Source organism: Saccharopolyspora sp. NPDC050389, assembly GCF_040655595.1.
Taxonomy (GTDB): Bacteria; Actinomycetota; Actinomycetes; order Mycobacteriales; family Pseudonocardiaceae; genus Saccharopolyspora.
This window is the reverse complement of record NZ_JBFAKG010000026.1, coordinates 1-57,671: the sequence shown is the minus strand read 5'-3', so window position 1 is coordinate 57,671 and position 57,671 is coordinate 1. Positions and strand designations below refer to the sequence as shown.

Genomic DNA, 57,671 nt, shown 5'->3' with positions numbered 1-57,671 from the left:
CCGCTCTGAAGGAGGCCACGCTCTGCGAGGAGGTCCTGACCCGCCCCCTCGGCGACGACGATCACCACGTAGCCCTTGGAGCGCACGTGCTGCTCGACGCGGGCCAGCAGGCCATCTGTTCCTTCCAGGACGAATGGGACTTCCGGAATCAGGACGATATCCGCTGTGTTGAGGGCCAGGGACGCGTAGCAAGCGATGAACCCGGAGTGCCGCCCCATCAGCTTCACGATCCCGATGCCGTCCGGACTGGCCGCGGCTTCGACGGAGACCGAGGATATGAACTCGGTGGCCTGCGCGAACGCGCTTTGGAACCCGAAGGACTGATCGGTGAACGGCAGGTCGTTGTCGATCGTCTTGGGTACCCCGATGACGGCGATGTCCAGATCGCGTGCCCTGATCGCCGCGGACAGGCGTGTCGCGGCGCGCATGCTCCCGTCGCCACCGATGACGAACAGGACGTTGATGCCTCGTAGGACGAGGCTGTCGACCATTTCGTCGGCATCCTGGCCGCCACGTGAACTCCCCAGGATGGTGCCGCCGACGTTGTTGATATCGCGGACGCGCTCGGGCGTCAGCTCGATGGTGTCATTGCGGTTTTCGGCGGTCATTCCCCGGAACCCGTTGCGGAAGCCCAAGATTCGCTTGACGCCGTAATGCACGGTGAGTTCCTGGACTAAACCGCGGATGACGTTATTGAGACCAGGGCATAGCCCTCCGCAGGTGACGACACCGGCGCTGACATGGGCGGGGTCGAAGTAGATTTTCCGGCGGGGCCCGGCGGCCTCGAAGCTTGGAAGCTGGTTGGCGGGGAGGTTGTGCTTGGCCAGCATGGAGACCGTGTCCTCGAGCAGGACACGGTCGCCCTCCGCAACGTAATGTGGGGAAGTCTGCTTAGCGGCGAGCATCTCGGAGAACGGTGAGTCGTAGTGGCACTCACCGAGGCGGCGAACGCGGAGGTCCTCCAGGTGCAATGTCACCGAATCTCCTAAAACGTGATGGGCGTATGGCATGGTCGGCAGGATGGATGCCGTGCAATGTCCGGGCGCGTCGAAAACACCCGCACCGCAACGTCATCCGCACTAGGGGTCAGCCTGCCGCCGGGCGTGGGATCAGCTGGGCAGTCCGGCCATCCGGGGTAGGGAACCGAAGGTCGTATGAGAAATGTGGCGCACCTGTCCGCTGGAGATCAGGAGCGATTCCGCGAGTACCGTGCCGTCGGATTCCCGGGGCCGGCTCAGCAGTGATCCCCCACTGATGCCGGTAGCGACGAAGAAAGCATCGCCGCTTACGAGCTCGTCGCAGCTGTAGATGCGGTCAAGGTCCATGCCCGCTGCACGGATCGCGTCCGCTTCCGCATCACGTTGGGGAGCAAGACGGCCCAGCATGCCGCCACCCAGGCCGCGGACCGCTGCGGCGGTCATCACTCCCTCGGGCGTGCCGCCGATTCCGAGAAGCAGGTCCGCGTTGCCAGTGGGCAGGAGAACCTCAAGGCTCCCACCGACGTCGCCGTCTGCCGGTGTGTGCACGGCGGCGCCCGCCTGCAGCACCCGCGCGATCAGTTTCTGATGCCGCGGCTTATCCATGATGACGACGCGGAGCTCGCTGACCGGCTTGCCGAGAGCCTGTGCGACTTTGTGCAGGGTGCGCTCGGGGGAGTCGGTAAGATCGACAACGTCCTTCGCTTGTGGGGGCACCACTATCTTGTCCATGTAGAATCCGGGGCCGGGTGACCAAAGACTCCCCGACTCCGCGAAGGCGATGGTGGCCAATGCGCCGGGGAGATTCTTCGCGCAGAACTTGGTGCCCTCGAGAGGATCGACGGCGATATCGAAATCCGGGCCGAGGCCATTGCCCAGGGTTTCGCCGTTGTACAGCATTGGGGCCTCGTCTTTTTCGCCTTCCCCGATGATGACCGTCCCCCGGCCAGGGGCGTCGGCCAATACCTGACGGATGGCATCGGTCGCCGCGGCATCAGCGGCATCCTTGTCGTGCCGTCCGACCCAAGCGTGGCTGGCCATCGCCGCACTGTGGGTGGCGGCCAGAGCCACCGCCTCCAGAGTGTGGATATCGGTGCGATTTCGAGGTGCGCCCTCACTTTGACGCTGCATCTCGGGCTCCTTGTCTTGTCTTATCTGTTGCCTCGGTTACGTCAGAGCGCTTACGGCGTACCAGCGAGCCCTGTGATCAGTTCAGGACTATCGCCCGCACCTTTCTTCGCGATGTGCGAATCGAATCGATGTGCTCCTCCGGATGATTTACCCGGGGCCGGTCATTCCAGATTCGCGTGGAGGCGCCACAGCTCACGGGCCTGAGTGTCACTGGACTTCCACAGCGTGTGGAACAGCGCGTCAGTGAGGATCAGGACGGACTGTTCGAACATGCTCCCCGCGTACTGCTCGGAGGCTTTCCCGTCGAAATCCTGCTTGGCCGCGGCCGGGATCAAGAGCACTTCGGTCGCCGTCTTGGCCAGCGCCGAATCGGCTGCGGTGGTCAGTGCCAGCACATTCGCGCCTTGATCGCGCGCGACCTCGGCCGCCCGCACCACCCGGGACGTGGACCCTGAACCGGATGCCGCGACCAGGACGTCGCCCGGGCCGATCGCCGGGGCGGTTGTCTCGCCCACAACGTGGGTGGACAGCCCGAGGTGCATGAAACGCATCGCGGCCATTTGCAGGGCGAGCCCGCTCCGCCCGGTGCCGATGGTGAACACCGCCGGCGCCTTGAGCAGCAATGCGCCGGCGCGAGCCCACGCCGCCGAATGGACGCCCTTGCGTACCCGCTCCGCCTCTCCGGTGATGATTTTCATCGCGTAGTTGAAATGAGGAGGGTTCAGCTTTTCGCTCAGGATCCGATTGGCCGTGTCCGTCTTTTCTGCCATTGCTTCACTCTCCGCTGATCGAGTCGGACATGTTCGTTGGTTCGGCGCACGACTACCGCGCCGGGGCCACCAGGGAGGGGCCTTTCGCTCAATGATTGCCAAGGCGGACAGCGGTGTCCGTTTGGGCGGCGTCCGGATCTCTGCGGTTTTCGGCCACAGCTAGGACGCGCAACGCGTTGTTTTGAGACTGCACGGATCTGTACGTCTAGGTCAACCTATCCAGCACGAAGAGAGGCTGCGGGAACACGAACGGTTCCAAATCGCGGCCAAGCGGACCTGTCTGGATGTGGATGTGGTTCACCGGTTGCGCTGGTGCTCGGAGGACAAACTGGCGAAGGCGCGGAGGAGTGATGATCTTTCCGCCGGCTTGTGCCTCAGCACGTCCTCGTATCCGGCATCAGCCAGGATCGCTGTTCTGTATAACCGCGAATTTTCAAATCAGGGGTGCAATGGGGCTTGATTGCGTTAGAATTTCCGGGTGCGCGTATATCTAGGCTCCGATCATGCCGGATTCGAACTCAAGAACCACTTCGCCAAGAGGCTCGCCGGCCTCGGCTACGAGGTGACCGACGTCGGCCCCACCGTCTACGACGCGGAGGACGACTACCCACCGTTCTGCGTCGAGGCGGCGCGGCGCGTTGTCGCCGACGAGGGCAGCCTCGGCCTCGTCATCGGCGGCTCCGGGAACGGGGAACAGATCGCCGCGAACAAGGTGCCCGGCGCCCGCGCCGCGCTGACCTGGAACGTCGACACCGCCAAACTGTCCCGGCAGCACAACAACGCACTGCTGGCCGGCATCGGCGCTCGGATGCACACGGTCGAGGAGGCCGAGCGCATCGTGGACGCGTTCCTCACCACCGAGTTCGAGGGCGGCCGCCACCAGCGCAGGATCGACCTGCTGTCGGACTACGAGCGCTCTGGCGAGCCGCCCGCCCTGCCCGGAAACTGACCGTCCTCGACGTAGACCCCCGCCGACTCCGGGGGCGGCGACGACCGCCGCCGGAGTCGGCGCGGAAAGATCGTTGACGTGCGCCGGCTTCCGGCGCCGCGACCTCCGCACAGCAGCTGTCGCTCCATATCGGACAGATCCACCCGGTCGGTCTTCAGCGGCACGCGCTGTCGGCACATGAAAAAGATCTCCGGGCGGGTTGTTCGAGTGTCATGCACGCGCAACTCGCCCGGAGATCTCCCGGTTTCACGCCACCACGCCGTCGGCAACGATGGTGGCCATTACCTCTGTTTTCCTTGTCCGGCAGCGTTCCTGATCAGTCCGGTAGGGCGAAGGCGATCAGCGCATCTCCGTGGCCTGCGCCGAGCATGCCGGGAATGATGCCCTCGAGCCAACCACCCCAGCCGACCGGCACGGCGACGTATTGCTTGCCCTCGACGCTGTAGGTCATCGAGCTACCGTGGTGGCCGCCACCGCACTGGAACTTCCACAACTCCTCGCCAGAGCGCACATCGGCGACCGGTACGTAGAAAGATCGTTGCGCGGGCTGTACGCCGCGTGCGTCCATTCCGCGTTGCAGGAGATTCCAACCCATGCCCTGACCGACGACCACGGCAAGTCCGCAGGGCTCGTCTCAGCCTCGATACTTGTGCACGTCGCAAACGCAGTACATGAGACGGCAGCTGAAGCATGCGGGCTTGTCGACGCACGTGATGCAGGGCCCGCAGTGCACCGGCTCGATGTGCCGCGCGTGATCGCCAGGCTCGTAGGCCTCCCCGCAGTAGAGGCACGGCACACGCTCAAATCCCGTGTCCTGCTGGGGCACCGACGACTGGTCCATGACATCACCTTGTTTTCCGTCGCTAAATTTCCCCATGACCGACGGGCGTCTGGAAAAAGTACCAGGGTGGAGATTGAAATACCCACAGCTGGCGGGACTACGGGGAACCTCGACGTAGCCCCGCTCTCCTCGTCTGTCAGGGCATAAGGACACCCGCCCGGTGATCGGGCCGTCTCCGGGACGGCGAGATCACCGGGCGGGGAAAGGAAACCACCAGGGAGTTACCTCGGGTCTCGCGTCAGTGGTTCTTCCCTGTCACAGGGCGAACGTGATCAGCGCGGCACCGTGACCCTGACCGGACATGCCGGGGATGATGCCTTCGAGCCAGCCACCCCAGCCGACCGGCACCGAGATGTACTGCTTGCCGTCAAGGAAGTAGGTCGACGGGCTGCTGTGGTGACCGCTGCCGCACTGGAAGCTCCAGAGCTTCTCGCCGGTCTCGGCGTGGAGCGCCATGAACTCACCCGTGGGTGTGCCGGCGAACACCACGTTCCCCGCGGTACTGAGGGTCGACGCGGCCATCGGCATGTTGAGCCGGTAGCGCCACTTCTCCTCACCGTGGGAGTCGAACGCGCTGACCGACCCGGCCATGTTGTCGACGTCGACCTCGACGGCGGCACCCCAGTAGGGCATGCCTTCCTTGAACTCGCGACGACGCCGGGTGGCAGTGGCGCCCACGTCGGCCACCGGAACGTAGAACAGATCGTGGTCCGGGTTGTACGACGCGTGCGTCCACTCCTTCGCACCGGCGGGGCCGGGGTAGAAGTGGCAGGGCTCGCCTTCCTTGTCCGGGTACTTCCGCGGGGTCACCTTGCCATCGCGGGTGATGACGCCCCAGTCGATCCGGTCGACGAACGGCGTGACGTGTTGCAGCTCGCCGTTGGTGCGGTCGAGGACGAACATGTACCCGTTCTTGTCGAAGTGGGCGAGCAACTTCTTGCCGTCCCGCTCGAACAGGGTCATCTCCATGGTGGAGTCGTAGTCCCACAGGTCGTGGGGGGTGAACTGGTAGTGCCACTTGATCTCGCCGGTGTCGACATCCAGCGCGACCACGCTGTCGCTGTAGAGGTTGTCCCCCTCACGGACCCCGCCGTCGAAGTCGGGAGCCGGGTTCCCGGTGCCCGCGTAGTAGAGGTTCAGCTCCGGGTCGTAGGTGCCGGTGACCCAGTGGTTCGCGCCACCACGCTGCCAGGCCTCACCGTCGGCGGGCCAGGTCTCCGAACCGGGCTCGCCCGGCTTCGGCACGGTGTAGGTGCGCCAGCGCTGCTCGCCGGTCTCCAGGTCCCAGCAGTCGATGTGACCGCGGACGCCGTACTCGCCACCGGCAGAACCCGTGATGAGCGTGTCCTTGATGACCAGCGGAGCGATCGAAGCGCTCTCGCCCGCCCGCACGTCACCGATGGTCTTCTGCCAGACCTTCCGGCCGTTGGTGGCGTCGAGCGCCACCAACTGGGCGTTCTGGGTCACCATGTAGACCTTGCCATTGGCCACCGCACAGCCGCGGTTGACGTTGGCGCAGCACAGCGTCACGTCGACCGGGATCGCGTGCTTGTAGCGCCACAGCTGCTCGCCGGTCTTCGCGTCGAGCGCCCAGAGCCAGCCGTCCCAGCCGGTGACGAACATGACGCCGTCGACGACCAAGGGGCAAGCCTCGAACGCGTAGGTCGAGGTGGAGGCGATCATGCCGGTCGCGCTCGACTGGTGGATCCAGGCGACTTTCAGGTTCTTGACGTTGTCGGCGTTGATCTGGTCGAGCAGGCTGTGCCGCTGGCCGTCATAGGCGCCGTAGTAGGTGATCCAGTTCTGCGATTCGCTGCGCGCCTGGAGGATGCGCTCGTAGTTGATGCCGCGCGTCACGTCCGGAGCGCTGTGCGGCATGTTGGAAAGCTCGCTGTGGTTGAATGCCTTGCCGGCGTCAACGTATTCGACGGTCATGAAGATTCTCCTTTGCTACGGCCGCGGCTGCGCGGGTCGGTCGAGCTTGGCCTCCGGCGGCACTTCGCCCGTCACGACGATGGCGCCGGTCAGGCCCCGGCCCTCGTCGTTACCGGCCGGCGAGCCGTACCAGTAGCAGCCGGGCCCGTCCAGCTCGAGCGTCGCGCTGCCCTTCGAGTGGTTCAGCAGACCGATGAACTGCCGTTCGCCGTTGCTGGGCAGCAGGCAGGCGTGGGTGTTCTTGTCGTCGTTGATGATCGTCAGCTCGACGATGCCGCCGTGCGGCAGGATCAGGATCCCCGGATCCCACGTCATGGCGTCTTCCGGAATGCGGATGGTCGCTTCCATCGTCCCGTCGGCACGCTCGATCGCCTTGCCGATGGAACCGGTTCCGAGCACGGCGCCGATGGTCGCCCTGTTCTGTCCGTTGAGCTCGGCCAGGAGATCCTCTTGGTCGTGGGTAATCGTCATCGGACTTCACCTCCTCGTTAGCAAAAATGGATATTTTGACAGATTTCGCGGAACATATCGGCTGCGCGAGTTCGTCGGCTCTTTGACGACGAAAGCGCATACGCTCTCAAGAGCTACGCCGCAGCCGAGTTTGACGTTGCGGAAAAATTACCAGTGTTGATTACTCTCATATTTCACCGCTGAGCCTGTAACCGGTTTTGGACTCTACGCCCGGGCAAGTCATTTCGATATCCGTTGCCACCGACCGGCTCGACGCCACCATTCCCCCGGCAGGAGATACCGTTCGTGCGGTCCTGCGCCTGGGGAGGCTGAGCCGGCCGTCCTATCGGCAAGGGTCCGCCTACCCGGAATCTGCACAACAAAAAACCGCGTCGAAGACCGGCTCGAGCACGGTTTTAGACGCGGCTTGCCCAAAACGGTCATCACCGCCGGCCGAGCACCTCCTGATCATTGGGCGCACCAACTGGAGTATCCGCAGCGCAGGTCGAAACGGTCGAGTTCCATGACCTTCACCCACGCGGAGACGAAGTCCCGGACGAACTTCCCGTCCGCGTCGTCGCTCGCGTAGACCTCCGAGAGCGCCCTGAGTTCGGAGTTGGAACCGAAGAGGAGGTCGACCCGGCTTGCGGTCCACTTCACCTCGCCGGTTCCCCGGTCGCGGCCCTCGTAGATCGCCGTCCAGATGTCCCCATCCTGCCTCGGCGCCCACTCTGTCCCCATGTCCAGCAGGTTGGCGAAGAAGTCGTTCGTCAACGACCCTGGCGCCGAGGTCAACGCACCCACCGAGGAACGTCTGTGGTTGGCTCCGAGCACCCGCAGCCCGCCGATCAGCACGGTCATCTCAGGCGCGCTCAAGGTCAGCAGGTTCGCCCGGTCGACCAGCAGATGCTCCGGCGGCATCCAAAAGCCGTTTCCCAGGTAGTTCCGGAAGCCGTCCGCCGTGGGCTTCAACCTGTCGAACGACTCGACGTCGGTCCATTCCTGGGTCGCGTCCGTGCGCCCGGGGCGGAACGGAACGTCGATTTCGTGGCCACCGGCCGCGGCGGCGTGTTCCACCGCAGCACACCCTCCGAGCACGATCAAGTCGGCCATCGAGATCCGCTTGTTCCCTTGTTGCGAGGCGTTGAATCGCTCCTGGATCGCCCCCAGCGCGGACAGGACGACCGCTAGCTGCTCGGGTTCGTTGACCGACCAGCTGCGCTGCGGTTCGAGCCGGATCCGCGCCCCGTTCGCCCCACCGCGCTTGTCGCTGTCCCGGTACGTCGAAGCCGACGCCCACGCCGTGGAGACGAGCTGCGCGACCGTCAGGCCCGAGCCGAGGATCTCGCGCTTGAGGCCGGCGACGTCGTCGGTGCCCACAAGTCCGTGGTCCAGCTCCGGCACCGGGTCCTGCCAGATCAGCCGTTCCTCCGGGACGAGCGGCCCCAGGTAGCGCTGGATCGGGCCCATGTCGATGTGCGTCAGCTTGAACCAGGCCCGCGCGAACGCGTCCTCGAACTGGTCCGGGTGCTCCAGGAACCGCCGCGAGATCGCGTCGTAGCCCGGGTCCTCCTGCAACGACAGGTCGGTGGTGAGCATGACCGGATGGTGTTTCGTGTCCGGGTCGAAGGGGTCCGGCACGGTGCCCTCGCCCTGGCCGTCGCTCGGGATCCACTGCCAAAGGCCCGCCGGGCTGAGCTCGACGTCCCATTTGTACTCGTACAGCGTTTCGAAGAAGGTGTGGTCCCACTCGACGGGCGTGCGCGTCCACATCCCTTCCAGCCCGCTGGTGACCGTGTCCGGCCCGCTGCCGCTGCCGTACCCGCCGAGCCAGCCCAGACCCTGCGCGGTGAGCGGCGCTGCCTCGGGCTCGGGGCCGCCGGTCACATTCGGGTCCGCCGGGCCGTGCGTCTTGCCGAAGGTGTGTCCGCCCGCGATGAGCGCCACCGTTTCCTCGTCGCTCATCCCCATCCGCTTGAAGGTCTGCCGGATGTCGCGGGCCGCGAGCACCGGGTCGGGATTGGTGGCCGGGCCCTGCGGATCGACGTAAATCAGCCCCATCGCGGCGGCCGCCAGCGGCTCGTCGAGTTCGTGCAGACCGCTGTACCGGTCGTCGGCCAACAACTTGCGTTCCGGACCCCAGTACGTCTCGTCGGGCTCCCACACCTCGGCACGGCCGCCGCCGAACCCGAAAGTCTTGAAGCCCATCGACTCCAGTGCCCGGTTGCCTGCGAAGACCATCAGGTCCGCCCAGGAGATCCTGCGCCCGTATTTCTTCTTGACCGGCCACAGCAACCGACGCGCCTTGTCCAGGTTGCGGTTGTCCGGCCAGCTGTTCAACGGGGCGAAGCGTTGCATCCCGGCACCTGCACCGCCTCGGCCGTCGCTGACGCGGTAGGCACCCGCAGCATGCCAGGCCATGCGCAGCACAAGGGGACCGTAGTGACCGAAGTCGGCGGGCCACCAGTCCTGCGAGATCGTCAGCACCTCGTCGACGTCACGCGCCATTTCGTCGAGATCCAGAGTCTTGAATTGCTCGGCGTAGTCGAAGTCCGCACCCAGCGGGTCGTGTGCGGGTCGGTGCCGACGCAATGCCTTCAAGTCGACCCGGTGCGGCCACCAATCGTTGGCATTGCCGCCCGCCGTCGAATGATTCCGCCGCCGAGCCGGCCGTGTCTCGCTCAGAACCTTGTCGTAGGTGCGGTAGACGTGGGTATCGGGATTCTCGGGCATTGATGTCCTCCTAGGCGTTACCGAGCCTGAGATCCTGGTCGTACGTCTTGTAGATAGCGACGACGTCAGGGTTCTCCGGCGTGGAAGCTCCTTCCTGGTCCTTCAAGGCTCCTCAGATGTCCAGCGCCCGGCGGACGGCTGGAGCGTTCCGCCGCGAAACCGGCACCATCGGGCTCGCCTGGTCATCCATCACCAGGAACAATTCGCCTCTGAATCGACGCTCGACCTCCCGAATCCGGCTGAGGTTGACCACATATCCGCGGTGTACCCGCAGGAAACCGGCATCGGTCAGCTCGCTTTCGAGCTTGTCGAGGCCGGCCGAGGCGGCTCGCAACCGCCCCTGATCAGTGGACAGCCACACGTCGTTGCCCTTCGATTCGGCGAACGAGACCTCCGGCAGCCGCAGCAGCACCATCCGGTTGTCGCGCATCGCGACGATCCGGTGCGGCCGCGCCCCAGGGCGCCTGGCCCCTTCCGCCCGAGGTAACTGCTCTCCTTCGGAAACTCCGAATGAGATCAGGTTTCCGACCAGCTGCCCGGACAGGAAGACGGGCCGGATACTGATCGGGGTCGGCTCGTCGGCGAGATGGGTGAAGATCTGCGTCGAGCCGACCCAGTCGGGATTGTGGGTGGCCTGCTTAGAGGCGTACCGAGCCGCCCAGATGAATCCCGGCAGACTCGGGTTCCAGCGCGCCGCGGGGTCGGGTGCCGGTGTGGAGCCCGGGACGCCGAGGAGCACGCTTGCCGTGTCGTCGGCGATCACCACCCTGCCCGCAGGATCCACCGCGGCGAGCGCCGCGCTCGAGCGCGACCTGGCGTGGTTGTAGGCGGCGACCAGCTCGGCGCCGCTATCCTGGGCGCGTTGTCTCAATATGTGCTGGGTTTTGGTCGCAGTGTTGCCCAGCCAGGCGGCCGCGGACGCGGGAAGGTCGCCGCGCCAGCACGAGATGTTGAGCGCCGCGATCGGTTCCCCGGTCACCACATCCCGGACGGCCACACCCGCGCAGGTCCAGTCGTGGAAGGCTTGGCACCAGTGCTCCGCACCCCGGATTATCACCGGTGCGTGTGCTTCGAGTGCCGTGCCCATGCCGTTCGTTCCGGTAGCGCACTCGGACCAGCAGAACCACGCCGCCAGGTTGGCTTTGGTGGCGCGGGAGCGCGTGGCCTGGTCTCCCCATTGGGCCAGGACCCGACCGGTGGCGTCGGTGATGGTCACGACGCCGCCGAGGTTGCTTACCTCGTGAGCCACCGAGGCAGCACGGAAACCGAGTTCGGCGAACACGACGTCATGTTCGAGCGCGTGGTCGACCTCCGCGACGGCCACCGGGGCTTCGGTCAGGTACGGGTCGACCCGGTACTGGTCCCGGCACCGGTGCCACGAGATCGCCACCTCGGGCCGCAAGCCGCGGATATCGTCCTCGCCCTTCACGAATCGTTCCCATGCCCCGTACACCGTGGCCTTGCCCGGGCTACGGGAGATGGGGTCGAGCTGGTGCACATCTGCCATGTAAGATCGCCTTTGGTCTGTCACCAACCCGAACGGCATGAGCCGTCCCCGTCGGCGACCGCTGATGCCGCTTGCTGGACCGGACCGAGCCGCCGGTTGGGCTTCGCGCACCGACCAGTGGCGTATCCGGCATGAGCCGTGCGTCGCGGCTGTCGGAACTTCGCGGTCCGTCGCGTGACTTGTGGTCGTTCCACGCGTCCTCGGTAGAATCAAACGGGGAATCGACGGCTTCCGCGCTTTGGTTTTCATGACGTGGAGTCGAAAGCTAAGCTGTTCCTCGATTCGACGGCAACCACTGTGGGACGAGTGCGGGCGAACGACCCACGAGCGGCAGCAACCCGACAACCACCGGTAGCCACCTATTCATCAACGGGTAACACGCGTGTGCCGGCGATCGTGGACCGGGCAGCACCGTCACGGTGCCGACATCCGGCAACAGCCGGGCCGGCGCAGACTCCGCCGCGAAGCTCGAATAGTGCTGCAAGGCTTGTGATGTCGGGAACGGCGCGGTTAACGTCAGAGCGTCGATCTCCGGGCGAGTGTGGTGGTCCAGAAGTCCGGGGCGTGTTGTCACGGCCTTGGCTGAGGTTGCGGATCTTCCGCAAGCTCCGGTCCGGGTGCCCGGCGTTTTCCGGCGAATGGCGGGTTGTGCGTCGCGATTCGGCGAATGGGAGCCCACAGCACGCCGCTCATGGCATTTGAAACGACCGGTTCCGTCCTCGCCTCGCTGCCGGAGACAGGCCGTCTGACCGCCGTGGTGAATCCGAGCTACCGAGGCGCCCGAGCAAGGCGACGGGAGAAGTGATGATGAGCGAACTCGCGGTGCATTGCCACGGACTGCGCTACTGCTTCGGGGAGACCGTCGCCGTCGACGGCGTTGATCTGCGCATCGAGGCCGGCAGCGTCTTCGGGCTGCTCGGTCCCAACGGAGCCGGGAAAACGACCACGATTCGGATGATCTCGACTCTGCTCCCGGTGCCGACGGGCGCGATCGAGGTTTTCGGCGTGGACGTGAACCGGCACAAGCTCGCTGCCCGCAGGTTGATCGGCTACGTGCCGCAGCAGCTTTCTGCGGATTCAGCGCTCAGCGGCCGGGAGAACGTCGCGTTGTTCGCGAGGCTCTTCGACGTGCCCAGGGCGCAGCGGCGGTCCGCGGTGGAGGCGGCGTTGCGATCGGTCGGTCTGGAGGAGGTCGCCGGGCGAACCGCGAGCACGTATTCCGGCGGCATGATCCGACGCCTTGAGCTGGCGCAAGCGCTGGTCAGCGCGCCACGTCTGCTCGTGCTCGACGAGCCGACGGTCGGGCTCGACCCCATCGCGCGGGCAGGGGTGTGGGAACACATCGAGCGGGTACGAGCCGCGACCGGGATGACGGTCCTGATCACCACGCACTACATGGAGGAGGCCGACCGGCAGTGCGACCGGGTGGCGTTCATGCACCACGGTCGAATCCGCAGCGTGGGGGCCCCACCGGAGCTCCGCGCCGCAGTGGGGCCCGAGGCGACGTTGGAGGACGCGTTCCGCGCGGTGACCGGTGACGGACTTGCCAATGATGCGGGGGAGGGGATGCGTCATGTCCGCGCCGTTCGACGGGTCGCACGTCGTGTCGGTTGATCAGGTGCGGCGCGGGCCGGTGCGCCTGATGTGGTCGCGGATCACGACGATGTGCCTGGTGGAGCTGCAGAAGCTGCGGCACGACCGGACCGAACTCGTCACCCGGGCGGTTCAGCCGGCGCTGTGGCTGGTGGTCTTCGGTACGACGCTCAGCCGGATTCCGGTGATTCCGACAGGAGGTGTGCGGTACCTGGACTACCTCGCGCCGGGCATCCTCGCCCAGTCGGCCCTGTTCATCGCGATCTTCTTCGGTATTCAGATCATTTGGGAGCGGGATGCCGGGATCCTCGCCAAACTGCTCGTCACGCCGACGCCGCGGGTCGCGATCGTCAGCGGCAAGGCGTTCGCGGCCGGCGTGCGCGCCCTGGTGCAAGCCCTCGCGGTGCTCATCCTCGCCGTGCTGCTGGGTGTCGGGATCACGGCGAATCCGTTGAAGTTGCTCGGGATGTGCGCGGTGGTGGTGCTCGGATCGGTGTTCTTCTGCTGCTTGTCCATCACCATCGCGGGGTTGGTGCTGTCCCGGGATCGCTTGCTGGGCATCGGGCAGGCGATCACGATGCCGCTGTTCTTCGGTTCCAGTGCGCTGTACCCGGTCGATCTGATGCCGCACTGGCTGAAGGTGGTCAACTGCGTCAACCCGCTGGGCTACGAGGTGGACGCTTTGCGCGGTCTGCTCATCGGCACGCCTGCGGATCTGTGGCTCGATGTCGGAGTGCTGGTGGCGGCCGCAGTGTCCATGACCGGGGTCGCATCCGCTCTGCTGGGAAGGCTGGTCCGCTGATCGGCGCCCGCGGGTTCGTCGACGGATTCTCGCGCCCGGCCGAGGCCGGTGTGCCGCGTCGCCGCATGTCATGCCCCGTCAATATTTTGCGATTCCCGGAGGTCTATTCGCGATAATTTCCTGTTCATCGGTGATCGCCGGATCGGGTATGTTGCCACGGTCATTTTCGGCGACAAGGAGCAGATCGGTCGCGGCCGGCGAAGCCGGGTCGGCCGCAGGTGGAAGCAGGTCTTGAACTGCAGCTTTTCGAAAGCTACATTGTGACCGCTGTCACCATCCGTGAGTCCCCGAGATCCGTCCCTCGCGAATGACAAGGAGGTCGTGATGGCGGGGAGAGTCCCACCGTTAGAGATCGCATCGAGCGGGTCCGGCGGCCATGGCCACGTGGGGGGCGACTCCCTGGTAGCCACGGCCACCGCGAGGAAGACCGCTCGTGCGTGGGAGAGCTTCGCCGCAGGCGAAGATATCGTGCAAGGGGTCCGCCCGGAGATCCTGGCTTCGTGGTACCGATGTCGGGATCAGTACGAAGTGGACCCCACGCTGCACATCGCGCCCGGGGCGCCCGAAGACAACGACCATCGGCTCGACCACGACGTGATCTTCACCCAGCTCGGCGGTCTCGGGGCGTTGGCGGGCCGGGACGTGGAGCTGGACGGCGGTGTCGTAGCCGTAACGGACGGCACCGGGCGCATTCTCGGGTCCTGGGGCGACCCCACCGCGCGGAAACGGGCTGATTTGAGCAACCTCGCGCCGTGGTCGGCGTGGTCGGAGCAGTGCACGGGCACGAACGGGATGGGGACGTCGTTCGAACTGCCGGGCCCGATCACCGTGACCGGACCGGAGCACTGGTGCGAAGGCTTCCAGCAGTGGGCCTGTGCGGGGATTTCCATACGCGACGTGGTAACCGGTTCGCCGGTCGCGTCGATCAACATCTCACGGTGGAAGGCGCCGCTTTCCGAGCATGTGCCGACGTGGCTGAGGAACGCCGCCGCGAGCGTCGAAGAAGAGATCCATCGCCGCGCCATCACGGAGGCCAAGAGTGTGGTCGCCGGGTTCGAGCACGAGTCCGCCCAGATGAGTGGCCCGCTCATGGCTGTGGACCGTGGTGCGCATGTGATCGCTGCGAACTGCGCGGCTATTTCGTTGCTCAAGCTGGCAGACGACAACCCCATTGCCACGGGCGCGGCCGAACCGGCGAAGCGCTGGAAGCCGGATATTCCGGAACTTCTCGATGTCGTGCGGTGGGCGATGGGCCGGGCCCTGCAACGTCCACAGTGGAGCGGCTATGCGCGTCTGTCGGTGTGCCCAGGGGAGGATGCCATTCCGGTGACCATGCGGCCTGTCGTCGTCTCCAACCACATAGTGGGCATGTTCTGCGGATTCGGGCTGCAAGAGGGTGAACCTTACGAGAAGCATCTGGACGCGGCGTCTGTTTCCCTGCCGCCGCGCGTGATCGGGATTCGTGACGAACGGCTGGTTCTGCTCGCCCCGTCGGAGATCCGCTATGCCCAGGCCGACCGGAACATCGTTTGGTTGAGTACGGACCGGGGAAGGATCCAGGCTGCCACCCGTGGCCTGGACAACGTCGAGGAATCCCTGGCACCCCACGGGTTTCACCGAGTACATCGTCGCTTCCTGACCAACCTTCGCCGTGTGGTCGAGGTGGAACGGGGAATCAAGGGTGAGCTGATTCTGATCACGGACCTTCGTTGCCGTGAGCGCGTTCCCGTTTCACGGCGCCACGCGCCGGAGATCCGCCGCTTGCTCGGCGTGTGAGGCTGTCCGCACGTGGGCGGATTCCGCCCACGTGCCTTGTGCCTGCTGCTCAGATTGTTCGCGGGCAACGCGGGCCGCGTTGCTTGGTCCGAACCGCGTGCCGGGAAACGCCCGGGGCGTCGATGGCACCTGAGGCGAGCCTGCTCGTCGACGCTGCGCCGCACGACGCGTTGTCGCTTTTACCGGATATTCCCTGGTCGCAAAAGCATGCCGGGGTGCCTGTCGCACGCCGTGAGCCGGCGGTGCCGCGGCGGTCCGTTCGTGGCGGCACGGCAACCGTTCGTCAGTGATCCGGTACCGGTGGTTCATGATCGGTTGTCAGAGCCCGCGATATCGAAGAAGCTTTGAGAGGCAATACCGAGTTCCGGGTGATGACACACGATGCTCGCCCGGGCCGGAACCTCGACAGGTGACGGTACCTGTCGTCGTCCGACCGCCGTCAGCGGTCGAATCCGAGGGAGGACGCCATGATCTGGGAAACGCCCGAATATGCGGTGATCGAGGTGTGCGCTGAAGCCAGCGGATACCTGTACCGGCGTTGATGGATTGATTTCGCGCTGTGCTTCTTCATTGTCTGGGAGTTGCGGCAGGCGGCGGTTATCCGCAGTGGAACTGCGCTTGTGCCGGGTGCCGCAAGGCTCGTAGCAATCCGGAACTCGGGTCGATGCACGCGGGTCTTGCGGTCTCCGGAGACGGCGAGCGGTGGTTCCTGCTGAACGCGACTCCGGATGTACATCATCAGATAGCGATGGATCGCTGTCTGCATCCGGGGCCGGGAATCCGGACGACACCGGTTGCCGGCGTGCTGCTGACGGACGCGGAGTTCGACCACACCATCGGCCTGCTGATGTTGCGTGAGGAATCGTCGCTGACGGTGTACGGGACGTACCCCGTGCTGGAGGCACTCGCTCTGCGGTTTCCCGTCCGGGAATTGCTGAGCGACTACGCCGACCTTTCGTGGTCCCTGGTCGAAATCGGCAAACCTCTGGACCTGGACGACCGGTTGCGCGTGACCGCCTTCCTAACCGGAAGCAAGGCGCCCCGCTACATGGGGCGCTCGCAGCTTCATCGCGAGTCGAAGGAGTGGGAGGTGGGCTTCCGCTTGCAGGACAAGGTGACCGGCGGGACCGCGGTGTACGCGCCGACTCTGCCCCGGTGGGACGAGAAGTTCGCCGAGCAGGTGGCGTCGGCCGATTGCGTCTTCTTGGACGGCACGTTCTGGACGGACGACGAAATGTCCTGCCGGGGTGCGGGAAGTCGTTCCGGACGCTCCATGGGGCACATGCCCGTCAGCGGCGAGGATGGTTCTGCCCTCGCTCTTGCCGCGCTTCCCGCGAAGCGCAAGATCTACACGCACATCAACAACACCAACCCCATCCTCGACGAAGGCTCCGAGGAGCGGCGTTGGTTGGCGGGCTTGGGCATCGAGGTGGGCCGGGCCGGCCTGGAGGTGGAGTTGTGAAAGCTTGGTCTGCCGAGGAGTTCGAAGCGCGACTGCGGTCGATCGGAGAGCAGCGTTACCACCACTTGCACCCGTTCAACGAGCGGATGCACGCGGGCGTGCTCACCGAGGAGGAGTTCCGCGGATGGGTGCGAAACCGCTTCTACTACCAGGTGAACCTGCCGGTGAAGGACGCGTTCATCCTGACCAAGCTCCCCAGTCGGCACGATCGGCGCCAGTGGATTCAGCGCATCATCGATCACGACGGCCGCATGGGGGACGAAGGCGGGATCGAGAAGTGGGTCCGCCTCGGTGAAGCCGTCGGCTTGACCCGCCAAGAGCTGTTCGACAGCGGCACGGTGCTACCCGGAGTGCGGTTCGCCGTGGACGCCTACGTGGATTTCTGCCGCCGGAAGCCGTGGCTGGAGGCCGTGGCGTCGGCCATGACCGAGTTGTTCGCCCCCGGTCTGCTCAGCCGGAGGATCGCCGACCTCCAGCAGCACTACCCGTGGATCGCCGCGGAAGGCCTGGAGTACTTCCGGTCCCGGCTCACCCAGCAGCCCAAGGACATCGAGCATCTGCTCGACCTGGTGATCAACCACGCGAAGTCCAGGGAGCAGCAGGACGCGTGCGTACGGGCGCTGGAGTTCAAGTGCGATGTCCTCTGGAGCCTGCTGGACGCCGTGCAACTCGCCTACAGCAAGAGCTCATGATGGACGAACCTGATCTGACGGGCACGCCTCGGCTGGTGACCAAGGCGATGCTCAAGCACGACAGCGTACGGGACGCCGAGTTGCTCCTGTTGCCGGAGAGGGTCGTGCGCCTGAACGCGTCCGGGGCGGCGATTTTGCGATTGTGCGACGGAAGCCGCACCGTGCGGCAGGTGGTGGCCCAGTTGGAGCACGATTTCGAGACCACCGGTCTCGCGAACGACGTCGTGGAGTTCCTCCAGGATGCGCACGGACGGGGTTGGGTGGTGATCGCATGAACGGTGTACCGCAGCCGTACGGCCTGCTGGCCGAGCTCACTCACCAGTGTCCGTTGCACTGCGTCTACTGCTCGAACCCGTTGGCACTGCTCGATCGTCAGGACGAGCTCGGCACCGACGACTGGCTGCGGGTGATACGCGAGGCAGCCGGGCTCGGTGTGGTTCAGGTGCATTTCTCTGGCGGTGAACCCCTAGTCCGCGGTGATCTGGAGACGCTCGTCGCCGAGGCGCGCCGTTGTGATCTGTACACCAACCTGATCACCAGCGGCCTGGGGCTCACGGAGAGCCGTGCGAGATCGCTCGTGTCGGCAGGGCTCAACAGCGCCCAGCTGAGCATTCAGGGCGACGCGGCCGAGTCGACGGATCTGGTCGCAGCGAGCAAGCGGTTCGACAAGAAGCAGGACGCCGCGCACATCATCCGCGAGGCGGGGCTGCCGTTGAACATGAACGTGGTCCTGCATCGTCTCAACCTGCATCGCCTGGACGCGATCATCGATGTCTGTGCGTCGTGGGGCGCCGAACGGCTGGAGCTCGCCAACACCCAGTACTACGGCTGGGCTCTTCGCAACCGCGATCTGCTGCTCCCCAGCAAGGCCCAGTTGGAGGAGGCCGTAGGCGTGTACGAACGCCGGAAGGCCGAGTTGGCGGAGCGCATGGAACTCCTCTGGATCCTCCCGGACTACTACGAGCCCTATCCGAAGCCGTGCATGGGCGGATGGGCGCAGACCGCCCTGACCGTCGCCCCGGACGGCATGGTGTATCCGTGTCCGGTGGCCGCGGACATGACCACGATGGATTTCCCGTCGGTTCACGACCACGACATGGCGTGGATCTGGTCGAAGTCCGCTGCGTTCCAGGCTTTCCGGGGCACGGAGTGGATGCCCGATCCGTGCCGCAGCTGTCCTCGCAAGGAGACGGATTTCGGTGGATGCCGGTGCCAGGCCTTCGCCTTGACCGGCGATCCGGGACGCACCGACCCGGTTTGCGTCCACTCGCCCGACCACCACTTGGTGCAGGACGCGCTCGTTCGTGCCAATCAGGACGATGCCGCAGCCGACGGCGAAATGGCCCGGGCGAACCTGGTTTACCGTCGTCCACCCGCGTCGGCGAGGAGGCGATGACCGATGTCGTTCGAAGTCCGTGCCGCGTGCAGGAGCAACCTGACGCAGGACGAGGCGGCAGTGCGCTCGGCTGAGGTCAGCGACGTCCGCTACGCGGTCGACCTCGACTTGACCACAGGTGAGCAGGAGTTCGCGACGACCACCGTGGTCCGCTTCCAGGCCCGTTCCGGGGGTGCGAACGTCTTTCTCGACTTCGCTGGGAAGGTGGAGTCGATCGAGTGCAATGGTCGTGAGCTGGGGCCCCGCGCGCAGGACGGGACGCGTGTCCGGCTGGACGTGAGATCAGGTGAGAACACGGTCCGAGTGGCCGGTTCCGGTTCGTACTCGCGCACGGGGGAGGGGCTTCACCGTTTTCGCGACCCCCTCGACGGACAGGTCTACCTGCACACCAAGTTCGAGCCCTTCGCGGCGCACAAGGTGTTCGCCTGCTTCGATCAGCCGGACCTGAAGGCAACGGTCGATTTGACCGTCACGGCTGACGATCAGTGGGTGGTGGTCGCCAACACCGATCCTGGCGAGGAGCCGGCGCCTGCGGGCGGCAAGCACTCGACTTGGCGCTTCCGGAGCACGCCACCGCTGCCGCCGTACCTGGTGGCCTTCGCCGCCGGCCCGTTCCGCCGGCTGCGTTCCAGCCACCGCGGAGTGCCGCTGGCGCTGTACGCGCGGAAGTCGGTCCTCGAAGACCTCACCGACGATGCGCACGAGTTGTTCGACGTGATCAGCCGCGGCCTCGACTTCTACAGCCAGCTGTTCGACCTTCCGTACCCGTTCACCAAGTACGACCACGTCTTCGCGCCCGAGTACGCATTCGGCGGAATGGAGCACCCGGGCTGCGTGACGCTCAACGAGCGGTTCGTGTTCCGGCATCGGGTCACCGAGGATCAGCGGCGACGACGAGCCGAGCTGCTGTTGCACGAGATGGCGCACATGTGGTTCGGCGACTACGTGACGATGCGCTGGTGGGACGATCTGTGGCTGAACGAGAGCTTCGCGACGATGATGGCGGTCGTCGCACAGCCCGAAGTGACGCGGTACGGGGAAGGTTGGACGGCGTTCGCGCACCACAACCTGCCGGTGGCTCGACATGCCGACCAGTTGCCGACCAGCCACGCGATCCGGGTCGAGACCGCCGATACCGATGCCGCGCGGACGAACTTCGGGCCGATCGTCTACCGGAGAGGGGCGGCCGTACTCCACGAGCTCGCGGTGCGCATGGGCTGGGACTCCTTCGTCTCGGGCGTACGGACATACCTGCGGACGCACGCGTGGGGAAATGCCAGCCTCGATGATTTCGTGGCGGCGCTTCGGCGCGTGTCGGACGCGGATGTGGATCGCTGGGTGGACGAGTGGCTTTTGCGCCGTGGGGTGAACACGGTCGAGGTGTCTCGCCTTCCGAAGGGCGATTGGGTGGTTCAGCTTCCCGATCCCGAGGTGCGGCCACGCCACTTGCACCTGCGGGTCGGCGCGTTCGACGACTGCGATGCCGGCCTGGTGCTGCGGCAACGGGCGCACGTGCCGCTCAGTCCGCGTAGCTCCGAAGGAAAACTGGACGCGTTCGGCAGCCGAAGCCCGGACCTGCTGGTGCCCAACGACGATGCGGTGAGCCACGTCAAAGTCAGGCTGGACCCCCGGTCTCGGCAAACAGCCTTGCGCAGTCTGTCCGCACTGGACGATCGGAGAGCACAGGCAGTCGTCTGGGGAGCATTGTGGGACGACGTCCTCGACGCGCGGTTGCCCGCTCGGAGTTTCGCATCGGCCGTTCTCACGCATGGAGTGGTGGAGAGCGATGTCGGCGTCCTGGAAGCGCTCTTGGAGCGAGCTGTGCAGGCGACGCGGGTCTACGGGGATCCATCCAGCACCAGCCGGATGCTCGAAGTCCTGGCACGCCGAGTGCGTGATCACTTGGCCGGCGCCGCCCAGGGTAGCGACCGCCAGGTGGTACTGGCCCGCACCCTCGTAGGGGTCGTCCAGGCCGACGACCACAGCCTGCTGAGCGAAATGGTGTGCGGGCGGTCTCCCTGGCCGGGACTGGTAATGGATCGAGACCTGCGCTGGCGCGCATTGCTTCGCCTCGCGTCGACCGGTTTCGAAATCGACGGACTTCTCGGCATCGCGATGGACGCTGACGCTGGAGACAGCGGTCGCCGGCACGCCTTGATGGCACAGGCCGCACGTCCGACCCGCGCCGCCAAGGAGCAAGCGTGGGCCCTGGTGTTCACCGACGATTACTCGCTCGCGGAACGGCAAGCCATCATGGCAGGGCTGCGACAACCGGGGCAGGAGGAGTTGCTCACTCCGTACGCGAAACGCTACTTGCGTGCGTTGGAGAGCATGGCCGGAGCTGCCGAGCCCGAGTTCGTGCTGGCGTTCGCTCGTGCGCTTTATCCCCGCTTCACCCACGTCGAGCAACGCGTACTGGCGGATACGGAAGACGTGCTGGCGAACAAGCGGCTCCCTGGAGATGTGCTCAGGGTCCTCAGGGAGGAGCGAACGGAACTGGTCATGATGCGGGCAGCGCGGGCGTGCGACGCGGCGCAGAGAGCGAGGCAGGTTGGAAGCTCCGTGGCCTTGACAGCGGAACGTACGAGCGGCTGTTGACTGCGCGGTTCTTTCAGTCTGCGCCAACTGAACACCACAGAGGACACGCGAAGGTGCACCGTGCGATGCAGGGATCGGGTGGTTAGGGACGATGGCGGTCCCGCCACAACGGAGGCTGCAGTCATGAACGCCGAACGCAGAATCGTCGTAGGTGTGAATGGATCGGTGTCGGCGAAGGCGGCGCTGTGCTGGGCCGTCGAGCAAGCCGAACTCACCGGCACCGCGGTGCACACCGTGATCGCCTGGGAGCTCCCCGTGTTCTACGGCCTGGTCTGCAGTTGGGAGGGAAAACCGGTGCCACCGGAGGAATTCGAGGAGAACGCGCGCCTCGACCTCGACCGGACCGTGGACCAGGTCGAGCGCGAGACCGCCACAGAGGTGGAGATCCGGCGCGAGGTGCGCTGCGGTCGTCCGACGCAGGTGTTGCTGAAAGCCGCTGACGGAGCGGAGTTGCTGGTACTCGGCGACCCTGGGTACAGCGTCTTCTACGAAGCGCTGTTGGGCTCGGTGGGCCGGCGCTGCGCCGGGCACGCCCGTTGCCCGGTTGTTGTCGTACCACAATGGATACCCGTCCCTCGCAGAGCGATCCCTTCCTATGAGAGCGCGCGTGAAATCTGACCGTTGAGGATGTACGTCTGTTGATCGTGTCTGTCTCTCGGCCCGCCGGATGGAAATCTGCGGCGGTGCATGCGCCTGTGGCGTTGTCGCCGGGGCGTACAGGTGCTGCGCTCCCGGGCAGCCACGAACGCTGCCCGCACGCATCTGCCCTGCCCCGCACGAACTCGTCGGCGCGCATCAAAGGCGTACCATCGAGGGCTCTCGAGAGCGCCTCGGTAATGCATCGTCGAGAATCGCCTTCCGCGTTCGAGCAGTCCACAAGGACACCCGCGGTTCCACTCGTGGCCGCACAGGCACCGTTCGACACCGATCCCCGGCCACTGGTTCGATCTCTATTGCAGCAACCTGAAACATCGAAGATGCTCTGTAGTGAACGCCGAATTTCGAGGTTTCGCTCTCGAAATTCAGTGGGTCACGTTGTCCGGGTGCTGCCCGCTCATCGGGCGCAGTCAACACTAGGAGAAAAAGTATGAAGTGGGAAACTCCGGAGTACACGGTCATCGAGGTGTGTGCCGAGGCCACCGGTTACTTCTACCGGGGCTGACGGCCGGGATCGAAGCACCGTGTTGCTCTATTTCTCGTAGTCGCGGCAGGTGTCGGATATCTGCGACGGGACTACGCCCGCGGCGGCGCAAGGCCCCGGATCCGGAAATCGGATCGGCGCAGGGGCCTTGCGTCACCCGCGGAAGAAGGATTCGGCGGAGTTGCACCGCCATTCTCTCAACATTTGAACAGGCCAAAGAGAGTGACCTGTCGAACAGGTGATCGGTAATGTCCCGCATAATATTCACAGCCACCCACTACGCGGCCCTGGACGCGGTGAACCAGGGAAAAATCTGTTATCACAACGGGCTCCTCCAGCCCGCACTCGGCTATGACTGGGTGACGGGTATTACCTGCCCCATGACAGATGATCTACGTCAGACCCTCCGCGATCTCTGGATTACGGATTTGATCGACATCGACACGCACCATCTGTTCGCCCTACGAGGTCACCGGGTAGTGCTCACGATGAAGGGCTACCGCACCCTGCGCGACTGGTCCGCTCTCGGCCGGCGCGAGTTCGCGGCGTAGCGAAGTTCCGGTGGGCCGCCGGCCGAGTCCGCCAACGTTTCACTTGCCGAAAGCCGCCTTCGCGGAGTAGATCGACGGCGCAGAACCCATTCCGGTGCCCGGACAGTCCTGCAGTGCGGATTCGGGGAATGACCGAAACATCTCTCCGGTGAATCCGCGGGTAGGGTAAACCCTTTTCGAGGTGGTTGCAGATGGCTCTTGAATTTCTCCCGCTTTTAGCGCTGGCTTTTGGTCTCTGTATCGACAACTTCCGGTCGGCGATCGCTATCGGTACCATTCCCTTCGGCTGGCGTCGCGCTGTGCAGATTGCCCTCATTTTCGGTATATGGGATGCACTGTCTCCCCTGGCAGGAGGATTCATCGGCCACTACGTAGGGGAGTTCATCGGTTCGGGTGCAGATTACATCGGATCTATCATGGTGGGGGCATATGGGCTGTATCTTCTGGCCGGGGCACTCCGGAACCCTGAACCAGAAGAGGTAGATCATCCATGGGTGACGCTCTTCGGTATGCCGCTTTCGCTGAGTATCGACAATTTTATCGCTGGGGCCAGCCTGGGGTTTGCCGGGTTTTCTCTTGTGATCCCGATGATCACTTTCGGCGTCGTGACAGCGGTCATGTCATTGGCTGGGTTGTGCCTTGGACGTATGGCTGCCAATGTTGTCCGGATCCGGTCCGACCTGTTTAGCGGTATCTCGCTCGTGGGTGCGGCGATTTTGCTACCGCTGGTATTCAGCTGAACGCCGGGCATGAGCGGCCACACGCTTGAGGAGTCGAAGCCGGTTGGCCCTTGCCATGTCGGTGAGCCCGTTTCGCCGTCCATGTCAGCCAGTTTGCCGGTCTGCGTGCGCTGGAAGCCGACGTTGTCGTCGATGACGGTGCGAGGCCCGACGGGAATCCTCTTCGGCTGCTTCGCGTCGAGCCGGACGAATTCGAAGCCGCCGTTCCAGACGGTGCGCAGTACCTCCTGGAGGAACGCAGTGGTGAGCTGCTCGCCGGCGCAACGGCGGTAACCGAACCCGAACGGCGCGTAACCCGCCGAGTCGCATACCGGGTACGGCGTGCCGTCGACGACGCCGTAAACGGCCCGAAGGCGCTGTTGGTCAGCTCCGCCCGGCGGCCATCACTGACGGCGAACGGTGCGGGCGGGAACGCGGTACGCCTCGTTGCGAAGCGGGTCACCCTGAGCAGGGCCCTGGGGGTCCACGGGCGAGTCGCTCATGTCATTCCTCGCAGTGTTCGGTGCTGGCACCGCACCGGTGGCTGCTACCGGCTCGACCTGATCCTGTTCGGTGTCTGCTTGCTGGGTTTCAGCGGAGCCGGACTCTGCGGTCTGGGCGGCGTGGTGGCGTTTGAGGGCTTGGTTGAGCAGTTCGACTGAGAGCAGTAGTGCTAGCGGTGGGCAGGCGGCGACGGCGATGGCGAAGGTGTTCAGCTCGGATGCGGAGGCGATGTTGGCGCATAGCGACAACGCAATTCCCAGCATGAACGACAGCCATGCCTTCCACTGTCCAGCAGCACCGTGGTCGTGGGTCTTCCACAGCTCGATGGTGGAGATCAGTAAGAGGCCATCGACGACCAGTGGCCAGAGTGCCGCGGTGGTCTTGTCGGCGCCGTATCGCAGGGCAAATTGGTGTCCGTGGCGGTAGGAGACGTAGGCGGCGCCGACGGCGTCCTCCTCGGCTTCGGCGTAGGTCCGACCGGTGCGTTTGGCGTCGAGGGTGAAGTTGCGGTGCATTCTCGGTCCGTCCACTGGGCCGGGGGACAAGGTGTTCACCGATATCCCGGCCGGGCCGACCTCGTGTGCCAGGGTGGTGGTCAACCCGATCACCGCGAGCTTCGACGCGGCGTAGGGGGTGCGCCGGGCTAACGGCCGTTTTCCGGACACCGAGGCCAGGTTGATCACGTCTCCGGCGCACTTGGCGACCATCGCCGAACTTGTGGGCGCGCACGTCGCCGGAGCGGGCGTGGCCCTCGAACGACTCGACTCTGGCTGCGCGGCCGCATAGCTCGCCGAGTGCTGCGCTGGAAGGTGCCTTCGCCGAGGAACAGTGCGCCGTAGTTGCGCATCTTTTCTGGAGGACTTCGCGAGGGTTCTCGGTGAGGATCTGCACGTGCTCGGAGGCGTACCTATCTGCGAGTGTGTAGGCGGCGTCGAGGTTTTCGACGATCGCGACCTCACCGTGGTCGCGCCACGCGAGCCCGGCGAAGTCAGCGGTGGGCATGCCGGGCAGGATCTCGTCGATGAGCTCGATGACGCGGCGGCCGAGTTGTTCGGAGGTCGTGATCAGCACGGCGGGGGAGTCCGGGCCGTGCTCGGCCTGGCTGAGCAGATCCACGGCCACGACGAATGGGTCGGCGTGTTCGTCGGCGATGATCAGTACCTCGGTTGGCCCGGCGAACAGGTCGATCCCGACCTCGCCGAACAGTTGGCGTTTGGCCTCGGCGACGTAGGCGTTGCCGGGTCCGGCGAGCAGGTCGACCTTGCCGATGGTTTGGGTGCCGACCGAGAAGATTGAGAAGCACCTGCTCGCTTCACGCGGTGTCGGTTGAGTCCACTTTCGACAGCCAGCGGAACGAACGCCGCGGCGCATAACGACTCTTGTTCCCATCCAACAACGAGAGAATGGGTCTCGCTAAACGTAGAACTGTTCGAACTCGCGGTAGGTGCTTGCCGCGTTCGCCGGCGCACCCGGCTGTGGCTCGAGCCGGTTTGCGGCCGCGCTACTCCTCGCCCATGAGTCCCGTCGTAGGTCTTCGCCACGAGTGCCCCTTCATTGATGTGCTCCGGGCGCCCTGAAGAGCGCGAAAGAAGTGATTTGACGCGCCCGGCGACCCGGCTGCGCGTGGATCGAGGTGTGCGGGGTGGCGAGAGAAGCGGTGTTCGTGACCGCTTTGACACTGCGACGCGGTTCGGCCTGAACGGTCCTGGGGGGCACCCATTCGGGCGAGGCGGGGCGGTCAAGGCGTGGTCTTTGCTGACGTCGACGACCTAGAGGAATCGCATCTTCGCTGCTCCTTGCTTTAAAGCGACAGTTATGTAGGATTGAGCGCCATCAGGTACGTGCAGCAGTCGTACCTCCTTCGACCGCCAAAGGAGCAGCGCAGTGTCGGTCACGCGAATGGCGCTCGTCGGACTCGGGGCAACGGGGCTCGCCATCGGCGGGTCGCTGGCGAACCGGGTCGACTGCGAGCTCGTCGGGGCGGTGGACAAGAACCCTGACGTCGGAGGGAAGGACCTAGGTGACCTCCTCGGGCTCGGCCCACTAGGGGTGGAGGTGGTCACCGACATCGAGCTGCTCCCCGACGTCGACGTGGCGGTGGTCGCCACGACGTCGGACCTCGTCCAGGTCGCCGGCACCCTGATGCCGTTGCTCGAGCGGTCGATCAACGTGGTGAGCATCTGCGAGCAGCTCGCGTTCCCCTGGCAAAGTCATCCGGAACTCGCGTCGGAACTCGATGCGGCGGCACGGGCCCACGGCGTCACGGTGCTGGGCACCGGAGCGAATCCGGGTGTCCTCATGGACACCCTGCCGCTGCTGCTGAGCGTGTTGACCCAGAGCGCCAACCGCGTCGTGGTGCGGCGGCGGACGAACATGTCGCGTTACGGCGCCATCCTGTCGAAGTTCGGGCTCGGACTGGCACCCGGGGACTTCGCCGCCGAGCGCGAGGCCGGAACTGTCATCGGGCATGTCGGTTTCGAGCAGGCGATCGCGGCGGTCGCCGCCGGACTGGGCTGGCAGCTGGACGAGATCGTCGTCGACGGCGTCGAACCCGCCATCGTGAGCAGGTCCCGGCGACAGGGGGCGCACGCGGTGATCGAGCCCGGGACGATCTCCGCGGTCACCCATCGGGCACGTGGCCTGTGCGGCGGTGACGCGGTCATCGATCTGGAGATCATGTTCGGCTTCTTCGACGACAGCGACGACGTCCAGCCCGGCGACGAGTACCGCATCGAGGGGGGCGACCAGGTCATCACCTTGGCTTCCGCTACGGGGTTCGAGTCGTTCCTGAGCACGATCGCCGCCGCGGTCAACGTGGCGGCAGCGGCGGTGGACGCACCCGCCGGGTTGCGTTCGATGGGTGAGCTTCCCGTGCTGACGCTGGCGTCGAAGGGGACGCGGATGCGAGTGGAGGCGATCTCGTGAGGCACAGTTTCCAAGCCTTGTCGCCGGCGCGTTTCCTCGCGCGCTCGGCGGCGGTCTACGGGGACCGCACGGCCGTCATCGACGGCGAGTTCCGGGTCACTTACGCCGAGCTGTACCACAGGGCGAAGCAACTCGCCGGGGCGTTGGTCGACCTGGATCTGCGCGCCGGTGGCCGGGTCGCGGTGCTCGCCACCAACAGGAACGAAATGCTTGAGGCGCACTACGGAGTTCCGTTCGCCGGCGGCGTCATCGTGCCGATCAACACGCGGCTCGGCGCTGCGGAGATCGCCTATATCCTGAATCACTCAGGCGCCGACATCGTGATCACTTCGGAATCACTGGCGGACCTGGCCGCCGCGGCAGTCGCTCGGAGCCGGCAGGTGATCACCGTTGTCCGCACCGGTGAAGGATATGAACGTGCGCTCGCTCAGGCCACGCCCTACGAGGCAGTGGTCAGCGACGAGCTGGGGCCGATAGCCATCAATTACACCAGCGGCACAACGGGTTCTCCCAAGGGCGTGGTCTACACCCACCGCGGTGTCTACCTTCAATCGCTGGCCATCGCGTTCCACGCAGGCCTGATGGCGGAGTCGTCTTATCTGTGGACCCTGCCGATGTTCCACTGCAACGGGTGGTGTTTCACCTGGGCCGTCACCGCGGCCGCCGCGACGCACGTGTGCCTGGACAAGGTCGACCGGCGGGTGGTGTGGTCGGCGATCGAAGACCACGGTGTTACGCACATGTGCGCCGCTCCCACCGTGCTGTCGACACTGGTCCCGCCTGATGAGGCCGGCGAGATCGGCGACCGGTCGATCTGGGTCGGGGTGGGCGGAGCACCGCCCGCGCCGGCGGTGCTGGCCCGGGCATACGCGCGCGGGTTGCATGTGACCCATCTGTACGGCATGACCGAGACCTACGGCCCGGTCGTGATCAACCAGTGGAAGCCGGAGTGGGATCAGCGCCCGGCCGAGGAACGAGATCGCCTCTCGGCGCGACAGGGCGTCGGCAACATCGTCTCCGAGCGGGTGCGTGTCGTCGACCCGGCCGGCGCCGACGTGCCCGCCGACGGTGCCACGATCGGCGAGATCGCGTTGCGCGGTAACAACATCACGCCTCGCTACTTCAACGACCCGGCTGCCACCGAGGCAGCCGTCCCGGACGGTTGGCTACGGACAGGGGACCTGGCCGTGCGCCATCCCGACGGTTACCTCGAGATCCGTGATCGCGCCAAGGACGTGATCATTTCGGGTGGGGAAAACCTCACCTCGGTGGAAATCGAGCAGGCGCTGTTGTCGCACCCTGCGGTGATCGAGGCGGCCGTCGTGGCGCGGCCAGACGAGCACTGGGGCGAGCGTCCGGTGGCGTTCATCGAGACCGCGGCCGGCACCCAGGTGAGCGAGACCGAGCTTCGCGAGCACCTGCTGGCTCGCATCGCTCGGTTCAAGGTGCCGGACGCGTTCGAGTTCGGCACGCTCCCCAGAACCGCGACGGGGAAGATCCAGAAGTTCGTGCTCAAGCAACGGCTTCGCGCCGCTTTCGCGACGGATGAGCCGGACCGGGTGGACACCCGGTAAACGGACACCGGCGGCATGATCCCGGACTTCGCCCCAACCAGCACACGCACAGCCGAGACCACGGGGTCTCGGTCCCATCACGGAAAAGGAACGTGACATGACCGACGCGGAGATTCGCACGCGCAACCTTGTCGACGGGGAACTGGTCGGTGCACGCAGCGGCCGCGAGCTCGAGGTAATCGAGCCGGCCACGGAGGCCGTCCTCGCCCAGGTTCCGGCGAGTGATGCCGAGGACGTCGAGGCGGCGGTGACCGCGGCGACGAAGGCTTTCAAGTCGTGGAAGCGCACCACGCCGGGGGAGCGGGCGGACAGGCTGCTCGCGCTGGCCGCTGCCGTCGAGGCCGACGCCGAGCATCTGGCCACCCTGGAGTCGCGTAACGTCGGCAAGCCGCTGCCGGTGGCCCGCGAGGAAATCGGGTTCGTCGTAGACAATCTGCGGTTCTTCGCCGGCGCCGCCCGTTGCCTGGAGGGCCGCTCGGGCGGGGAGTACCTGGCCGGGTACGAGTCCTATGTGCGACGCGAGCCGGTCGGCATCGTCGCCGGCATCGCACCCTGGAACTATCCGCTGCTGATGGCGACGTGGAAGTTCGCCCCGGCTCTCGCGGCGGGCAACTGCAGCATCCTCAAGCCGTCCCGGCAGACGCCGCTTTCCGCGCTGCACCTGGCGTACCTGGCGAAGGACGTGCTGCCTGCGGGTGTGCTCAACGTGCTCGCTGGTAGCGCCGGAGACTTCGGTGACTCGCTGATCAGCGACCCGCGGATCGGCATGGTGTCGGTTACCGGCGATACGAGCACGGGCAAGCACGTCGCCCGCACAGCGGCGGAGCACGTGGCGAAGTCGCATCTGGAGCTGGGCGGTAAAGCGCCGGTCGTCGTGCTCGACGACGCCGATGTGGACGCGGTCGTCGCCGGGATCGCGCTCGCCGGCTACGTGAACTCCGGGCAGGACTGCACCGCCGCTTGTCGGGTGATCGCCACTCCGGGCGTCTACGGCAAACTGGTTGAGCAACTCGTTCCCGCCGTCGAAGCGCTGAAGATGGGCGACCCGGCCGAAACCGAGGATCTCGATCTCGGGCCGGTCATCTCGGCGGCGCATCGTGACTCGATCCTGGGCATCCTCGGTCAGACCAACGGCAAGATCGCCACGGGCGCCCGCAAACGTGGCGGCAAGGGCTTCTTCATCGAGCCGACCGTCGTCCTCGAACCCAGCCAGGACGACGTCGTGGTGCAGCGCGAGCTGTTCGGCCCGGTCGTTTCGGTGCAGCAGGCCCGTGACGAGGACCAGGCGTTCGAGTGGGCCAACGACGTCGATTTCGGACTCGCCTCCTCCGTCTGGACCCGCGACGTCAGCGCCGCGGTCCGCGCTGCCCGCGAGCTGGACTTCGGCTGTGTGTGGGTCAACGACCACATCCCGGTCGTCTCCGAGATGCCCCACGGTGGGTTCAAGCAGTCCGGCTACGGCAAGGACATGTCGGTCTACGGGCTCGAGGAGTACACCCGCATCAAGCACGTCATGACGAAGTTCGCCTGAGAGGAAAGCAACACGTGAACGACAAGCAGGAATCCCAGGCGTCGGCCGCTGACACAGGGGTGCAGTCGGGCAACGATTCAGCCAACGGGTCCGGTAACGAGGTCGACCTCGCTATGCCGAAGCGCCTCGGTGACGTGGAACAGGCCTTCGTAGAGAAATGGCACGAGAACGCGACCGGCTGTTTCTCCTCGGGACACAAGTTCTGCCGCGAGGTCTGCCCGGTCACGCAGGTGACCCGCAACGAGAATCACACCCCGACCGCGTTCCACGCCAACGTGATCGCCCTGGAGAAGGGGCATCTGAGTGTCGAGGACGTCGCCGACGACTACGTCCATTGCACCCAGTGCGGTGGTTGCGAGGTGCGGTGCCCCAACACGCTGATGGTCGGCGACTTCTACCGGGCACGGACCGAGACGGTGAAGGTCGTGCGCGCCATGCGGGCGATGCTGGTGGACAAGGGCCTCGACCGTGAGGGGTGGAAGGTCTGGAACCGGCTGACCAACGAGCTGAAGAATGAACCGGTCCTCGGTGTCGAGGGCGATCAGCCCAACGGTCAGGCGCAGGTTCGGGACTGGGCCGAGGGGCTGAACATCCCCATCGGCGGCGAGACGATCATGTTCGTCGACTGCGAGGCCGCCTACTACCGGACGTCCGTGCCGCGTGCCACCGCGCAGATCCTGCAGAAGGCCGGTGTCGAGTTCGGGCTGATGAACGAGCAGTGGTGCTGCGGCGGTCCGGCTGCGGAAATGGGTTATGTCGAGCAGTCCATGCGGTTCGCCCGCCACAACGTCGATGACTGGCGACGTTCGGGGGTCAAGCGGATCATCGCGATCGAGCCGCACGACTACGTCCACTTCACCGAGGACTACCCGGCCTACTTCGGTGCGGAGTTCGATTTCGAGGTCGTCCAGATCATCGACCTCGTCGCCGAACTCATCCGGGACGGCCGCCTCGAGCTGGTTAACCCCATCAACCGGGTGGCGACTTACCACGACCCGTGCCGGCTCAACAAGCGCAAGGGAATCCACGAAGCGCCGCGGGAGATCCTGCGCGCCATCCCCGGGCTGGACTTCCGTGACGTCGACCGCGTCACGCAGTGGTCCTACTGCTCAGGCGGCGGTGGGGGTCTGCCCATCGAGAAGCCGGAGATCACCGCCGAGATCAGCCGTCGACGCCTGGAGCAGGCGACGACGTTGGACGTGGACCTGCTCGTCAGCGCGTGCGTCTGGTCCGAGCGGCCGCTTACAGCCGCGGGTGACGAGGCCGGTATCGAGGTGCGCGACATCATCGAGCTGGTCGCCGAGTCAGCCGGCATCGAGGTCGGTGGGAGGACCAGGGCATGACCGCGACCGTCAGCATCAGCAGCGAAGTCATCCAACGGCTTGAGGAGATCGTCGACGAGCCGGGCGCGGTCCTGACCGGCCGCTCCAGCAGGTTCAACCGCGCGCGGGTGCCGGCGCCCTTCCCGGTGCACCGGTGGGAGGAGTTCCTGCCCGACGTGGTCGTGTTGCCCCGCACGACGGAGCAGGTTTCGCGGATCGTCAAGCTGGCAAACGAGTTCAAGGTTCCGATCGTGCCGCGGGCCGGTGGCACGGGTCTGGCCGACGGCGCCGTTCCGATGAGGGGCGGGATCCTCGTCGATGTGAAGCGGATGGACCAGGTGAAGGAGATCGACCTGGTCAACAACGCCGTCACGGTCGGGCCCGGCATTAATATGCAGACACTCAACCGGCACCTCAAGCCGCACGGGGTGATCTATCCCGACGATCCGGCGTCCTACGCCTGCGCTCTCGTTGGTGGCCGGATCGGCACGAGTGGGCTGTCCCTGCTCGGGGCGCGCTACGGCCACACCCGCGACCTGGTGATCTCGTTCGAGATGGTGCTCCCGACTGGTGAGGTCATCGAGGTTGGCGACGGTGGCGGGCGCAAGATCCGCAAGTCCTCCACCGGGTACCACCTCAAGCACCTGTTCATGGGCCACCAGGGAACCTTGGGCATCGTCACCGAGGCGACGCTGGAACTGGTTCCGCGCGCCGAGACCGAGTTCGCGGCGTTCTTCCTGTTCGAGGACTACGACACGGCCTACCGCACCTTTTCTCTGCTCGCGAAGAGCGGCTTGGCCACCCTGGCCGGGGTCATGCTCTTCGACCCCGAGAAAGTCGAGTACCTGCGACGCGACGACGAGGCATACATCGTGCAGCCGGAGTGGGTGAAGGCCGTGTGTGCGGTGTCGCTGCTGGGGACCCGCGCCGAGGTCGAACCGGCGCAGAAGGTCGTGATGCAACTCGGACGCAGCCTCGGTGGCCGCTACATCGGCGACGAGATCGCCTCGGGCGACTGGGCAGCGCGCCACGACCGCTACGCGAACCCGCTCCACGGCCGTGATGCGGACGGCAACGTCATCCCGATGTCGTGGCACTGCGAGGACGCGGCGATCCCCTACAGCGAGGTTCCCGAGGTGCTGCGCAAGTGGCACGAGATTGCGCGCCGCTACTGCGAGCAGTACGACATCTTCGACGACTGGGGAGCCTTCGCCTACACCAACGCGCCGCACAAGCCCTGGGGAGACATCCTCCTCGAAATCGACATGGGGTTGTGGGAGGACCGCATGGACGAGGCGTCCTGGAACGCCTTTGTCTCGCTCAAACGCGAGATCGCACAGGTCGCGATCGAGCACGGAGGCTCCATGTCGGCCTGCCACGGAGCCACCCGTGCTGGTGATGCGGAACTGGTGCCGACCGAGATGGGCGCGTCCTGGGAAGTCATGAAGACGATCAAGAGGGCGCTGGACCCGAACAACATCATGAACCCTGGCAAGCAGAGCCTCGACGAGGCGTACCCGGATGGAGCTCGGTCGTGAGCAGCAGCCCCTACCGGTTCGGCCGCTACGTGCCGTCCGAACAGGTCCCCCCTGAACCGGAGCGCGTCACCGACCAGGTCGTGCACCGCTTCGAGCATGTCTTCGAGGTCGATCCCGAACGGATGACCAGGTTCCGGCAGCAGAAGATGCCGGCCTGGGACACCAAGCGCATCGTCGCCGCCAGGTGGGATCACCTCGACGCAGTACACCGTGAGTTCGCCGACGAGGTGCTGCTGGCGGGTGAGGGGCCGGAGCCCGGCCCGCCGTCCGGTCCGGATCAAGGCAAAGGAGCCAACCAGTGACCATCAAGGCAGTCGTCTACGGTGTCGGCGCGATGAACTCCATCGCGACGCGCCTGCTCCTGGACAAGGGCGTCGAGATCGTCGGCGCGATTTCGCGCAGTGAATCCAAGGTCGGCAACGATCTCGGCGAGGTCACCGGCATCGGCCGGAGCCTGGACGTGGTGATCAGCAACGACGCCCACGAGGTGTTCGAGCGGACTCGACCGGACGTCGCGGTCATCGCCGTCAACAGCTACATGACCGATGCCGTGGAGCAGCTGCGGGCTTGCGCCGAGCACGGCGTCAACGCCGTCACCCTCTCGGAAGAGGCCCTCTACCCCTGGCAGACCTCGCCCGAGATCACCCGTGAGCTCGACGGGATCGCCAAGCGCACCGGCGCTACCCTCACCGGCACCGGCCACCAGGACACCTACTGGGTGAACATCGTGGCGTTGATGATGGGCACGGCGCATCGCATCGACTCCGTGACCGGGCACGCGAGCTGGAACGTTGACGACTACGGCCCGGAGGTCGCCGGCGATCAGCAGGTCGGCAAAACCGTCGAAGAGTTCGACGAGTGGCTCGCCAGTGCCGAGCGCCCGCCCACCTTCGGGCGCAACGTGCTCGACGCGCTGGTCGCCGACACGGGGCTGACGGTCAAGTCCGTCACGACCAACACGCGTCCCGACATCGCCGAGACGTCCATGTTCTCGCGGGCGCTGCAGCGCGAGATCCTCCCCGGCCAGGTCATCGGCTTCACAGACATAGACGAGATCGTCACTACCGAGGGGCCCGTGTTCAACTTCGAAATGTCCGGCCGCGTCTACGGCGCGGGCGACGGGGACATCAACGAGTGGGAGATCAAGGGCGAACCCGACCTCGCGCTGTCCAACGGGACGGTGCCGACCCAGGTCACCACCTGCACCCAGCTGGTGAACCGGATCCCCGACGTCATCGCCGCGCCCGCTGGCTTCGTGACCGTGGAAAAGCTGCCGCGGCTGCGCTACCGCACCTTCCCCCTGCACACCTACCTAGGCAGGTGAGCGATGACCGCGACCTTTTTCTCGGCGGACTTCGGCGAGCAGGTCGACAGGACGCGCTCACGCAGAACCTGCTCTACATCCTGTCGTCGACGGCGGTTGTCCTCGCTCTGCTCGGGCTGATCCTCATCGACACGGGTCTGGTCAGGCGGCAGAACGTGCTCACGACGAGCATCCAGAAGATCATCGGGTTCCGGTCGGGCAGCTGGTGGTCGCGGCCGTCTACACCTTGGTCAACCGCCGCGGTATCGACGACGCGAAAGTCTTCCGGCTGGCCTGCGCTGCCATCGTGGGTGACCTGATCGTCCGCGCGCTCGCCTGGGGCACTCCTACCGGGGGCCTTCGGGCTCACCGGCGAGTTCGGCTTCCAGCACGCTCACATCACGTTGTGGTGGCAGCTGGTCGGCGTCGCGGGCACTGTCGCGATAGCCGTCGTTTCCGCGCTGCTGCTGGTGTTCGTGCTGGGCGCGGTGATGAAGCTGAGGGTCACCGAAGAGGACGAGATCATCGGCGCGGACTCAGTGGAGTGGACACCCAGAGCGAAGCCGGATCCGCTGCCCACGCCCGCTGACCCGGCGGTGCGCACGGGCTGAGACGCGTGAGGGGCCGATCGACCACCAGGTCGATCGGCCCCTCACTCGTGCGCATGGCCTGCCCCAGGATGGTGCCGCTACCGGAGCTGCTGGATCTCGCTGCGTGCGACTCCCAGCGTCCAGCCCGACCAGGCGACCAGGCGTTCGGACTGGTCGAGGCCCAGTGCCTCGCCGCGCACGGCTGGCACCCGTTCCCCTGGCATCCACCGCGCCGAGTTGGCCGCCACGACCAGGCGTTCGTCGTTGAAGACAACCGCATCGGCCTCGAGCGCGCGCAACTGCTCCACGAGCAGGCCCTCCGCGGCATGGGCAGACACATCGATGCCCGCGACACCCGCGAACTGCGAACCGCAGTTGGCCGGAATGGTCAACGTCACCACGATGTGGTCCGAGCCCGAGTAGTCCAGATAGGGCCCGGTCAAGCACGATCCGCGTGTCGAACGAGCCCGCGAGTACCAGTCCATGCGCACGTAGTCGTAGGCGTCGACGTCCGAGGTGTCGAAATTGAGCCGCAGCCGCCTAGCCGCACCATCGCGTTTCTGCAGCCACAACATGTACCGCTCGCAGCCGTCGACCAATCCTGGCGCCGCGATGAACCCGGCGCCGATGATGGCTCTCGCGGACTGGACGAGCCGTTCCACCGAGGGCACCAGATCGTCAAGTGCGGCTTCCGAAAGGGCGGGGCTGTCGTCGCCGTCGTGAGGAGGTTCGGCGATCGCGGACACCGCCGCCGCCAGCTCCGCCACCGGGGCGCGCCAGCTCTCGAGGAGATCGTTCAGACGCTGCCGGACCCGGGCAACGCTCGCCCGACGGGTCTCGAGACCGCCTTCCCCGGTCACTGCGGGCTCCCGGTCGCATCGACGAGCGCGAAATGGCCCGAGGTCAGGCGCCGGAGGTTGTTGCGCACGTGCTGCTCGGCCAGGGAGCCGGCCTGAACGCCGTCCTCGGCCGAGATCGCCGCCGCGATGTCCCGGTGTTCGATAGCGATCTTCTTCAGCTCGCTGCCGGGCAGGTGGGATCCCCAGAGCATGCCGACCGTTTCGGCCTGCAGCGCCACCTCCCGCCGGGTCAGCCGTTCCGAACGCGTCGCGATCGCGATCTCGATGTGGAACCGGCTGTCGGCTTTGATCCGCGCCCCGCGGGTCTCCGCCGCGGCCAGCTGGTCGGCCAGTGACAGGATGCGCTCCACGTTTGAAGGAGACGACCGCTCGGCGGCCAGCCGGGCCGCCAGCCCCGCGATCGCGGTCTGCTCATCGGCGATGTCGCGCAACTCCGCCGAGGTGAGAGCCGCCAGCCGAGCCATGTCCGGTCCCTCATCGGGCTCCAGGGACCGCTTGACGAACGTGCCGCCCCAGCGGCCTCGTCGGGTCTCCACCAGCCCGCGGTCGCGCAGCTCCGCGATCGCTTCACGCAAGGTGACCGGGGAAACCCCGAATTGGGCTGCGAATTCCGACTCCGGGGGAAGCCTCTCCCCGTCGCGCAGCAGCCCCAGCTGGATGGCCTCGGTGATGCGGATCGCGATCTCGTCGGCGCGGCCGGCTGAGCCCAGTGGTGCGATCAGGGCTGTTCGCTCGCCGTCCAATCCGCCCCCTTGTTGCCTGCAGAGCCGCGTGTCAACCCTGACGAAACCCCCAATACACATAATACTGTAGGTTTGCCGTCGGGAGCGGCCGTGGACAGGGGTGTGACAAGGTCGACGCGACGGGGCCGGAATGAAACGGCGTTCTGCCTCATACGGCGAGGTCGCTGCGCGCCCATCGCGTCGCCGACGCGACTGGTGCCGCGGCGCTGAGCCGTTGGCAGAAGCCCGGCATGGCTCACCGAACAGGTACGACGTATCGATCGAGGACCTCCTGAGCGACACCTTTCCGGCAGGATGACACACGGGCTGGCCAGGGTGGCAGCGGATGGGTTCGTCGCGCGGCCACATCGTGATCCGATCGTCGACCCGACCACGGTCGGTCGGCTTTTCAGAAGTCACTGGCACCCACCATCCGCAGCGCGAACTCCGTGTGCTGCCACGCGACCTCGTTCTCCGTCGGCCCGGAGTCCTCGCGGAACCACACCGCCACCCCCATGCCGAGATCGAGGATCGCGTACGCCGCCAGGCGGGCCGAGCCAACGCGGAAATCGCCGGTCGAGATGCCATCTGCGATCAGGTCCTCGAAGCAATTGGCGTACTCCGCCCGGCGGCCGAGCACAACCACGCGGTAGGGCTCGACGAGGCTCCGCAGTTCTCTGTTGCCGACGAACGCCTCGCGGCGATGTCGCGCGTGATAGCGCGCGTGTGCGTCCACGGCTCGGCGCAACCGTTCGACGGGGGTACCGGCGTCGGCCACAGCCAGTCGATGTCTCTCGAGCAGTTGCTCCATGGTGTTGGTCGTGATCGTGGCCAGCAGCTCCTGCTTCGACGCGACGTGCTTGTACAAGCTGGCGCCGCGGATACCCACCGCGGCACCGATGTCTGCCATCGTGGTGGCCTCATAGCCGCGGCGAACGAACAGCTCGAGTGCGGCGTTCCGGATGTCCGCCGCCCGGCCTTTGCGTCCCCGGTCGGGCACACTACCTCCTCGGGCAATCGATCGATAGCCGCCAGTGTGACATGTCTGTCAGCGCACTTGTCCGTCAGTGTGACGGGGGTTGCCATGAAGGCTAACAGTCATTAGCCAATGGGTGACGATACTTACCGGCCGACCGCGGTCACCGCGGGCGAGCGCAGCCTGCGGGCCCGTATGTGGTCAACGCGGCGGGCGGCTGGGCCGGCGAGGTCGCCACTCTGGCCGGGCTGACCGTTCCGGTGGTGCACTTGCGGCGCAGTGTCTACGCCGCCGCACCGGGAGTCCTCTTATCCGACCTGCCCATGGCGATCGATCTCGGCTCGGGTGTCTACGTGCGCAGTGAGGGCGACCGGCTGCTGTTCGCGGCGGCCCGGCCGGATCAGGTCGACGGCTACGACATTTCCGTTGACTGGTCGTGGATGGAGTCGGTGCCGAAAACGGCTCGTCCGGTTCTCGTGGCTTGCCGAGCTGCCGCTGGACCGCGCCGCGTGCTGGGCGGGCACCTACGAGTACACCCCCGATCACGACGGAATCCTTGGCGCTGAGCCTGCCGCACCGACCTGGGTCAGTGCCTGCGGCTTCTCCAGCCACGGTCTCATGCAGGCACCGGAAATCGGCCGCCTGGTTGCGGAACAGATCGTGACCGGCGCGATCACGGTTCCTCGAAGCCGATCATTTCACCCTGGTCGGCGCGCACGTTTCGCTGCCGCCAAGCGCTGAACTGGTCGCCGAGGCGGCCAGCCTGCTCGACGGCGCGCAGCGGCCCGTCGTGCTGGCCGGTGGTGGGGTGGTGCGCTCCGGTGGACAGGCCGCCCTGGCGGAGCTGGCTGAGCGGCTGAGGGCTCCGGTGGTGTCGCGCTCAATGAGCAGGACTATTTCCGGCGCGTCGTGCTCAAAGAGCGTGATGTGCCGGGTGGGGCCAACATCGAGCTGATTTCCACGGCGGTGAGGTTCGCGCTCGACCATGGATGGAATGTGATCGTCGAGGGCATCATGCACGCCGAACGCTACGCAGACATGCTTCACAAGCTGCGTCGGGACCACCTTGGCAGAAGCGTGTTCTACTACTTCGACGTGACTTGGGACGAGACGCTGCGGCGCCATAAAACACGCCCTCAAGCTGAGGAATTCGGCGTCGACGAGATGCGAAAATGGTACCGCGCCGGGGATCAGCTTGGTTTTGCTGAGGAGCAGGACATTCCTCAGGGGTTCCACATTGGATGCGACCGTGCATCGAATCTTGCATGAGGCGTTCGGCGACGCGCCATGCGAATCAAAGGTCGGCTCACCAGTCCCGGGGGGCCGGCTGGAGCAGCCCTGACGACCGCAACCGACCTGATCCACTGCAACTTACCAACGCCTAGATCAAGCCCGCCGACCTTGTCAAACAACTCGGCGTGTGCGGCAATCGCAACTTGGACTTGGGCCTTCGCCGCGATCGCCTGCGGAGGATGATCAGGGCCTGGAGGTTGAACGCAAGCGCGAGCTGCCCAGCCGTATCGCCCCCAGGCGTTGATCAACCGGCTCGTGCAGCTCGGGTTCCGCGACGGCGGTCGTTTGGTCTAAATCGACACCTACTACAGCCGTCCCGATGTGGACTTCATGGAAACGGTACAGTGCCTGCGGGTTCGCGAACGAGACGGGTTCGCAGAGATCACCTACAAGCCGGCGTCGAATGCCGCCACGCACAACACGGCCGACATCATCACCAAGCCGGAAACCAACGTCTCGATCGGCGCTGACCAGGCGAAGCAGGCGAACCAGTTGCTTGCAGCGATCGGGATGGTGCAACTAGCCCGGGTCGCCAAGACGCGCATCGCGCTTCGGCACGCCACCACGACACCGTGGCCGTCGCGATCGACACGTTCGGCGGCGTCGGCTCATTCGTCGAAACCGAAGTGCTCACCGACGATGCGGCCGGCATCGACGAGCTGCTGGAGGAAAACCGAATATCTCTGTGGCTTCCACCAGCTTCCGATGGTGCACCTGCCGTATCGAGACCTCCCCGCCGGACCAGTGCAACAACTCGACGAACGCGACGACGATCTTGCCACCGCCCGTGCCACCAACCGCGAACTCATGGCCCTCAACACATCAACCCAGCCCCGCGATAACAGGTTCCAGCCCGCCCCTGCCGACTCGTGGCAACCCAACCCCCGAAGGAGGGCCAGCTGTAGTCAGTGTTACGGATCGTGTTCGAGTGCTCCTTGTGGGGTGTGCGTGAGTGCACATTCGTGAGTAGGTTCTTGAATATGGAGAACGGCGGACCCAGCCGCACGGCGCTCATCACCGCGTACGCCCGCGCCTATCACCAGATCGCTGACCGACCACCGATCTTCACCGACCCCCTGGCGGCACGTCTGCTCGGCGTCACCACAGAGGAACTGACCGAATTGGCCACGCCCGCAACCGATCACCTCGGTGCCGGGGCCAGCGATCAGCGCCGCCGCCTGTTCTTCGCCGCCCGCGCCCGCTTCGCCGAGGACGCAGTGGCCGCGGCCATCGCCGCTGGTGTACGGCAGGTCGTGATCCTCGGCGCGGGCCTAGACACCTTCGCCTATCGCAATCCGCGCCCGGACCTGCGTGTCTTCGAGGTCGACCACCCCGCCACCCAAGCGTGGAAACGCGAACGCCTTGCTACGGCCGGAATCGACCGCCCTGAGACGTTGACCTTCGTGCCGGTCGATTTCGAAACCCAGACGCTTGCAGCTGGATTGGAATCCGCCGGATTCAAACGGACGGACCCGGCCGTATTCGTGTGGCTCGGCGTCGTGTTCTATCTGACCCCGAACGCCGCCCACGCCACCCTCGAATACATCGCTGGTCAGGCCCAGCCGGTCGAGATGGTCTTCGACTACCTGGAGCCTGCGGCCACCGACGAGGACCGTGCACACCAGCGGGCACGTGCCGATCGGCTGGCCGGCGTCGGCGAACCCTTGTTCAGCTACTTCACACCCGACGACATCGCCGCACATCTGCGCGCGCTCGGGTTCACTTGCGTCGAAGATTGCTCCGCCCCGGACCTCATCGCCGGCTACCTCGACGGATCCGCAAGATTCGAGGGCGAACCGCCTGGCGCACTGCGCGCGATCCGCATACTGCGCGCGAGCCGCTGAAGATTGCCTGCCTCAACCAGATTGCTCGCGTTTTTCGACCCGGTGGCCTGGGCTGTTCGACGACCTCGACGAGGACTGAAGACCGGTCACCACGTGGTGATCTGCCACGGCCCGCGAATCCACAGCTGGATCTCGCGGTAGCCCGAGCTGCCGGCCCAGAACCGCCAGTCCCCGTAGGCCAACCACCGCTGCTCCGGCTCGGTGGGCAACAGCTCCTCGGACCGGGCGCGCAGCACGATCGGGATCCAGCCGTGCTCACCCGGGATCCCACCGTAGGGGCCATGCTCACGCACCTGGTCGAACTGGCCGAAGCGACCGGCGTCGACCTTTCCCGGTTCGTGGTGGTGCGCGCCGATCTCGGCCGGGTCGAATGGGAAGGAACTCGCGAGCTGGCGCAGGCCCAAGCCGCCGTGTACGGCCTGAGGTTCGAGGTCGTCGCTCGGCGCGAGGACCTGCTTGACCAGGTGCGGACACGGCGGGCCAACCCCGACCGCCAGGCGACCGAATTGGAGGCCCAAGGCCAGCACGAGAAGGCTGAGCGCAAGCGCAACACCCCTGCCTGGCCGTCCACCTCAGCTCGATACTGCTCAGTTATCTGCACCATGCGCGAGGCACGGCGGGGCGCTGAGGCTCCCAAGCCTCAGCGCGCCAGTCTCGGTCGAGAACAGCAGGAAGATCCTCAAACCGGTCTCGATCCTCGCGAGTGTCTACAGTGCTTCGAGTGGGCGAGGACCAGGAGAACTCGTCGATCTCGATGTGAATCTCGGCGACACCGAGACGATCTACGTCAAGCACGTCTACGAACGCCATCGAGGCGTCGGGACCCGCCGGAGCTCGGGCTCGCAGCATTCCCGGCGGACGCGGCCAGCTGCCGCTAAACGTCGTAGTACAGCTCGAACTCGTACGGGTTCGGGCGCAGTCGCAGGGGGTCGATCTCGTGCTCCCGTTTGAAGGCGATCCAGGTCTCGATCACGTCCGGGGTGAAGACGTCGCCGCGCAGCAGGAAATCCTGGTCGGCCACGAGGCTTTCCAGCACCGCGTCCAGCGAGGACGGAACCTGGACGACATCGGCGGCCTCCTCCGGAGGTAGCTCGTAGAGGTCCTTGTCAATGGGGTCGGGCGGCTCGATCTTGTTCGCGACGCCGTCCAGGCCGGCGAGCATCATCGCCGCGAAGGCCAGGTACGGGTTCCCGGAGGAGTCCGGGCAGCGGAACTCGATGCGCTTGGCTTTCGGGCTGGCGCCCGTCACCGGGATGCGGATGCAGGCCGAGCGGTTGCGCTGGGAGTAGACCAGGTTCACCGGCGCCTCGAAGCCGGGCACCATGCGGTGGTACGAGTTCACCGTAGGGTTGGTGAACGCCAGCAGGCTCGGCGCGTGGTGCAGGATGCCGCCGATGTAGTGCCGCGCGAGATCGGAGAGCCCTGCGTAGCCCGTCTCGTCGTAGAACAGCGGCTTTCCGTTCTTCCACAACGACTGGTGGGTGTGCATGCCGGAACCGTTGTCACCGAACAGCGGCTTGGGCATGAACGTGGCCGTCTTGCCGTGCCGCCACGCGGTGTTCTTCACGATGTACTTGTAGAGCTGCAGGTCGTCCGCGGCGTGCAGCAGCGTGTTGAACCTGTAGTTGATCTCGGCCTGGCCCGCGGTGCCGACCTCGTGGTGGGCCTTCTCCACGGTGAAACCCGCATCGATCAGGTTTAGCACGATCTCGTCGCGCAGGTCCGCCAGGTGGTCGGTGGGCGGGACCGGGAAGTACCCCGCCTTGTACTTGATCTTGTAACCCTGGTTGCCCCCGTCCTCGGCGCGGCCGGTGTTCCACCAGCCCTCGACGGCGTCGATCTCGTGGAACGAGGTGTTCTCCGCATTCGCGAACCGCACCGAGTCGAAGAGGTAGAACTCGGCTTCCGGCCCGAAGTAGGCCAGGTCGGCGATGCCGGAGTCGGCGAGGTACTGCTCTGCTTTGCGCGCGATGTTGCGCGGGTCGCGGCAGTAGGGCTGCAGCGTGAACGGATCGTGCACGAAGCAGTTGAGGCTCAACGTCTTCTTGGCGCGGAACGGGTCCAGTCGAGCGGTGTAGGGGTCGGGCAACAGGAGCATGTCCGACTCGTGGATCGCCTGGAATCCGCGCACCGACGACCCGTCGAAGGCGATGCCTTCGTCGAAGATCTCGGCGGAGAACGGCTTGGCGGGCACGGCGAAGTGCTGCATGATGCCCGGCAGATCGCAGAACCGGACATCGATGAACTTCACGCCCTCATCGGAGATGAACCGCAGGACCTCCTGCGGGTTGTCGAACATCGCTACCTCCGAATCTCTTGATCTGGCTTCAGGAAGCGAGCGCACGGCGCAGGAACTGCCCGGTGTAGCTGGTCTCGTCGTCGGCGACCGCTTCGGGAGTGCCCGTGGCGACCACCCGACCGCCGGCCGATCCGGCCTCGGGCCCCAGGTCGATGATCCAGTCGGCGGTCTTGACGACCTCGATGTTGTGCTCGATGACGATCACCGTGTTGCCGACTTCCACCAGCCGTTGCAGCACGTCGAGCAGCTTGTGGACGTCATCGAAGTGCAGTCCCGTGGTGGGCTCGTCCAGGATGTACGCGGTGCCCCCGTTCGAACGCCGGGTGAGCTCCGTGGCGAGCTTCACCCGCTGCGCCTCGCCACCGGACAACGTCGGCGCGGGCTGCCCCAGTCGCACGTACCCCATACCGACGTCGACCAGCGTGCGCAGGCGGCGGGCGATGCCCGGCAACGCCCCGAAGAACTCCAGCGCCTGTTCGATGGGCATGTCCAGGACCTCCGCGATCGTCTTCCCCTTGTAGCGCACGTCCAGGGTTTCGCGGTTGTAGCGGGCCCCGCCGCACTGCTCGCACGGCACGTACACGTCGGGGAGGAACTGCATCTCGATCCGGATGGTTCCGGCGCCGGCACATGCTTCGCAGCGTCCGCCCCGCACGTTGAAGGAGAACCGCCCCGGCCGGTAGCCGCGGACCTTGGCCGTGGTGGTGGCGGCGAACAGGCTGCGGATGGGATCGAACGCCCCGGTGTAGGTGGCGGGGTTGGAACGCGGCGTGCGGCCGATCGGCGACTGGTCGACGTGGACGACCTTGTCGATGCTGTCGATTCCGGTGATGGAGCCGTGTTTTCCGGGCACCGCGCGGGCGCCGTGCAGCTTCCGGACCAGTCCGTTGTAGAGGATGTCGTTGACCAAAGTGGACTTCCCCGAGCCGGAAACCCCGGTCACGGCGATCATGCAGCCCAGCGGGAAGGACACGTCGATGCTGCGCAGGTTGTGCTCGCGCGCCGCATGGACCGTCAGGACGCGCTTCAGGTCGACCGCACGTCGCACGGCCGGCACCGGGATCTTGCGGCGACCCGTCAGGTATTCGGCGGTCAGCGACTTCTGGTTGGCCAGCAAGGTGTCCAGCGGACCGCTGTGCACGATCGTCCCGCCGTGCTCACCCGCGCCGGGACCGATGTCCACGACCCAGTCGGCGGCGCGGATGGTGTCCTCGTCGTGTTCGACGACGATCAGCGTGTTTCCCAGATCCCGCAGCCGGGTCAGCGTCGCGAGCAGGCGGTGGTTGTCCCGCGGGTGCAGGCCGATCGAAGGTTCGTCCAGCACGTAGAGGACCCCGGCCAGCCCGGAGCCGATCTGCGTGGCCAAGCGGATCCGCTGGGCCTCTCCTCCGGCGAGCGTGCCCGCCGGGCGATCCAGCGACAGGTAGTCCAGCCCGACATCGAGCAGGAAACCCAGGCGCGCCTGGGTTTCCGAGAGCACCCGGCCTGCGATCGCGCGTTCGCGGCGGCCGAGCACCAGGCCGCGCAGGAACTCGGCGCAGCCCGCCACCGACATCGCGGACACCTCGGCGATCGAGCGCTTCCCCAGCGTCTTGTGCTCCAGCGTGACGGCGAGGATTTCCGGTTTCAAGCGGGTGCCCGCGCACTCCGGGCAGGGCACTTCCCGCAGGTAACCCTCGTACCGCTGGCGCACGTAGTCCGACTCGGTCTGCTCCAAGCGGCGCTCCAGGAACGGAATCACTCCTTCGAAGCGGGCGTAGTAGGACCGCCGTCGGCCGTAGCGGTTGCGGTACTGCACGTGGATCTGGTCGTCGGAGCCGTAGAGCACCGCCTTCTGGACCCTCGCGGGCAGCCGCCGCCACGGGGTGTCCATCGAGAAGCCCCGGGCGTCGGCCAAGGAGCTCAGCAGGCGCTGGAAGTACTCGCTGGTCTGACCGCCCTGCCACGGCGCCACGGCACCATCCGCCAGCGACAACTCGGGATTCGCGATCACCAGTTCCGGGTCGACCTCGCGGTGCACCCCGATCCCGGTGCACACCGGACATGCGCCGTACGGGGAGTTGAAGGAGAAGGACCGCGGCTCGAACTCCTGCACGCCGATGGGGTGGCCGCGGGAACACGCGAGGTTCTGCGAGAACGACCACTGCCGGTCCCGCGACCGCGGCGGTTGGTCGACGAACTCTACGATCACGACCCCGTCCGCCAACCCCAGGGCTGCCTCCACCGACTCCGTCAAGCGCTGCCTCACCCCCGGTTTGACCACGAGCCGGTCGATGACCACTTCGATGGAGTGCTGCTCCTGCTTCTTCAGCTTCGGCACGTCGTCGAGGTGGCGCACCTCGCCGTCCACCGACACCCGCGCATACCCCTGCGAATGCAAGCGGGCGAACAGTTCCGCGTACTCCCCCTTGCGCCCGCGCACCACCGGCGCCAGCACCTGGAACCGGGTGCGCTCGGGCAGGGCCAGCACCTGGTCGACGATCTGTTGCGGGGTCTGCCTGCTGATCCGCTCGCCGCAGACCGGGCAGTGCGGCTCGCCCACGCGGGCGTACAGCAGCCGCAGGTAGTCGTAGACCTCGGTGACGGTGCCCACCGTCGACCGCGGGTTGTGGCTGGTGGCCTTCTGATCGATCGACACCGCGGGCGAGAGACCTTCGATGACTTCCACGTCCGGCTTGTCCATCTGGCCCAGGAACTGGCGCGCGTACGCCGACAGTGACTCCACATATCGGCGCTGGCCTTCCGCGAAGATCGTGTCGAACGCCAGGGAGGACTTCCCGGAACCGGACAGACCCGTGAACACGATCAAACTGTCCCGAGGCAGGTCGACACCCACGCCGCGCAAGTTGTGCTCACGCGCGCCACGCACGACCAAGCGGTCAGCCACGGCTCAAGATCCAGCCCACGTCAGGACAACACAGCCAGTTTGGCACAGGACCGCGCCGTGGCGCACCGCAGCGGCAGGCCTCGGCCCTCCGGCAAAGCCCCTGGCCCACCCAGGCCCGAGTGTCCAGTTGGCTCCGCCAATCATCGCCCTCGTGGACGGCCGTCTCGTTCACCGGGGCCAGCGCGGAGGTCACCTCGTCCAGCAGCACGATGGACGCGTCCTTCAGCAGCGCTCGCGCGATCGAGATGCGCTGGCGCTCGCCACCCGGCAGCAGTGCACCGCCCTCGCCGACGTTCGTCGCCCATCCGCTGGGCAGCCGCTCGATCACGTCGTCCAGTCGCGCCGCGGTCGCTGCCGCCGCACCGCGGCGTCGTCGGCGTCGGGACGGCCGAGGCGCCCGTTCTCCTCGATGGTGCCGTCGAAGAGGTAGACGTCCTGGAAGACGATGGCGATCTGCGCCATCAACACCTCGGTGTCGATCGCGCGCACATCGACACCGCCCACGCGCATCACGCCCGCATCGACGTCGTAGAACCGCGCGAGCAGCCGCAGCAATGTGCTCTTACCCGCACCCGAGGGCCCTACGACAGCAAGCCGCTGCCCCGCAGGTACCGACAACGACAGGTCGTCGATCACGGTGCGGGTGCCGTGCCGGAACCGCGTAGACCGCGACCGCGGCGCCGAACGCGATCAGCCACGGCCAAGCGTCGCCGGGAGGCACCAGCAGTGCGTAGGACAAGCCCTCGATGACCGGACCAGCGCCACCGCCAGCGCGACCGGTGCCAGCGTGATCAGCGTCAGCCGCCAGTCGATGGTGAGCAGGTAGATCAGCGACACCAGCGGGACGACGACCGCGCCTGCGATCACGGCGGTCCGGACGTGACCGTGATCAATGAGGCCGGGCGACAGCTGAGCACGACCTTATTCGACGACCGCCAACAGCTTTCTGTGGCACCGGCCGCATGGTCGTTCCTCAGCGTGCCCAGTCGGGTGCCCAAACGTCACTGCCGGCTCGCGTTTGGTGTCGGGCCTGGAGGTAGTCGAGGAGGTCGGCGAGCGCGGGGTGGGTGTTGGCGGCGCGCCAGATCACGGAGAGAGGGTAGACCGGGGTCGGGTTGGTGATCGGGATTCGTCGCAGGTCATAGCTTTCTGGCCAGAGGTACCGCGACCCTTCGCCAATGAATGTAGCGAGTTGGTTGGATTCTGCGATCTCGGCCAGGAGCGCCTCGTACCCGAAGCTCGGCCCGATGGTGTCGATGGTGAGTCCGAAGGTCTTGGCGAGGTCCGCGTAGTAGCCCACTGGCTCGGGATCGACCATGCCGGGCATCCAGATGGGGTGGGCGGTGAGGTTGTCCAGGGTCACGGCCTTGGCCTTGCCCAACGGGTGTCGGGGTCCCACCAACAGTTCGTGACGGTCATCGATCACGCGTGCGGCCCGTAGTCCGTCGGGGACCATGAGACGGGTTTCCCGGAGCGACCTGAACGTGGCGTCGATGGTGCCGGCCGTGACCTCAGCCAGTGCGGCTTCGGCGTTCGCATTGACCAGCGCAACGACGTCGAGATCGATGCCAGGGTGCTGTTGGTAGAAGTCGCGCAGAATGTTGCCTGGCGCGATCCTGCGGCTGACCACGTCGATGCGAAGTGCACGGCGTCCTGGGGCCACTGCGGCTGTCGCACGTTCGGCGGCGCGAAGAAGCTCGCGCGCATGTGGCAGGAATGCTTGCCCATCGACGGTCAGGCTGACGCCGCGGGCCGTTCGTGTGAAGAGCCGAACGCTGAGCTCCCTTTCTAGTGCTGCGATTCGCTTCGAGGCGGCTTGCTGGGTGATCCCTAGCTCGTCGGCGGTGGCCTGGAACTGGCCGTTCTCGGCGATGGCGGTGAAGGTGCGTACGGCGTTGAGGTCCACGAGATCGAACCTACGTGAACAACCACAGGTTGTGGCTCGCCGAGCGATGAGTTGTTGGCGTCTCGGCCATGCACTCGGTTTCGATCACCCAAGTGACAACACGGGGTTGTTCGTCTGGGAGCGATGGGTGGGGCGAGTGACAGTGATGCGGCGAGGGGTGCAGCTGGGTCGGGAGTTCGGGTGGCTCTGGGTCGCCTACCTGGTCAGCGCGTGCGGCACGGGGCTGGCGTTCGGGGCGTTCTCGATCGTGGCGATCGAGGTACTCGATGCGAGTTCGGCGCAGGTGGCGGCACTGTCAGCGTGCGGGCTGGCGTTCGGGGCGCTATTGGCGGTCCCGCTGGGGCCGTGGATGGAGACCCGCGCGAAGCGGCCCGTCATGATCGGCATGGGTCTGATCAGGTTCGCTGCTCTGGCATCCGTCCCGGTGGCCTACCTGCTGGGCGTGTTGTCCTTCTCCCAACTGCTGGTGGTCTCGATCGTCACGGCGGCGGCGAAGATCGCGTTCGGTGCCGCCAGCGGCGCCTACCTGTGGAGCATCGTGGCACCTGATCGGCTCGTGGTGGCCAACAGCCGTTTCGAGTCTGTCACCTGGTCGACCACGATCATCGGGCCACCGGCGGGCGGCGTCCTGATCGGGCTCTTCGGGCCGATGATCACCCTCGCCGTCGATGCGGCCAGCTACCTCCTCTCAGCACTCGGCATCGCCGCGATCCGCACGCCCGAGCAGCCCCCGACCTCCGCGATGACGAACACGCGACAGAGCCGTTGGAGCGACCTCGTCGAGGGCTGGCGCTACATCCTCACCCGCCCCACGCTGCGGCGACTCTTCCTCAACGCGCTGCTGGTCAACGGTCTGATCATGGCCGCCGAACCGCCGCTGGCGGTGCTGATGCTCGGCCAGCTGGGCTTCTCGGCCTGGGAATACGGACTGGCGTTCGCCATCCCATGCGTCGGTGGCTTGATCGGGGCACGACTCGCCCCTCGTGTCGTTTCCCGCTACGGCGAACGATGGGTTCTTCGCGTCATCGGCGCGTTGCGGGCCTGCTGGCCGCTGGGGCTCGCTTTCATTCAGCCGGGTATGACCGGGCTGGTGATCGTGATGGCCACGGAAGCCGCGTTGATCTTGTGCTGCGGCCTCTTCAACCCGGTACTCGCGGCCTATCGCTTGAAGAACACCGACGCCGGATGTCAGGCCAGGATGCTCACCGTCTGGTCGATCAGCAGCACGACCAGCATCGCCGCGCTCACCCTGGCCTGGGGCCTCATCGCCCAACTGACCAGCCCACGAGAAGCCATCGCTCTGGCTGGAGTGCTACTCCTCGGCACGCCGTACCTGTTGCTGCGTCGCTCCCGCATGTCAGAACCCGCCAGCCCTGCTCCTTCCGGCGAAGATGCGGTTCCCGCCAGCGAGAAGGCGTGCGCATGACCCATGACGGCATCGTTTTCGACCGGTGCGTCCGAGTTATCGAGTACGCCGCCAGGATCAACAACGTCGCCGAGGCGTGCCGTGTGTTCGGCATCTCTGGCAAGACCTACTACGAATGGGTTCAGAAGGCCGAGCAGTACGGCCTGTCGCGTTGCTGCCCAAGAAACGCAGGAAGGCCGCACCAACCCAACGCCGTGAGGAGATCTGCGTGGAGGGCGATGTGTGTCCGCGGGTCTCGTCTCGTTCGGTTCTTGGACGGGGCTGGGCAGTCTCGTGACGGGGGAGAAGAGCGGCCGCGTCGTGGCCCGCAACGGCCAACTCTCGAACTAGCTCGCGCAAGGCGCATCCGAGGGAGTGCCGGCTGCCGCGACGGGGCCGTTGCCGGAGCCTCAGGACCAGTGAGTCTTGCGGGATTTCTCCAGTCCGCAATCTCGCGCCCGTTGTTCTCCGCAAAGACACCGAATCGCAGGCTGGACCCACCACGCCAACCCCGTCGCTGAGGTGCTTCGACGCCGTGGAAGGCCGCCACTCACCCTGCGACGCCGATCGTGCCGTCCGCAGTCACCAGCCAACCACCGACGACGACCTGAAGCGGCGAGGCCTGGACCTCCCGCTCGGCCGGGCCGGTGGGCGTCTCGCCCTCCGCACCGCCGGCGACGTCTTCCCGTGCACTCGCCGCGTTCTCGGAGCCATTCGCGGGCTGCGCCTGCCAAGCAGGGTCGATCAGGAACACCAACCGATCCTCGCCGGCGGGCTGGTCATCAGGCCGGTCGAAACCTTCCCGTCGACAACCCTCGTCGAAACACTCTTCCACGACACCTCCAGTCAGGTCCACAAGAGACATTAACCGGCGAAGGCCGGTAAATCACAGGACAAACCGGTTCGGCGTGCTGGGCAGTATGGGTCACGCCCTCACGCGCCCCGGTGTCGACCCGACTCTGACGCACCCACCGGCGCACCGTCTCCGCGGTCCGGACCCCCAACAGCTCCGCAACCTTCTCGATCGCGGGCGCACGCATGATCGCCGACCGGGTCCCTGGTCTGTCGGATCGGGAATGAATTCCCGCACTCCGAGGGCAGTCCGGGCCACCAGCTATGGAAGGGGTGGCTCAGTCGACCTACCCTGGACGCCTGCACGGCGTTCACCTACTCGCAGCGTTCCAACGGTCTCAACCGGCGCGATGCCGAAGCAGGAATTGATCAACTATTGCGCTCGGGCATGCCGATCATTCAAGGAGGCAGACATGACTGTCATCGGCCATGGAATTATCGCCCCCCGACCACCCACATCGTTTCACCGACGCCCTTGACCGGGTGTTCTTCCACATGGGTTCGGCCCTCGACGACGTTCAGGCGCGCAAGATCGCCGCCTACCTGGCTGACGGAAGACACTTGCCCGCGGCGGAAGCAATGGCCTCCATCGCAGTAGCCAAGCAGCGACCAATGTCAAGCGAAGACCGCAGCATCCTCCGCACGGTAGTTGAAGCATACAACGGCGATCTGACCCAAATCAGACGCATGGAATCACAAGTCGTCACCGGCACCCCGCCATCACGGTCAAAGCCCCATCTCCTCCGCCTGACTTGACTCCAAACCAGGCACAAAGCAATGGAACCCCCTGCCGAGCACAAGAAGCCTCCGTCCGAGAGGATAGGAGTCGCAGAAGGCGATCCAGTTGAGAACTTCCTGCCGTGGCTCGGGTTCACTGGCCCATGAGCGCGGCGCGCCTGCGGCGCGGGCCTTCTCGTAGTCCAGCAGCGAGCTGTAGTTCCCAGCGCTGCGCAGCAGTTCCTGCCGCCGCACCATCTCGCCTTGCAGGGCGTCCTGCATGCGCGTGACCAGTGGCGCCTCATCGGCCAGATTGGTGATCACCGCCGAGGTGTGCGGCAGGCCGTCCAGGCCCAGGAACGTCGCGCCACCCTTGAAGTCCACCAGCACGAAGTTGAGGATCTCCGAGGAGTGCGTGATCGCCAGCGCGACCACGAGGGTGCGCAGCAGTTCGCTCTTGCCGGAACCGGTGGCGCCGATCAGCAGACCGTGCGGGCACATGCCGCCCTGCGCGGACTCCTTGATGTCGAGCTCGGTCCTGGTGCCGTTCTCGGCGATCCCGATCGGCACCCGCAGCCGGTCCGACGCCGACATGCGGGCCCAGACCTTCGCCGCGTCGAGCTGGTCCATCTCACCGACTTCCAGCAGCGCGCCGAGGTCGAAGTCGGTGACCATCGGCTCGACGATGTCGTTGGTGGCGCTGAGCCGGAAGGGCGCGAGGGTGCGGGCGAGCGCTTCGGCCTTGCGGACGGACAGGCCGTCCGGGCGGCCCAGCTCGGTGCGGACCTCGGCGCCCGAGCGGTTGAGCCGGATCATCTCCAGCCGGTCGGCGTCGACCTCCAGACGCAGCGTGGTGGGCTGCGCTGGACCCGCCACGTCCAGGTTGACCACCGTGGCGTTGCGGTAGCCGGCGCCGGCCAGGCGGGACTCGGTGGGGGCTGCGACCCCGTCGAGGACGATCAGCACGAACGGTTCGTCCCTGGTCGGGCTCGCACCGGCCTCGCACCGGCCGCGATCGTTGAGCTCGGCGCCCAGCAGCGCCTCCAGCGCCGCGATCGAATCGGTGAGCATGCGAACCTGGCCGGCGCCGTCCTGCTCGCTGCCGTGCTGGGCGTGCGGCAGCCACTTCACCCAGTCCCATTCCTCCGCCCGGTCGGGGCTCGCGCACACCGCGACGCGCAGATCGTCGGGGGAGTGGAAGGTGACCAGCTGGGCGATCATCGCGCGGGTCAGCTCGCGCGCAGCTTCGCCGTCGCCGCGCATCTGCACCTGCGCGAAACCGCGCAGGAACAACGCGGTCGGCAGATCGTCCACTGTGGTGTATGCGCGGATGAAGCGGCGAAGTGCGCGTGCCGACAGCGGTTCCAGGTCCTCCACGGGCTTGGACTGCACCGGGGTGATCTTCATGGCCAGCCGCTGCCCGGACAGCCCGATGCGGATCTCGGCGAAGTCGGCGTGCGAAACGCGACGCTCCCACAATCGCGGCGCATCGCCACCGACCACAACCCCGCCGGGTCGGGATGCCGCCAGGCCAGTGCCTTGCGCTGCTCGGCGGCCACCGTGCGCACCTGTTTGCGGACCTGCCCGAGATAGCGCATGTAGTCGCGGCGTTCGCCGCGCAGCCGCCGCTTGCGCTCGCCGACGGACCGGCCGAGCTGCCCGAAACCCATGGCCAGCATGCTCACCGCCATGAGCGCGACCACGACGATGCCGATGCCACCGCGGTTGCCCATGAACATCAGCATCATGGCGCCCGAACCCAGCGCCATCGGCAGGTAGAGCAGCATTCCGCCGATTCCGCCGCTGACCTGCTCGGGTATGACGGGCGGCTCCTGCAGCGACAGTTCCCCACCGGGCATCTCCGGTGGCTTCTGCCGCGCCGGCACTTCGGTCCAGATCATCGTGATCGACCCGCTGACCGCCAAGGAGTCCGCTGCCGCGGGTTTGGCGCTGTAAAGCCGCAACCGCGGCGACCGGCCCGTCCGTGCCGTTGTCTACACCCACAGCCACGCCGACCACTTCGGCGGCGTGCTCGGCGTCACCACCCGAGAGCCCGGCGCGAGCCAAGACGCTGTGGGCGAACGGTTGGATCGCCACCATCCAGGGCGATGTCGCCCCTGCACTGCGGATGCTGGCTGAAGGGCGTGACCTGGCGCGCCGCATGGGAGAGGAATCCGAACTGGCCTCCGCGCTGTGCGTGTCCGGCTACGCCGAGCACATGCGCGACAACCAGCGGCGTGCGGTGGCGTACTTGGAAGAAGCCCTGGAACTGGAGAAGACCCGCGGCCGACCTAGCGCGGTCACCGTGGTGAGCCGCCCCATCCTGGCCAACACCATGTTGCTCCTCGGCGACAGCCGGCGAGCTCGTCTTCTCTGCGAGGAGTGTCTGGCGATGCGTGAGGAGTACCGCGTGCGCTTCAGGAAAGCGAGCATCCAGTCGCCTGAGCGCTACAGCTCGTCAGGGCACAGAGGGGCGTTCGGCCGGCTTGAAGAACGCCCCGGGCCTTTCTGCCGGACAGTAGCCGGCCCCAGGTTTCCTTGTCCTGCTTGGCCTTCCACAGGCCCGGGCTGACCGGGGTGGTGGAACCGTGGCTGAACGCGAGCATCTGGTTCGCCCAGCTGCCAACGGTTTCCGAGCCGAGCACGAGGTCGAGGCCTTCGGGCAGTTCCCGCATTCGTGCCAGCCTGTTGGCGCGGTCCTGTGCCTGGGTCATCGGATGGCCTGGGCTGTGGTCGCGGAACACCTCCCCGGTCGCGTCGACGTCGAGGAAGTAGCTGTGCCCGCCGTTGGCGGTCATGGAGTCGATGCGGCTGGCGAGGTAGTGGTGCTGGGGTTCGGCGTCGGCCAGTGCCTGGGAACTCAGATAGCAGGCAGCCCTGCCTCCGAAACCAGTCTCCGGTTCGCAGTTTTCGTCGTGGACGCACGCCTGCGGCCAGACGGGTCGGGCCACTGTGCGACGGGAGTGTCGGCAGTGGCGGGATCTTGGGCGTTGCCCCAGCTGTTGTAAGGGCCGACGAGGTATCCGGCCGCGTTGGCCGCCTCGGTGGCTTCGCGGGCTCATGGGGCTTCCGTCGGCGTCGTAGCCGAGCCACATCTTGCCGATGCCGAGGTCTTGCAGCTGTTTGATGGCTCCGGTGCTGCGGCCGTCGCCCCAGAGGTAGGCGTGGAACGCGCCGATCAGCTTGCCGACTTCGGGGTTTTCGCGGATCTTCTGGTCGAGGCTGCTCAGCCGGTCATGCTCGATCAGCCAGCGGCGGTAGTCGTTGGCCGGGGCGACCGGAGCGCCGTCGGTGAGGGCGAATGCGACGGTGTAGTCGCTGGTGGCGTTGCCTCGGATGAAATCGTGCGTGACGTCAGTACGCAGACGGCCACCTTCGGACACGAACCGCAGCGACGTGTCGAGGTCGGTCGGATCACGTAGCTCGCGCCGCGCCTGCCGATCGTGTGGCCCCAGAACGGCATGGTGAGGTCTTTGAGGTCGACGCGCTCCTGGGTGAGCTCGGCATCCCGCGAGTTCCAGGACGGGTCGCCCACCGGCACGTTCAGCCCCTCGCCGCGCGGGAACTGCACAGCGCTGCTCGCCGGATCCGTTCCGGTGATCGGCCAGGTCAGGGGGCTGTCGCCGTCGGAGTGCAGGTCGACGACCACCCGCCCGCCGCGCGCTGTGGCCGAGGCCGTCAGGCCGCGCTCGGGATAGGACCAGGTCGCCCCAGGACGCCCCGTTGGTGCGTTCCTGTTGGACAGGTCGGCGATCCTGGTGGGCGGAAACGTCGCCGGCGCATAGGGGGTTTCGCGATGCAAGGCCACCTGGGGGTGTAGGTGCATGCGCAACCTTCCGGAAAGGGGATGGATCGCGTCGGCTACGACGCGTTCATCTCGTACAACCACGATGCCGACGCGCAAGAGGTCGGCAGCTTCTTCGGCAGTGTAGAGGAACGCGGCCTGATTTACGGGGCTGGTAGCATGCTTCGCCTGTTTTCCTGACGCGGTGCTCTCTTGCGAGTCCTCGGTCGCAATGTTGCTGGAGTCGCGCTGTTGCAGCGGGGCGAACAGTATTTGCGGTGCTGGGCTTGGCTGCTGGTGGCTGTGAAGGTGCCTGCACACGCTGGGCGCGCATAGCGGGGGCGCCACATCGCTGCCCCTTTGGGCGTCCGCTGAGGTATGTCGAGGCAGTTTTCCTTGGATGCGGCGAGCCCGGGAGTGGCGAGGCGGCTACCGTCGTCTCGTCGTGTGTCGCCAGCATCCGTCTTTGGTGCTGTGGTGGGCGAGGAGGCTTTGTGCGGCCGGTGTCGGATGACGCGTCTGTGTTCATCTTTCGTCTGTGGCAGCGCGCGTGGGACCGCACGGAGTGGCTGCCGCGATCACGGCTGCTGGTGCACGTGGCCGGCGGGGGGATCGCGGTGCTGGAGCAGCTGTCCTGGGGTACGGAGGACGGTGCGCAGTCCGCAGTCGGCTTCTCTCCGGATATGGCGTGGTGTTACGGCCATCGCCGCACCGCCGACGGTGGTGTGGTGGAGATGCGGGGCGAACTCGACGGCCAGCGAGACTACTCGGAGGGCGCTGACGGTGCTCGTGGGTACGAGTTCGACACGGAGGTCGAGGACGCTGGTGGTGGGCATCCGGCGGGACGGCTACGGTTGCTGATCGACGACGGTGGCGAGGCGCCCCTGCGGTGGGTGGCCTGGCGTGACCGGTTAGGAAACGCCTATTCGGTCGCCTTGCGTTCGGAAAGTCCTTCTGGCAAAGCAGATGTCACCGACCTGGTGGCCGTCATGTGGACCAGTGCCGAGCATCCCGACGCGGGTGAGGTCGCCGCGAACCTCGCAGAAGGACCGACCAGCAAATGGTTCGCACCAAACAACCGTGCGTCCCTTGAATTCCAGCTGTCCCAGCCGGTCGCGGTTGATCGGTACGTTCTCACCTCCGCCGATGACGCCCCTGATCGTGACCCGGCGGCATGGACACTGTTCGGCTCAACCGACGGGAACCTGTGGCGGACCCTCGACACCCGCACCGGCCAGTCGTTCGCCGACCGGCACCAGTCCAGGACGTACCGGATCCCCGGGCCAGGATCCTATGACCACTACCGCCTCGACATCACCGACAACAACGGCGCCCCGGACCTGCAACTCGAAGCCGTCCGGTTCTTCGCCGACGGCAGCGGTTTCATCGGCTACCGCCAAGGCGCAGGCCACGCCCCCATCGCCTACCGGGGCACCCGCATAGTGCGGCAGTCGACGGATGTGCCGACCGCGCCGTTGCCCGGAAAGTTGCCCGACAGGTGCATGCGCCGACTGGAGGAGTTCCACCCGCTTCCTGCTGAGGCGGAGTTGGTGTCGCCTTCGGGCACCCGCCTCCCACGCGCGGTTCCGCCCGCCGCCCTCGAGATACTGCTCAACGCCGCTTCCACCCCGATCGTGCGCACAGACTTCTCTGACGACCAAGCCTGGGAGACCGCCAGGCGCGACATCACCACGCAGCGCGAGTACCACGATGGCGACGTCGTCCTCGACGTCACACTGGTCGACCGGCCCGAGTTCGAAGGCTGGACAGGCGAAGAACTCGCCACACTGCTGCCACGCACCACTCAGGTGCGGGTCTTGGTTGCCGACGCGGTCACACTCGCCTCCCCAGAACACCCCGTGCTCGTCATGGAGGTCGCACGGGAACAACCACGGTTCTTTCGCGCCACCCCGAATGCCCTGGTAGACGTCGAAATCCAACTCTCGATCGACAACATGGGCTGGGAAGACTTCAGCGACTCCGTCGACCCCGACGGTGTATTCCGGACTTCTACCACGGGCCAGATTCCCCCCGTTACCTAATGGGTATTGAACGGTCCGCGGCGATAGTTGCTCGGCGACAACTGCCGGAACACAAGCTGGTGAAGATGCTGGGCACTGTGGTCGATCCGTGCAAGCCACGAGGGGTGCGGCCGGAGTTCATCGCATCGTACAAAGCGCCGTGCCCACGCCGGTGCTCCGGCGCCAACGACAGCCCCACCAAAGACCGGACCGGGCCGTCGGTACACAACACCGCCTCGCCCAGCTCGAACAACGCATCCGCCCGAGCGGTCAGGCACTCGTAGAACTCCTGGCGGAACCTGACCAACTCCCCGAACGCACCCTCACGATCGCCATCGTGCGCACTACCCATCGCAGCCCTTGGATCGATCTTCTTTCTGTGTTGAGAAGAATGTTCAATCAAGGGCTGCGTTCGTGATCAACTGAGCGTTTTTCATCTTGGCTGGTGACCGCAGCCGCGACAGCCAACGGACCATATCCCGAAAGCAGTCGCGTGCGCCGCAGGCGCATAGCCCACCTACGCAGCTCGCACCGCCGCGGGTTCTCAGCGTTCGCCTGGCGAGGACGGCCCTGACGCCGTGTATTGGCATACAAAAGTCAGGGCACCCACAGCCAGGCGGGCGCTGAGGTTCCGCCACCTGCACCGCCACGCACAACGAGGATGGAAAAACCTCACTGGTGTCAACGGCGGCCGAATGTGGGCTCTGGCACGGTTTCCGTGATGGACCCGGGCGTTGCCCGCTGGCCACATAGTTGATCATGTACTCGGTGTGCTGATCTTGGAGTGCTCGGGGT

51 protein-coding genes and 5 pseudogenes (1 of these 56 running past the window's edge) are annotated in these 57,671 nt (G+C 66.1%); 32 read left to right on the top strand and 24 right to left on the bottom strand.

The annotated features are described in order from the left end of the window. From AB0I53_RS18895 to hxlB, 3 genes are all read right to left on the bottom strand, one after another. Positions 1-977 carry the 5' portion of an ATP-dependent 6-phosphofructokinase gene (locus AB0I53_RS18895; RefSeq protein WP_358604137.1) on the bottom strand. It extends 508 nt beyond the left edge of the window, so only the first 977 of its 1,485 coding nucleotides appear in the window; it begins with the start codon at positions 975-977; the stop codon falls past the left edge of the window. Between the two features lie 132 nt (positions 978-1,109). Next, complete coding sequence (glpX, locus tag AB0I53_RS18890; RefSeq protein ID WP_358604134.1) at positions 1,110-2,108, bottom strand: class II fructose-bisphosphatase; 999 nt, start codon at positions 2,106-2,108, stop codon at positions 1,110-1,112. Between the two features lie 161 nt (positions 2,109-2,269). Beyond that, positions 2,270-2,878, bottom strand: a complete 609-nt coding sequence (gene hxlB / locus AB0I53_RS18885) for a 6-phospho-3-hexuloisomerase (protein ID WP_358604131.1) — start codon at positions 2,876-2,878, stop codon at positions 2,270-2,272. Between the two features lie 478 nt (positions 2,879-3,356). On the opposite strand from hxlB, the gene AB0I53_RS18880 reads away from it, so the two are divergent. After that, positions 3,357-3,827 carry a ribose-5-phosphate isomerase gene (locus AB0I53_RS18880; RefSeq protein ID WP_132493981.1) on the top strand — a complete coding sequence of 157 codons (471 nt, stop codon included), beginning with the start codon at positions 3,357-3,359 and terminating at the stop codon, positions 3,825-3,827. 316 nt (positions 3,828-4,143) lie between these two features. Here the strand turns inward: AB0I53_RS18880 and AB0I53_RS18875 are convergent. The 5 genes and pseudogenes from AB0I53_RS18875 to AB0I53_RS18855 all read right to left on the bottom strand — a co-directional run. Continuing rightward, positions 4,144-4,341: pseudogene (locus AB0I53_RS18875) on the bottom strand (PQQ-dependent dehydrogenase, methanol/ethanol family); the annotation flags it as partial. Between the two features lie 582 nt (positions 4,342-4,923). Further along, on the bottom strand, positions 4,924-6,603 hold the full coding sequence (locus AB0I53_RS18870; protein ID WP_358500530.1) for a PQQ-dependent dehydrogenase, methanol/ethanol family: 1,680 nt from the start codon (positions 6,601-6,603) through the stop codon (positions 4,924-4,926). A gap of 15 nt (positions 6,604-6,618) precedes the next feature. Further along, on the bottom strand, positions 6,619-7,074 hold the full coding sequence (locus AB0I53_RS18865) for an MSMEG_3727 family PQQ-associated protein (RefSeq protein WP_358500532.1): 456 nt from the start codon (positions 7,072-7,074) through the stop codon (positions 6,619-6,621). Between the two features lie 447 nt (positions 7,075-7,521). Further along, positions 7,522-9,786 (bottom strand): catalase/peroxidase HPI, encoded by a 2,265-nt coding sequence (katG, locus tag AB0I53_RS18860; protein WP_358604128.1) that lies wholly within the window; start codon positions 9,784-9,786, stop codon positions 7,522-7,524. Between the two features lie 112 nt (positions 9,787-9,898). Beyond that, positions 9,899-11,293: a LytTR family transcriptional regulator DNA-binding domain-containing protein gene (locus AB0I53_RS18855; protein WP_358604125.1), complete on the bottom strand. Its 1,395-nt coding sequence runs from the start codon at positions 11,291-11,293 to the stop codon at positions 9,899-9,901. Positions 11,294-12,100: 807 nt separating this feature from the next. Here AB0I53_RS18855 and AB0I53_RS18850 point away from each other — a divergent pair. The 11 genes from AB0I53_RS18850 to AB0I53_RS18800 all read left to right on the top strand — a co-directional run bounded on the left by AB0I53_RS18850 (position 12,101) and on the right by AB0I53_RS18800 (position 24,044). After that, positions 12,101-12,907 (top strand): ATP-binding cassette domain-containing protein, encoded by an 807-nt coding sequence (locus tag AB0I53_RS18850; RefSeq protein WP_358604122.1) that lies wholly within the window; start codon positions 12,101-12,103, stop codon positions 12,905-12,907. Next, positions 12,867-13,688: an ABC transporter permease gene (locus tag AB0I53_RS18845; protein ID WP_358604119.1), complete on the top strand. Its 822-nt coding sequence runs from the start codon at positions 12,867-12,869 to the stop codon at positions 13,686-13,688. The genes AB0I53_RS18850 and AB0I53_RS18845 overlap by 41 nt, the downstream gene beginning before the upstream one ends. Positions 13,689-14,216: 528 nt before the next feature. Continuing rightward, the gene (locus AB0I53_RS18840) at positions 14,217-15,464 is read left to right on the top strand and encodes a LytTR family transcriptional regulator DNA-binding domain-containing protein (protein WP_358604116.1); all 1,248 of its coding nucleotides are present in this window, start codon (positions 14,217-14,219) and stop codon (positions 15,462-15,464) included. A 559-nt stretch (positions 15,465-16,023) separates the two neighbouring features. Then, positions 16,024-16,926 carry a pyrroloquinoline quinone biosynthesis protein PqqB gene (pqqB, locus tag AB0I53_RS18835; RefSeq protein ID WP_358500546.1) on the top strand — a complete coding sequence of 301 codons (903 nt, stop codon included), beginning with the start codon at positions 16,024-16,026 and terminating at the stop codon, positions 16,924-16,926. Further along, positions 16,923-17,618 carry a pyrroloquinoline-quinone synthase PqqC gene (pqqC, locus tag AB0I53_RS18830; RefSeq protein WP_358604113.1) on the top strand — a complete coding sequence of 232 codons (696 nt, stop codon included), beginning with the start codon at positions 16,923-16,925 and terminating at the stop codon, positions 17,616-17,618. Before pqqB ends, pqqC begins: the two co-directional genes overlap by 4 nt. After that, on the top strand, positions 17,615-17,893 hold the full coding sequence (gene pqqD, locus AB0I53_RS18825; protein WP_358604110.1) for a pyrroloquinoline quinone biosynthesis peptide chaperone PqqD: 279 nt from the start codon (positions 17,615-17,617) through the stop codon (positions 17,891-17,893). Before pqqC ends, pqqD begins: the two co-directional genes overlap by 4 nt. Beyond that, a complete protein-coding gene (gene pqqE, locus AB0I53_RS18820) occupies positions 17,890-19,014 on the top strand; it encodes a pyrroloquinoline quinone biosynthesis protein PqqE (RefSeq protein ID WP_358604107.1) in 1,125 nt (374 codons plus the stop codon). Before pqqD ends, pqqE begins: the two co-directional genes overlap by 4 nt. Before the next feature lie 3 nt (positions 19,015-19,017). Further along, on the top strand, positions 19,018-21,612 hold the full coding sequence (pepN, locus tag AB0I53_RS18815; RefSeq protein WP_358604104.1) for an aminopeptidase N: 2,595 nt from the start codon (positions 19,018-19,020) through the stop codon (positions 21,610-21,612). Between the two features lie 123 nt (positions 21,613-21,735). Beyond that, positions 21,736-22,230, top strand: a complete 495-nt coding sequence (locus AB0I53_RS18810) for a universal stress protein (RefSeq protein WP_358604101.1) — start codon at positions 21,736-21,738, stop codon at positions 22,228-22,230. A 771-nt stretch (positions 22,231-23,001) separates the two neighbouring features. Beyond that, a complete protein-coding gene (locus tag AB0I53_RS18805; RefSeq protein ID WP_358604098.1) occupies positions 23,002-23,304 on the top strand; it encodes a hypothetical protein in 303 nt (100 codons plus the stop codon). A 191-nt stretch (positions 23,305-23,495) separates the two neighbouring features. Continuing rightward, positions 23,496-24,044, top strand: a complete 549-nt coding sequence (locus AB0I53_RS18800; RefSeq protein WP_358604095.1) for a manganese efflux pump — start codon at positions 23,496-23,498, stop codon at positions 24,042-24,044. A 383-nt stretch (positions 24,045-24,427) separates the two neighbouring features. Here AB0I53_RS18800 and AB0I53_RS18795 read toward each other — a convergent pair whose 3' ends face one another. Further along, positions 24,428-25,210, bottom strand: coding sequence for an SDR family NAD(P)-dependent oxidoreductase (locus AB0I53_RS18795; RefSeq protein WP_358604092.1), 783 nt, complete (start codon positions 25,208-25,210; stop codon positions 24,428-24,430). Positions 25,211-25,436: 226 nt separating this feature from the next. Then, positions 25,437-25,898 (bottom strand): annotated as a pseudogene (locus AB0I53_RS18790) (histidinol dehydrogenase); the annotation flags it as partial. A gap of 513 nt (positions 25,899-26,411) precedes the next feature. On the opposite strand from AB0I53_RS18790, the gene AB0I53_RS18785 reads away from it, so the two are divergent. From AB0I53_RS18785 to AB0I53_RS18745, 9 genes and pseudogenes are all read left to right on the top strand, one after another. Beyond that, complete coding sequence (locus AB0I53_RS18785; protein WP_358604089.1) at positions 26,412-27,452, top strand: hypothetical protein; 1,041 nt, start codon at positions 26,412-26,414, stop codon at positions 27,450-27,452. Further along, positions 27,449-29,026 (top strand): AMP-binding protein, encoded by a 1,578-nt coding sequence (locus tag AB0I53_RS18780; RefSeq protein WP_358604086.1) that lies wholly within the window; start codon positions 27,449-27,451, stop codon positions 29,024-29,026. Before AB0I53_RS18785 ends, AB0I53_RS18780 begins: the two co-directional genes overlap by 4 nt. Positions 29,027-29,123: 97 nt before the next feature. After that, on the top strand, positions 29,124-30,557 hold the full coding sequence (locus tag AB0I53_RS18775; RefSeq protein ID WP_358604083.1) for an aminobutyraldehyde dehydrogenase: 1,434 nt from the start codon (positions 29,124-29,126) through the stop codon (positions 30,555-30,557). 14 nt (positions 30,558-30,571) lie between these two features. After that, the gene (locus AB0I53_RS18770; RefSeq protein ID WP_358604080.1) at positions 30,572-31,900 is read left to right on the top strand and encodes a (Fe-S)-binding protein; all 1,329 of its coding nucleotides are present in this window, start codon (positions 30,572-30,574) and stop codon (positions 31,898-31,900) included. After that, positions 31,897-33,417 carry an FAD-binding oxidoreductase gene (locus AB0I53_RS18765; protein WP_358604077.1) on the top strand — a complete coding sequence of 507 codons (1,521 nt, stop codon included), beginning with the start codon at positions 31,897-31,899 and terminating at the stop codon, positions 33,415-33,417. The genes AB0I53_RS18770 and AB0I53_RS18765 overlap by 4 nt, the downstream gene beginning before the upstream one ends. Continuing rightward, entirely contained in the window at positions 33,414-33,719 is a 306-nt protein-coding gene (locus AB0I53_RS18760; RefSeq protein ID WP_358604074.1) for a hypothetical protein, read from the top strand. The genes AB0I53_RS18765 and AB0I53_RS18760 overlap by 4 nt, the downstream gene beginning before the upstream one ends. Next, positions 33,716-34,741 carry a hypothetical protein gene (locus tag AB0I53_RS18755; protein ID WP_358604071.1) on the top strand — a complete coding sequence of 342 codons (1,026 nt, stop codon included), beginning with the start codon at positions 33,716-33,718 and terminating at the stop codon, positions 34,739-34,741. The genes AB0I53_RS18760 and AB0I53_RS18755 overlap by 4 nt, the downstream gene beginning before the upstream one ends. After that, on the top strand, positions 34,738-35,040 hold the full coding sequence (locus tag AB0I53_RS18750; RefSeq protein ID WP_358604068.1) for a hypothetical protein: 303 nt from the start codon (positions 34,738-34,740) through the stop codon (positions 35,038-35,040). Before AB0I53_RS18755 ends, AB0I53_RS18750 begins: the two co-directional genes overlap by 4 nt. 75 nt (positions 35,041-35,115) lie before the next feature. After that, a pseudogene (locus tag AB0I53_RS18745) lies at positions 35,116-35,331 on the top strand (hypothetical protein); the annotation flags it as partial. A 77-nt stretch (positions 35,332-35,408) separates the two neighbouring features. Here the strand turns inward: AB0I53_RS18745 and AB0I53_RS18740 are convergent. The 3 genes from AB0I53_RS18740 to AB0I53_RS18730 all read right to left on the bottom strand — a co-directional run bounded on the left by AB0I53_RS18740 (position 35,409) and on the right by AB0I53_RS18730 (position 37,892). Beyond that, positions 35,409-36,170, bottom strand: coding sequence for a cache domain-containing protein (locus tag AB0I53_RS18740; protein WP_358604065.1), 762 nt, complete (start codon positions 36,168-36,170; stop codon positions 35,409-35,411). Continuing rightward, positions 36,167-36,913: a GntR family transcriptional regulator gene (locus tag AB0I53_RS18735; RefSeq protein ID WP_358604062.1), complete on the bottom strand. Its 747-nt coding sequence runs from the start codon at positions 36,911-36,913 to the stop codon at positions 36,167-36,169. The genes AB0I53_RS18740 and AB0I53_RS18735 overlap by 4 nt, the downstream gene beginning before the upstream one ends. 388 nt (positions 36,914-37,301) lie before the next feature. Then, positions 37,302-37,892 (bottom strand): TetR/AcrR family transcriptional regulator, encoded by a 591-nt coding sequence (locus AB0I53_RS18730; RefSeq protein WP_358604058.1) that lies wholly within the window; start codon positions 37,890-37,892, stop codon positions 37,302-37,304. 173 nt (positions 37,893-38,065) lie between these two features. Between AB0I53_RS18730 and AB0I53_RS18725 the strand changes: the two genes are divergently transcribed. The 6 genes from AB0I53_RS18725 (at position 38,066) to AB0I53_RS18700 (ending at position 41,005) form a co-directional block, all read left to right on the top strand. After that, a complete protein-coding gene (locus AB0I53_RS18725; RefSeq protein WP_358604055.1) occupies positions 38,066-38,434 on the top strand; it encodes an FAD-dependent oxidoreductase in 369 nt (122 codons plus the stop codon). Next, positions 38,358-38,609 carry an FAD-dependent oxidoreductase gene (locus tag AB0I53_RS18720; protein ID WP_358604271.1) on the top strand — a complete coding sequence of 84 codons (252 nt, stop codon included), beginning with the start codon at positions 38,358-38,360 and terminating at the stop codon, positions 38,607-38,609. Before AB0I53_RS18725 ends, AB0I53_RS18720 begins: the two co-directional genes overlap by 77 nt. A gap of 49 nt (positions 38,610-38,658) precedes the next feature. Then, positions 38,659-38,823 (top strand): hypothetical protein, encoded by a 165-nt coding sequence (locus AB0I53_RS18715; protein ID WP_358604052.1) that lies wholly within the window; start codon positions 38,659-38,661, stop codon positions 38,821-38,823. Further along, a complete protein-coding gene (locus tag AB0I53_RS18710; RefSeq protein ID WP_358604049.1) occupies positions 38,778-39,137 on the top strand; it encodes a hypothetical protein in 360 nt (119 codons plus the stop codon). The genes AB0I53_RS18715 and AB0I53_RS18710 overlap by 46 nt, the downstream gene beginning before the upstream one ends. A gap of 354 nt (positions 39,138-39,491) precedes the next feature. Continuing rightward, positions 39,492-40,127 carry a hypothetical protein gene (locus tag AB0I53_RS18705; RefSeq protein ID WP_358604046.1) on the top strand — a complete coding sequence of 212 codons (636 nt, stop codon included), beginning with the start codon at positions 39,492-39,494 and terminating at the stop codon, positions 40,125-40,127. Positions 40,128-40,141: 14 nt separating this feature from the next. Beyond that, positions 40,142-41,005 carry a class I SAM-dependent methyltransferase gene (locus AB0I53_RS18700; protein WP_358604043.1) on the top strand — a complete coding sequence of 288 codons (864 nt, stop codon included), beginning with the start codon at positions 40,142-40,144 and terminating at the stop codon, positions 41,003-41,005. Between the two features lie 86 nt (positions 41,006-41,091). On the opposite strand, the gene AB0I53_RS18695 is transcribed toward AB0I53_RS18700, so the two are convergent. The 6 genes and pseudogenes from AB0I53_RS18695 to AB0I53_RS18670 all read right to left on the bottom strand — a co-directional run bounded on the left by AB0I53_RS18695 (position 41,092) and on the right by AB0I53_RS18670 (position 48,097). Next, a complete protein-coding gene (locus tag AB0I53_RS18695; RefSeq protein ID WP_358604040.1) occupies positions 41,092-41,523 on the bottom strand; it encodes a hypothetical protein in 432 nt (143 codons plus the stop codon). A gap of 356 nt (positions 41,524-41,879) precedes the next feature. Next, a complete protein-coding gene (gene glnA, locus AB0I53_RS18690) occupies positions 41,880-43,304 on the bottom strand; it encodes a type I glutamate--ammonia ligase (RefSeq protein WP_358604038.1) in 1,425 nt (474 codons plus the stop codon). A gap of 28 nt (positions 43,305-43,332) precedes the next feature. Beyond that, complete coding sequence (gene uvrA / locus AB0I53_RS18685; RefSeq protein ID WP_358604034.1) at positions 43,333-46,191, bottom strand: excinuclease ABC subunit UvrA; 2,859 nt, start codon at positions 46,189-46,191, stop codon at positions 43,333-43,335. A gap of 145 nt (positions 46,192-46,336) precedes the next feature. Further along, positions 46,337-46,833, bottom strand: a pseudogene (locus AB0I53_RS18680) (ATP-binding cassette domain-containing protein); the annotation flags it as partial. Between the two features lie 48 nt (positions 46,834-46,881). Then, on the bottom strand, positions 46,882-47,058 hold the full coding sequence (locus AB0I53_RS18675) for a hypothetical protein (protein WP_358604031.1): 177 nt from the start codon (positions 47,056-47,058) through the stop codon (positions 46,882-46,884). A gap of 106 nt (positions 47,059-47,164) precedes the next feature. Continuing rightward, the gene (locus tag AB0I53_RS18670) at positions 47,165-48,097 is read right to left on the bottom strand and encodes a LysR family transcriptional regulator (RefSeq protein WP_358604028.1); all 933 of its coding nucleotides are present in this window, start codon (positions 48,095-48,097) and stop codon (positions 47,165-47,167) included. A gap of 127 nt (positions 48,098-48,224) precedes the next feature. On the opposite strand from AB0I53_RS18670, the gene AB0I53_RS18665 reads away from it, so the two are divergent. Next, on the top strand, positions 48,225-49,523 hold the full coding sequence (locus AB0I53_RS18665; RefSeq protein ID WP_358604025.1) for an MFS transporter: 1,299 nt from the start codon (positions 48,225-48,227) through the stop codon (positions 49,521-49,523). Beyond that, positions 49,520-50,023: a helix-turn-helix domain-containing protein gene (locus tag AB0I53_RS18660; protein ID WP_358604022.1), complete on the top strand. Its 504-nt coding sequence runs from the start codon at positions 49,520-49,522 to the stop codon at positions 50,021-50,023. Before AB0I53_RS18665 ends, AB0I53_RS18660 begins: the two co-directional genes overlap by 4 nt. Before the next feature lie 29 nt (positions 50,024-50,052). Here the strand turns inward: AB0I53_RS18660 and AB0I53_RS18655 are convergent, their stop codons facing one another. The 3 genes from AB0I53_RS18655 to AB0I53_RS18645 form a co-directional block, all read right to left on the bottom strand. Beyond that, positions 50,053-50,256, bottom strand: a complete 204-nt coding sequence (locus AB0I53_RS18655; protein WP_358604019.1) for a hypothetical protein — start codon at positions 50,254-50,256, stop codon at positions 50,053-50,055. 824 nt (positions 50,257-51,080) lie between these two features. Next, the gene (eccCa, locus tag AB0I53_RS18650) at positions 51,081-52,550 is read right to left on the bottom strand and encodes a type VII secretion protein EccCa (RefSeq protein WP_358604016.1); all 1,470 of its coding nucleotides are present in this window, start codon (positions 52,548-52,550) and stop codon (positions 51,081-51,083) included. Next, positions 52,475-52,972, bottom strand: coding sequence for a hypothetical protein (locus tag AB0I53_RS18645; RefSeq protein WP_358604013.1), 498 nt, complete (start codon positions 52,970-52,972; stop codon positions 52,475-52,477). Before AB0I53_RS18645 ends, eccCa begins: the two co-directional genes overlap by 76 nt. Positions 52,973-53,045: 73 nt before the next feature. On the opposite strand from AB0I53_RS18645, the pseudogene AB0I53_RS18640 reads away from it, so the two are divergent. Beyond that, positions 53,046-53,210: pseudogene (locus AB0I53_RS18640) on the top strand (MBL fold metallo-hydrolase); the annotation flags it as partial. A 278-nt stretch (positions 53,211-53,488) separates the two neighbouring features. Here AB0I53_RS18640 and AB0I53_RS18635 read toward each other — a convergent pair. Further along, positions 53,489-54,454 (bottom strand): glycoside hydrolase, encoded by a 966-nt coding sequence (locus tag AB0I53_RS18635; RefSeq protein WP_358604010.1) that lies wholly within the window; start codon positions 54,452-54,454, stop codon positions 53,489-53,491. A 464-nt stretch (positions 54,455-54,918) separates the two neighbouring features. Here AB0I53_RS18635 and AB0I53_RS18630 point away from each other — a divergent pair, with 464 nt between their 5' ends. Both AB0I53_RS18630 and AB0I53_RS18625 read left to right on the top strand, forming a co-directional pair. Beyond that, positions 54,919-55,056, top strand: a complete 138-nt coding sequence (locus AB0I53_RS18630; protein ID WP_358604009.1) for a hypothetical protein — start codon at positions 54,919-54,921, stop codon at positions 55,054-55,056. A gap of 302 nt (positions 55,057-55,358) precedes the next feature. After that, complete coding sequence (locus tag AB0I53_RS18625) at positions 55,359-56,897, top strand: hypothetical protein (protein WP_358604007.1); 1,539 nt, start codon at positions 55,359-55,361, stop codon at positions 56,895-56,897. Here AB0I53_RS18625 and AB0I53_RS18620 read toward each other — a convergent pair. Then, the gene (locus tag AB0I53_RS18620) at positions 56,890-57,228 is read right to left on the bottom strand and encodes a transposase (protein WP_358604268.1); all 339 of its coding nucleotides are present in this window, start codon (positions 57,226-57,228) and stop codon (positions 56,890-56,892) included. The genes AB0I53_RS18625 and AB0I53_RS18620 overlap by 8 nt on opposite strands. Between the last annotated feature and the right edge of the window lie 443 nt (positions 57,229-57,671).

What these genes read in the sequence shown, in the direction of transcription:
- glpX (WP_358604134.1), bottom strand. Translation starts at nt 2,108, where the DNA reads ATGCAGCGTCAAAGTGAGGGCGCACCTCGAAATCGCACCGATATCCAC.
- hxlB (WP_358604131.1), bottom strand. Translation starts at nt 2,878, where the DNA reads ATGGCAGAAAAGACGGACACGGCCAATCGGATCCTGAGCGAAAAGCTG.
- AB0I53_RS18870 (WP_358500530.1), bottom strand. Translation starts at nt 6,603, where the DNA reads ATGACCGTCGAATACGTTGACGCCGGCAAGGCATTCAACCACAGCGAG.
- AB0I53_RS18865 (WP_358500532.1), bottom strand. Translation starts at nt 7,074, where the DNA reads ATGACGATTACCCACGACCAAGAGGATCTCCTGGCCGAGCTCAACGGA.
- katG (WP_358604128.1), bottom strand. Translation starts at nt 9,786, where the DNA reads ATGCCCGAGAATCCCGATACCCACGTCTACCGCACCTACGACAAGGTT.
- AB0I53_RS18855 (WP_358604125.1), bottom strand. Translation starts at nt 11,293, where the DNA reads ATGGCAGATGTGCACCAGCTCGACCCCATCTCCCGTAGCCCGGGCAAG.
- AB0I53_RS18850 (WP_358604122.1), top strand. Translation starts at nt 12,101, where the DNA reads ATGAGCGAACTCGCGGTGCATTGCCACGGACTGCGCTACTGCTTCGGG.
- AB0I53_RS18845 (WP_358604119.1), top strand. Translation starts at nt 12,867, where the DNA reads ATGTCCGCGCCGTTCGACGGGTCGCACGTCGTGTCGGTTGATCAGGTG.
- pqqD (WP_358604110.1), top strand. Translation starts at nt 17,615, where the DNA reads ATGATGGACGAACCTGATCTGACGGGCACGCCTCGGCTGGTGACCAAG.
- pqqE (WP_358604107.1), top strand. Translation starts at nt 17,890, where the DNA reads ATGAACGGTGTACCGCAGCCGTACGGCCTGCTGGCCGAGCTCACTCAC.
- pepN (WP_358604104.1), top strand. Translation starts at nt 19,018, where the DNA reads ATGTCGTTCGAAGTCCGTGCCGCGTGCAGGAGCAACCTGACGCAGGAC.
- AB0I53_RS18810 (WP_358604101.1), top strand. Translation starts at nt 21,736, where the DNA reads ATGAACGCCGAACGCAGAATCGTCGTAGGTGTGAATGGATCGGTGTCG.
- AB0I53_RS18805 (WP_358604098.1), top strand. Translation starts at nt 23,002, where the DNA reads ATGTCCCGCATAATATTCACAGCCACCCACTACGCGGCCCTGGACGCG.
- AB0I53_RS18800 (WP_358604095.1), top strand. Translation starts at nt 23,496, where the DNA reads ATGGCTCTTGAATTTCTCCCGCTTTTAGCGCTGGCTTTTGGTCTCTGT.
- AB0I53_RS18775 (WP_358604083.1), top strand. Translation starts at nt 29,124, where the DNA reads ATGACCGACGCGGAGATTCGCACGCGCAACCTTGTCGACGGGGAACTG.
- AB0I53_RS18765 (WP_358604077.1), top strand. Translation starts at nt 31,897, where the DNA reads ATGACCGCGACCGTCAGCATCAGCAGCGAAGTCATCCAACGGCTTGAG.
- AB0I53_RS18705 (WP_358604046.1), top strand. Translation starts at nt 39,492, where the DNA reads ATGGAAACGGTACAGTGCCTGCGGGTTCGCGAACGAGACGGGTTCGCA.
- AB0I53_RS18700 (WP_358604043.1), top strand. Translation starts at nt 40,142, where the DNA reads ATGGAGAACGGCGGACCCAGCCGCACGGCGCTCATCACCGCGTACGCC.
- glnA (WP_358604038.1), bottom strand. Translation starts at nt 43,304, where the DNA reads ATGTTCGACAACCCGCAGGAGGTCCTGCGGTTCATCTCCGATGAGGGC.
- AB0I53_RS18660 (WP_358604022.1), top strand. Translation starts at nt 49,520, where the DNA reads ATGACCCATGACGGCATCGTTTTCGACCGGTGCGTCCGAGTTATCGAG.
- AB0I53_RS18645 (WP_358604013.1), bottom strand. Translation starts at nt 52,972, where the DNA reads ATGATCTGGACCGAAGTGCCGGCGCGGCAGAAGCCACCGGAGATGCCC.
- AB0I53_RS18630 (WP_358604009.1), top strand. Translation starts at nt 54,919, where the DNA reads ATGGATCGCGTCGGCTACGACGCGTTCATCTCGTACAACCACGATGCC.
- AB0I53_RS18620 (WP_358604268.1), bottom strand. Translation starts at nt 57,228, where the DNA reads ATGGGTAGTGCGCACGATGGCGATCGTGAGGGTGCGTTCGGGGAGTTG.